The organism is Enterococcus sp. DIV1328a (assembly GCF_050536905.1).
Lineage (GTDB): Bacteria > Bacillota > Bacilli > Lactobacillales > Enterococcaceae > Enterococcus > Enterococcus faecalis.
Genome location: NZ_CP172912.1, coordinates 892,672 through 950,342 on the forward strand (window position 1 = coordinate 892,672; position 57,671 = coordinate 950,342).

Here is a 57,671-nt window from a genome sequence, read left to right on the forward strand (position 1 = left end):
CCAATATTTACGTGGGACAACCGGACGCAAAATTGCGCAAGAACCTTATGTTGCGTATCTTGTCTTTTCTTCAGCGCGAGAACGGTTATATTTAACCTATCCAAGTGTTAAAGATACCGCTCAAGAAGTCAAACCGTCTCCTTATTTTAAAAATATCCAAAAAGATTTAAACTTGCCCGTTTTTGAAAAAAATGAAACAACCATTTTCGATGATGAAACGACCAGTTTAGCCCATATTAGTACGTATCGGACGTTAATCGGTGAATTAACGCGTTTGAAAAGACAACGGAAAGAAACACAAGAAGGATTGTTGCCTTTCTGGTTAAATATGGAAAAAGCGCTAATGAACCAATCAATTGCGCCGCTAGCCAAGCAAGTTTTCGAAAGTTTAACGCATCAAAATATTCCTGAAAAGATTGATGAGGTCTTAGCAGAACCTTTATATGGTAAAGATATATATACATCCGTTTCTCGGATGGAGAGTTTTTATCGGTGTCAATATCAATACTTTTCTCGCTATGGCTTACGTTTGAAAGAAAGAGATGTCTTTGGGCTTTCGCCAGCAGCTACAGGGGAATTTTTCCATGAAGCATTGGATCAGTTCTTTAAATTATTGATTATGAATCAACGGAACTTATCTGAATTAACCGATCAGGAAGTCAATTTATTGGCGGAGGAAGTGCTAAATAGTATTTTAGGGGATGCGCGTTTTTCTGTATTAACGACCTCTAGTCGCATGAACTATATTCGCTATCAATTGAGTCAAACAATTAAAAAAGTCAGTTGGGCGCTGAAACGTCAAAGCCAACGAAGTGGCATGACGACTGTTCAAACGGAAGTGTTATTTGGCCAAATTGCCGCTAAAAAAGGAATTTCTGGTTTGGAATTACCATTAAAAAATCAAGGGAAGATTCATGTTCGGGGAAAAATCGACCGGATTGATCAATTGGTTACCCCCGAATCAACCTATTTAGGTGTGATTGATTATAAATCGAGTCACCGTAAATTTAATATGACAGAAGCGTATTACGGCTTAGCCATGCAAATGCTGACGTACTTGGATGTGGCTTTAATGGATGCTGTACAATTAGTTGGTCAAGAAGCTAAACCTGCTGGCTCACTTTATCTGCATGTACACAATCCTACGTTATCTTATGAAGGCAAAGACGACATTGAACAACAAATGCTTAAAAAATATCAGTTTGATGGTCTTTTGATGAAAGACCCAGATTTATTGGATCATTTAGACACGAGTCTGCAAGCTAAACAAAGTTCGTTGCTGTTTCCAATTGAAGAATCCGCCAAAGAACAAATTAAACCTGGTCGTCGCCAAGAAGATAAATTTGTGACAGAACCAGAATTAGGCGCGTTGCTTTCCCATAACCGAAATAAATTTATTGAAGCGGGAAATCAAATTATTGGCGGCGAAGTTCAACTTAATCCCGCTTATCAAGGCAAGGAACGGATTGCTTGTCGCTATTGTCCGTTTCGAAGTGTCTGTGATTTTGATGTGATGTTAAAAGAAAATAATTATCATCGTATTGAGAATTTATCCAAAGAGGAAATTATGGCGCGCTTGTTAAACAAAGATGAGGAAGGAGCAACCGAAGATGAGTAAAACAATTCCACTACGTCCAGCCAATGAGCAATTCACCGACAGTCAATGGCAAGCGGTGTTTGATGGCGATGAAAATATCTTAGTTTCTGCTTCGGCTGGCTCAGGAAAAACCACCGTTTTAGTCCGCCGTGTCATTGAAAAAGTCAAAAGCGGCGTCGATATCGATCGTCTCTTGATTGTGACGTACACTGAAGCCGCCGCCCGTGAGATGAAAGAACGGATCCAAGTGGCTTTACAAAAGGCAATGAATGAAGAACAAGATCCAGAAAGAAGACGGCATTTTTCTCGTCAAATTGCTCTTTTGCCAACAGCCAATATTAGCACGTTACATGCCTTTTGTTTAACTGTTATTCGTCGTTTTTATTATTTAATTGACATAGATCCGGTTTTTCGGATGTTAACAGATGAAACAGAAACATTGTTATTAAAAGAAGATGTTTGGGATGCATTACGTGAACAATTTTATGCGGAAAATCAAGAAGAATTTTACCAATTAACAGCGAATTTTTCCAATGACCGTAGTGATGACGGACTCACTAACTTAATTTTTTCTTTTTATGAATTTGCCAAAGCCAATCCTGATCCAGAGGCGTGGATTAATGGCTTAACACAAGCCTACGAAGTAGGGAATCAGCTAGGCGAATCAACGTTATTTCAGACGTATTTAAAACCGCTAGCTGTTGAGACGTTACAACGAACTCTTCAGCGTTACGAAGAAATGGTGACCTTAACAGAAGGCGAAGAGAAACTTCAAAAGATTTGGTATTTAGCTCAAAATGAAAAGGAACAAACAAAACAATTTTTACAATTTTTAGAGAGAAATGATTTAGAGAGCGCCTATAATTTGACTGAATTGTTGAGCTTTGACCGCTACCCAACGGTTCGTGCCGAAGAGTTGAAACCAACCGCGGAACAAGCCAAACAGTTACGAGAACAAAATAAAAAAGCGTTAAATGATTTGAAAAAGCAACTGTTTACACTTTCTCCAGATGCCATGAAACAAGTCTTGAAAGAGGCCACGCCCATTGTTCAAGAAATGGCTCACGTGGGGAAACAATTTATGGAGGCCTATGGCGCAGAAAAACGGCTTAAAAATTTAGTGGATTTTAACGATTTAGAACATTATACGTTAGCTATTTTAGCGAAAAATCAGGCAGATGGCTGGCAAGCATCAGAAGCCTCTCTTTACTATCGCGAAAAATTTGATGAAGTGTTAGTCGATGAATACCAAGATATCAATCAATTACAAGAATCTATTTTGTATTGGTTGCGCCGTCCGCTTAGCACAGAAGGAAACCTTTTTATGGTAGGAGATGTGAAACAGTCTATTTATTCTTTCCGCTTGGCAGATCCTACATTGTTTATTGAAAAATACAATCAGTATGGGCAAGGCAAAGAGGGCAAACGAATTATTCTAGCTGAAAATTTTCGTTCCCGCAAAGACGTTTTAGACTTTACGAATTTAGTATTTAGTCAATTAATGGATGAGCGAGTGGGCCAAATTGCTTACGATGAGTCAGCCGCTTTGGTTCATGGTTTTGATCAATTTTCGGAGGCGGCTGATTATTCAACTGAATTGCTAATTTATGAAAAAAAAGCAACAGAATCAGTTGAATTTCCAGAATTACAATCCCCTGAGTTGTTGATTGAAGATAAGACAGAAGGGGAACTTTACGTTACTGCTTTGAAAATTCGTGAATTAATTGACCAAAATTTCTTAATTTATGATAAAAAGCTGAAAACAGATCGACCGATTACTTATCAAGATATTGTCTTATTAACGCCTACGAAGAAAAATAATTTAACTATTTTAGATGTTTTTAAATCATTAGAAATTCCAGTTCAAGTCAATGATGCTCAAAATTATTTCCAAGCAACGGAAATTCGTACAATGATTGCCTTGCTTCAATTGATTGATAATCCCTATCAAGACATTCCTTTGGCAGCTGTGTTACGTTCACCAATTGTTGGATTAAAAGAAAACGAATTAGTGCTTATTCGTTTGGCTAATAAGGAAACCAGTTACTACGAAGCATTTTTAACGTTTAATCAAAAGATGGAACCAACCATGGAGGAAGCAGTTGTTCAGGAAAAAACTATACGTTTTGCTGAATCATTAGAAAAATGGCGGGAACAGGCTCGACGCAATCAGATTAGCACCTTGCTGTGGACGATTTATCGGGAAACGGCCTATCTTGATTATGTTGGCGGGTTGCCTGTTGGCAAACAACGCCAAGCCAATTTATATGCGTTGGTCGATCGGGCCGCGGCGTATGAAAAAACAACCTTCCGCGGATTATTTCAATTTGTTCGCTTCATCGAAAAAATGCAAGAAAAAGACAAAGATTTAGCAGAACCAGTCGTTTTAAGTGAAGAGAATGCCGTACGCGTCATGACGATTCACGCTAGTAAAGGGTTAGAATTTCCGGTGGTATTCGTTTTAGATATGACCAAAGAATTTAATGTCAGTGATTTGAATGAACGCTATATCTTTGAAGAAAATTTAGGGGTAGGCATTCGTTATTTACAACCTGAAGAACGAGTTATGTACGATACTTTACCATTTTTGGCGATTAAACAAGTACGATTGAGAAAATTACTATCCGAAGAAATGCGGAAGTTATATGTGGCGTTGACACGTGCAGAACAGAAACTTTTTCTGGTAGGCTCCTATAAAGACCAAGCGGCAATGTGGAAAGAGTGGCTGAAAGTTGGCGATGTAGAAACACTGGTGCTACCAGCTGAAAATCGCTTGCAAAGTAAAAGTAGTTTAATGAATTGGGTTGGGATGACATTGGTACGTCATCAAAAAGCCGATGAATATCAGCAAGAAGTAGTAGTAAGTAACGTTCCGCAAGTCAAGAAGCACCCAGCTAACTTTCATATTCAGTGGTTCAACCAAGAACAACTACGAGCAGCCATTCAGCAATTACAATTGCCAGAAAGACAAGCAGAGGATTTAGCCGAAAAAGCGCAATTATCTGCTGACAAAATCAATCGTGGTCTTGCACGGTTAAGTTTCAATTATCCGTTTGAAGTGGCTACTCGGACCACCAGTTATCAGTCTGTTTCTGAAATCAAGCGAGTATTTGATGACCCCGATAACAAAGAAATTGGTAAAATTGAGGTTCGGGAAGACAATACTATTCAAGCGCAACCGTTGATTGTCAATCGAATGATTGAAGGAGATTTAAGTAAGCCTAAATTTTTAGATACGGTTCAAGCGCCCTCAGCAGCTGAAATTGGGACAGCAACTCATTATTTATTACAACTAATTGATTTAAGTAAGCAACCTTCTTACGAGGAAGTGCGAGCTGTTCAAGAACGCTTAGTGGAAAATAAATTGATTTTACCAGCAATTGCTGAAAAAATGAATCTGGAACAAATCGTGGCCTTCTTTGACACCGCCTTAGGAAAACAATTGATTCAACACCATCAAACCGTTAGAAGGGAACAACCTTTTTCTATGCTGATTGAAGCTGAAGAGCTTATTCAAAATTATCCAGAAACGACACAAGATGATTTATTAATTCATGGGATTATTGATGGCTATATCGAATTAGACAATCAATGCATTTTGTATGACTATAAAACCGATCATGTAAAAGGCACCTCTCCCCAAGCGATTTCTGAAATTGTCGAACGGTATCGCGGACAGATGAATCTTTATCGTAGAGCGCTACAAGAGGCGACGCATAAAGAGGTGTCGCACGTCTATTTAATTTTATTAAATGGAGGAGTAATTATTGACATGCAGACAGGAAATGTTGTAGATTTTATAAAGTAGAAAAAATTAGAAGCAGAAACACTTACATTTTGTAAGGAATGTGCTATACTCATTGAAGAGGTGAGGAAGATGGAAAAAGTAAAAACAGAATCGTTTGTACTTTGTCCCAAATTTGAAAAATCATTTTCAATACTTGGTAAAAAATGGAATGGTTTAATTATTGATGTTTTATTAGAACGAGGTCCTCAACGTTTTGGCGAATTAAAAGAAAAAATTCCAATGTTAAGTGATCGTGTCTTAGTAGAGCGATTGAAGGAACTAGAAGCTGAAGGAATTATCACCAAAGCTGTTCGTTGCGGTGAAGGAAATCGCTTAGAATATTTCCTGACCGAAAAAGGCGAAGACTTGCAATTAGCAATGGAACAAATTCAACATTGGGCAGAAAAATGGGTAAAAGACGAAGAATGCAGTTGACCGCAAGCAAAACTTCTTGTAAACTAAACGTAATTAAATAACTAAAAAAACAGTGATGGAAACAAGTAGTTTGAATTGACGTGTTTTAGGGAGAGTCAGCCAGAGACTGGAAGCTGATTTACACAGTCACCAAGCGAAATTCACTTCCTGAGTTTGTTTGTTTTCAAGAAGAAAGCAAACCGGTAATTGCCGTTAAATGAAATGAGTGCATGACAACAATTTGTTATGAATTAGGATGGTAACACGATAGCTCGTTCCTTTGAAAGGAATGGGTTATCGTTTTTTTTAGTTTAAATAAAAGATAGAGGGGAACGCATAATGACATTACAAGCGCAATTAGAAGCTCTTAGAGATAATACGCTCAAAGAAATCGCACAAGTTGCTACTTTAAAAGAATTAAACCAAATTCGCGTAGAAACATTAGGGAAAAAAGGGCCAATCACCGAAGTATTAAGAGGCATGAAAAACCTTTCACCAGAAGAACGACCAGTGGTGGGGGGCTTTGCAAATGAAATTCGTGATTTATTAACAGAAGCAATTGAAGCGCGCAAAGTTGTTTTAGAAAACGAAGCGTTAAATGCGGCACTAAAAGAAGAAAGTTTAGATGTAACTTTACCTGGGAAACAAATGCCTCAAGGTACACGTCATATTTTGACACAAGTTATGGAAGAGATTGAAGATATTTTCTTAGGCATGGGTTATCAAGTAGTGGAAGGATACGAAGTAGAATCCGATCACTATAATTTCGAACGCATGAATCTACCAAAAGATCATCCGGCACGCGACATGCAAGATACGTTTTATATTTCAGATGAGATGTTAATTCGTACGCATACTTCACCAGTTCAAGCTCGAACAATGGAAAAACACGATTTTTCAAAAGGTGCATTACGAATGATTTCTCCTGGGAAAGTATTCCGTCGTGATACAGATGATGCGACACATAGTCACCAATTCCATCAGATTGAAGGCCTTGTTGTCGATAAAAATGTCACAATGGGTGATTTAAAAGGGACGTTAGAAGTCATGATGAAAAAAATGTTTGGTGAAGATCGTAAAATTCGTTTACGTCCTAGCTATTTCCCTTTTACAGAACCTTCAGTCGAAGTAGATGTTAGCTGTTTTAAATGTGGCGGCGCAGGTTGTAACGTCTGCAAACATACAGGTTGGATTGAAATTTTAGGTGCGGGGATGGTTCATCCAGATGTGTTACAAATGTCAGGGATTGATCCAACAGAGTACTCAGGCTTTGCCTTTGGCTTAGGACCAGATCGCGTTGCTATGTTACGTTATGGTGTAAATGATATCCGTAATTTTTATCAAAATGATTTACGTTTCTTAAATCAATTCAAGGTAAAGGAGTAGTTGAAAAATGTTAGTTTCTTATAAATGGTTAAATGAATATGTTAATCTTTCAAACGTTACTCCGCAAGAATTAGCGGACAAAATGTCTGTGACAGGTATCGAAGTTGAGGGCGTTGCTGTACCTGAAGAAGGCTTAAAGAAAATTGTTGTCGGTGAAGTAAAAGAATGTGTTCCTCACCCAAACTCTGACCACTTATCAATTTGCCAAGTAGACATCGGTGAAGAAGAATTGTCACAAATTGTTTGTGGAGCACCAAATGTAAAAGCAGGAATTAAAGTCATCGTAGCGTTACCTGGTTCAAGAATTGCAGGAAATCAAAAAATTAAAAAAGGTAAAATGCGTGGCGAAGTTTCTAACGGAATGATTTGTTCGTTAGAAGAGCTAGGATATTCAGATAATGTCGTACCAAAAGCCTACGCTGAAGGAATTTATTATTTACCTCAAGAAGCAGTGAATGGGACACCTGTTTTCCCTTATTTAGACATGGATGATGCGATTATTGAATTATCAATTACACCAAACCGTGCAGATGCACTAAGTATGAGAGGGGTAGCCTATGAAGTTGGCGCAATTTATCGTCAAACGCCTCAGTTTAATGATCCCGAACTCAAAGAAGATGCTTCAGATAACGTGGAAAATTACGTAACAGTAACTGTTGAAGATTCACAAGATGCGCCAGCGTATCAAATTCGTGTTATTAAAGATGTGACGATTGCAGAAAGTCCTCAGTGGTTGCAAAATCGATTGATGAATGAAGGAATCCGTCCGATTAACAATGTGGTGGACGTGACAAATTATATTTTATTATTATTTGGTCAACCATTGCATGCATTTGATTACCAAAAATTAGATAGTAAAGAAATCTTGGTTCGTCGAGCAACAGCAGCAGAAGAACTAATTACATTAGATGGTGAAACACGTCAATTAACAGAAGAAAATATCGTCATTACGAATGGAAAAACGCCTGTCGGCTTAGCCGGTGTAATGGGTGGGGCTAATTCTGAAATCAGTCAAGAAACAACAACTGTGGCTTTAGAAGCGGCATTGTTCAATCCATTGTCTATTCGCAAAACGTCTAAACAATTCAATTTACGGAGTGAATCTTCAAGTAGATTTGAAAAAGGTATCAACCAAGCGACAGTTGGGCTAGCTTGTGATGTGGCAGCCGCGATGATTGCAGAGTTAGCCAACGGAACAGTGGTCTCAGGCACTGCAGTTGGTTCTGAAGTGGCCGTTAAAGAAGCACAGGTAGCTGTGACTTTAGAACGAATCAACCAATATTTAGGCACTGCATTAGATGAAGCAACGGTGAATGAAATTTTTGAAGCACTCGGTTTTGCTTATGAAGTAAATCAAGGCGCCTATGAAATTACGATTCCACCAAGACGTTGGGATATTGCGATTGAAGCAGATATTATTGAAGAAGTGGCCCGCATTTATGGATATGATCATTTACCTTCAACATTGCCAAGTGGAGAAACAGTTGCTGGAAGTCTAACCAAAGCACAACATGTTACGCGCCAATTAAAGAGCTTACTGGAAGGTCATGGTACGAGTGAAGCCATCAGCTATGCGTTGACAACAGAAGAAAAATCCCGTCAATTTATGATGAAAGAAAGTCAAACAACACGTTTGCAATGGCCAATGAGTGAAGAGCGTTCTGTGTTACGTATGAACTTAATTTCTGGTTTATTAGATGATGTCGCATACAATGTGGCGCGTAAAAATAATAATATCGCCTTCTACGAAGTAGGACGCGTTTTCTACCAAACAGAAGATCCAACAAAAAATTTACCTACAGAAGAAAATCACTTAGCACTTGCTTTAACTGGTAATACAATGGTTAAAGATTGGCAAACAAAAGCAACAGCCGTTGATTTTTATACAGTAAAAGGCTTAGTGGAAAGTATTGTAGCTGTTTTAGGATTAACAGAAAAAATCAGTTATCAAGCGACAACGGCGATTCCAGAAATGCATCCAGGCCGGACAGCATGGATTTATTTAGAAGATGAAGTGGTTGGTTTTGTCGGACAAGTTCACCCAACGACAGCAAAAGCGTACGATATTCCTGAAACATATGTTGCTGAATTAAACTTGCAACAATTAGTAGCTACAGAAGCAGGCGGGGTTACTTATGAAGCAGTGTCTAAATTCCCAGCAGTTTCTCGAGATATTGCTTTATTAGTCGATGAAACAGTTACCAATCAAGAACTAGTTAAAACTATTTCAGATAACGCAGGTAAATATTTGAAAGAGATTCATTTATTTGATGTATATCAAGGTGAAAAACTAGGCGCTGGCAAAAAATCAATGGCATATAGTTTAACTTTCGTTAATGCAGAAGCGACATTAGTGGATGAAGAAATTAACCGTTCAATGGAAAAAGTTGAAAAAGCGCTAATTGAAAAACATCAAGTAGAAGTAAGATAAAATAAAAACAGGAAAGTGGGGCATAAGTCGAAATGACTTATGCCCCACTTTCTAAATCTTAAGATAATCAGCTGAACAAAAGCAGCTCCTTCGGAAATAAGCCGAAATTATCCAAAAATTAAAGAACAATTTTCGGAAATTCCTTCTTATTTCTTGGAGCTAAACACTTTTGTCTCAGCCTCCTGTTTTTAACTACATTAATAACTTTTCGCCCAATTTCGTGAAAGCCAACGTGAAAATTGTGAGATACTAAAGTTAATAATGAAATAAATTAGGGCGACGATTCCGTAAATAGTGAATACTTGTCCTGTTTGTGCGTAGCGCCCCATTAAGATATAAGATTTGCCAAAGAGTTCTTGTAAAGCAATTACGGAATACAAGAAACTTGTATCCTTGATGACAGTAACAAACTGAGAAACGATCGCTGGTAAAACATTGCGAATGGCTTGAGGCAAAACAATATGATAAAGAATTTGCCAATTTGAAAACCCTTGAGAACGTGCCGCTTCAATTTGCCCTTTATCGACCCCATTTAAACCACCACGAATAATTTCCGCTAAAGCAGCGGTGGTAAACACAGTAAAACTCACAATTCCAGCAGGTGTGGATTTGATTTTGAAAATCAAAAAAATAACATAAATCCACAATAAGTTTGGAATATTACGCACTACTTCTACATAAATACTGGCAAGTAACTTCAGTGGTCCATGGGTTTGATTTCGCAAAACGGCTAGAATGGTGCCAAAAATCGTACTCAAAATAATTGAGACGAAGGAAATATAGAGCGTCAATTTTAAGCCGTTAAATAGAAATTGAAAATTATTTGCTGTCAGTAATTGACGCATTTCTTCTGAAAAAGGCATCTGTTTTCCTCCTATCTACTATATGCTTTCTTATTTTTTTCTTCCATTTTTCTAGCCAAATTCGCTAATGGGAAGCAAAGAATGAAATATAAGAAACCAGCAAGCGCAAAGGCGGGAATATAGTTCAAGTTGACAGACGACCAACTATTGGCAGCAAACATTACGTCTGCGCCAGAAATAATGGCAACTGTTGACGTATTTTTAATTAGGTTCACGACTTGATTGGTTAAAGGGGGTAACATAATCCGCCATGCTTGTGGTAAAATCACATACCGCATCGTTTGACCATACGTTAATCCTTGGGAGTAAGCCGCTTCAAATTGCCCTCTTGGAACAGCTCCGATTCCTGAGCGAACCACTTCAGAAATGTAGGCGCCATGATAGAAGCCTACACACAGAATGGCAATCGTAGTAATAGAAAATGAAAGCAGCGGGCTTAGCAGAGGAAAGCCATAATAGACTACGATAAATTGAATCAACAAAGGTGTGTTTTGAAAAAATTCTACATAGACACGACTAATTGCGTGTAAAAGTTTACTTTTGGTCGCTGATAAACTGCCAAAGAAAATGCCTAAAGCAAAGGCAACTAAGATCGCTCCTAAAGAAAGCAGAATAGTATAGAGAAATGCCTGACCAAAAATTCGCCAATCTTGAAATAAAGCTTCCCAACGATATAAGGCAAATGGCCCTTCTTCAAGCCAGGAAATATTGGCTAACAAAAACATAAAAATCCCTCCTAAAATTTTTGATTCTTCAAGTCTTAGGAATGATTAATTTTTTAAGCCCCAGTCTTGATAAATTTTTTCTAGTGTGCCGTCTTTTTCCCATTTTTCAATTAAACCATTTAGATAATCATTTAATTCAGTATTTGCTTTCTTTGTGGTAATTCCATATTCTTGTGGCGAAAAACCATCTTTTAAAATTTCTGTCTTGCCATCCACATAGCCAGATAGGATTGATTTATCCACTGAAAATGCATCAATTCGTTTAGAAGTTAACGCTGTTTTTAATTCTGGATAGGAACCTAATTCTTGATAAGTAAATTTGATTCCTTCCTCTTGCGCTTTTTTCTCTAAGTTTTCTTTTGTCGTAGCAGATTGTGCAACGCCGATTGTTTTTCCGTCTAAATCTTTCATACTTGAGAAGTTATCCTCTTTGCGCACAAGGAAACCAATCTCATCTGTATAATAAGGAGTTGTAAAATTATAAGTCTTTTTACGTTCATCAGTAATTGTAAATGTAGCAATTACCATATCTAGTTCACCATTGTCTAAAAGGGGACCGCGCGTTTTTGCTGTCACGCCCACAAATTCCACATTCTCTTCGCTGCCGGTAATTTCTTTCGCAATCAAGCGTGCAATATCTGGTTCCATTCCTTCATTTTTGTTTGTATCAGGATTCATATAGCCAAAATTAGGAATGTCTTCTTTGACACCTACTTTAATTTTCCCCGCTTTTTTTAATTGTTCGACTGTGACCGTTTTGTTTGATGAAGCACTTTTGGAAGTTGAGTCATTGTTGCCGCTACCACAGCCAACAATGATGCCTGCTAATACAAGTAAGGAGAGTCCAGCTAGCCATTTATTTTGTTTTTTCATTGTTCATTCCTCCAATTTTTTGTTTTTTTATTCATTACCCGTTATGAATAATTTTGCTTAGAAATTCTTTTGCACGAGGGTTTTCAGTGCTTGTAAAGAAATGTTCAGGTGTTCCTTGTTCAATAATCTCTCCTTGGTCCATAAAGATTACACGGTCAGCCACTTGACGAGCAAAGCCCATCTCATGTGTGACACAAACCATGGTAATATTTTGTTTGGAAAGATCGACCATTACATCTAAAACTTCTTGAATCATTTCTGGATCAAGTGCCGAAGTCGGTTCATCAAAAAGGATAATCTCAGGATGCATATTTAAGGCACGAGCAATAGCGACCCGTTGTTGCTGCCCGCCAGAAAGCTGCGAAGGATAAGCAGAAGCTTTATCAGCTAAGCCGACCCGTTCTAAATACTCCATGCCAGTACGAACCGCTTCTTCTTTGGGAACGCCCATCACTTTAATCGGTGCTAACGTTAAATTATCAATAATCGTTTTGTGAGCATATAAGTTAAAATTTTGAAAGACCATGGCAACTTTCTGGCGAACCTTTTGAATGGGTGCCTTCGGTTTGGTGATGTCAATGTTATCAATTACGACGGAACCATCATTGACTTTTTCCAATTGGTTCATACACCGAATTAATGTACTTTTGCCAGAGCCAGAGGGTCCGATAATGACAATTTTTTCTCCTTGTTCTACATTTAAAGTAATATCTTTTAAAACGTGATGCTCCCCAAAATACTTATTTACATGTTCTAAAGAAATCATAGGCAGTCTCCTTTGCAATCATTTGGTAGAAAAGATAACAGAGGATTCGGTGAGAAACGTGTTATTTAAATTAAATTAACCAAATGTATTTCTAATTGTATTCTCAATGTTAGGAATTATAACATACAAAAAAATGAATTACTAGTTTTTTAATCGAAAAAGATTTCCTTCAAAAAAAGAAATAAATGAGAGCAAAACAGGAAAAATTGACAATAGTCCTTAAAAAGTAGAAAATAAAGGCAGTGAATAAAAGGCAAAGGTAGGATGAGAATGAGCAATCAAGAAGCCATTGGATTAATTGATTCTGGCGTTGGTGGATTAACTGTTTTAAAGGAAGCGCTAAAACAATTACCAAATGAACGATTAATTTATTTAGGAGATACAGCCCGTTGCCCATATGGCCCACGACCAGCCGAACAAGTCGTTCAGTTTACTTGGGAAATGGCCGATTTTTTATTGAAAAAACGAATAAAAATGCTAGTAATCGCATGTAATACCGCGACGGCTGTCGCATTAGAAGAAATTAAAGCTGCCTTGCCAATTCCAGTTGTCGGTGTTATTTTACCTGGCGCACGAGCAGCCGTTAAAGTCACAAAAAATAACAAAATTGGTGTCATAGGTACGTTAGGGACAATCAAAAGTGCTTCCTATGAAATCGCCATTAAAAGTAAGGCACCAGCAATTGAGGTGACTAGTTTAGCTTGCCCTAAATTTGTCCCCATTGTTGAAAGTAATCAATATCGTTCTTCCGTAGCAAAAAAAATTGTGGCAGAAACACTTCAAGCATTACAATTAAAAGGACTTGATACGTTGATTTTAGGTTGTACCCATTACCCGTTGTTACGTCCGGTGATTCAAAATGTGATGGGAAGTCATGTGACATTAATTGACTCAGGAGCCGAAACAGTTGGCGAAGTTAGCATGCTTCTCGATTATTTTGACATTGCACATACACCTGAAGCAACTACACAGCCCCATGAATTTTATACAACTGGTTCTGCAAAAATGTTTGAAGAGATTGCAAGCAGTTGGCTTGGTATAGAGAACTTAAAAGCACAACAGATTCACTTAGGAGGAAACGAAAATGATTAGACATGATAGTCGTGCACCAAAAGAATTGCGAAAGATCACTATTGAAACCAATGTTTTTAAACATCCAGAAGGTTCGGTGGTTATTTCGTTTGGCGATACCAAAGTAATTTGCTCAGCCACTGTCGAAGAAAAGGTTCCCCCATTTTTACGAGGCGCGGGAACAGGTTGGGTAGCAGCTGAATATAGCATGCTCCCTCGTGCGACGAACACAAGAAATATTCGGGAAAGTGCGAAAGGAAAATTAACAGGGCGAACAATGGAAATTCAACGTTTGATTGGGCGGTCATTGCGAGCTGTTGTTGACTTAGAAAAGTTAGGGGAACGGAGCATTGTTGTCGATTGTGATGTGATTCAAGCAGATGGTGGAACCCGTACTGCTAGTATTACAGGCGCTTTTGTTGCTCTACGCTTAGCAGTTAATCATTTATTGATGACTGGTGCGCTAGCGGAAGACCCAATTAAAGAGCATTTAGCTGCTGTCAGCGTGGGTATTTTACCCGATGGTTATTGTGTGCTGGACTTAGATTACGCAGAGGACTCGAATGCTGCAGTGGATATGAACATCGTGATGACCGAGTCTGGTGAATTTGTGGAAATTCAAGGAACGGGTGAAGAAGCTACCTTCTCAGGAGATGAGTTAAATGCCATGCTCTTTTATGGAAAAACAGGGATTGAGGAATTAATTGCGTATCAGAAAGAAGCGCTTTATGCTTTAGCCTCTGAAGAAGTCCCTTCGCAAGATTCAGAAGAGAAAGTGATTGTCATTGCAACTAGAAATCCTGGTAAAGCGAAAGAGTTTAGTTCAATTTTTGGTGAAAAAGGATATACAGTTAAGACGTTATTAGATTATCCGAATTTGCCAGATGTAGAAGAAACTGGTCGAACATTTGAAGAAAATGCTCGTCTAAAAGCTGAAACAATTGCAGAAATTTTACAGAAACCAGTATTAGCAGATGATTCAGGATTAATTGTTGATGCGTTAGGGGGAATGCCAGGAATCTATTCTGCTCGTTTTGCTGGTGAACCAACTAACGATGCTTCAAATAATGCGAAACTATTGCATGAGTTAACGGGCGTGCCAAAAGAAAAAAGACAAGCGCGTTTCCATTGTACATTGGTTTTTGCTGAACCAAAGAAAGAAAGTCTGGTGGTCGAAGCTGAATGGCCCGGAGAAGTCGGCACGATTCCTCGTGGTGAAGGAGGCTTTGGGTACGATTCACTTTTCTATGTCCCAGAGCTTGGTAAAACGGCAGCTGAATTGTCTGGAGAAGAGAAAAATAAAGTTAGTCATCGTGGACAAGCAGTGGCAAAATTAAAAGAACAATGGGAAGAATGGCTAAAAAAATAGGAGTTGAAACGTATGAAAATCTTGGTAGTAAGCGATAATCATGGCGACCGTGACTGTTTAGTTGACTTAGTGAATCATTATGAAGGACAAGTCGATGCACTCTTTCACTGTGGTGATTCTGAATTAGAACCGACAGATGAACTTTGGCAGAAATTAATTGTAGTCCAAGGAAATTGTGATTTTTATGATGAATTTCCCAAAACTGTGACTAAAAAAGTGGGAGATCAAGTTATTTATATGACACATGGTCATTTGGCCAATGTTAGAATGGGGCTCACGACACTTGCTTTACAAGCGGAAGAAGCAGGAGCGACAATTGCCTTATTTGGTCACACTCATGTACTCGGCGCAGAGCGACACAATAACATTCTCTTTGTTAATCCGGGAAGTATTCGTTTACCTCGTGGACCAGTTCAAGAGAAAACATATGCCATAATTGAAAGTACACCTGAACAATATCTCGTTCAGTACTATAACAAAGAGTACCAACCGTTGGAACGATTAAAGGCAACGTTTACGAAGTAAAAAAGTCGATTTTTTACCTGATAGTAGAACATAAGCCAGCGAGGGAATGTTCTACTATCAATTTTTTATTTTTTAAGAAAGCGTTCTCTTTTTTTGGGGAGAATAGAACAAAACGTTAATTTTCGTTTGTTAAGTTATGAAGAATTTGCGAATTCCAAGACTTTTTTCGCAGAATTAGGTACAATAAGTTACGTGTTAAAGAATTAGAAATGGAGGCAACCCAATCATGATAGGGACTGCTGTAAAAGAATTATTATTAGAAAAACAAGAAACGTTTTTAGTACCTGCCGAAAATGTCGCCAATGTAATGTGTTTAAATCCTTTAAGTCACGCGGCATTAGTCTTATCGCAAGTTCGCTATTCCAAGATTCCTGTGTTAGATAAGGGAGATCGCTTTGTTGGCTTAATCGGCTTGACAGACGTTGTAGATAAAATGTTTGATTTGACTTCAGTGGATTTTGAAAAATTGAATGAATTTACTGTGGCCGATGTAATGGAAGTCAATGTTCCTGTAATTGGTGAATCGTGGGATTTAGAAGAAGTGTTACATTTATTAGTAGATGCTTCTTTTTTACCAGTGGTTGATGATAATCAACGCTTTAAAGGTATCATTACACGCAAAGAAATTTTAAAAGCGGTCAATCATATGGCGCATGAGTTAGAAAAACATCATCTTGTTCTGCCTAAATCAGAAGAAGAAATGAAAGTAATTTAAATAAAACGCAAGAAACTCTTTACTTTTTTCTCATAAATGCGTTATTCTGTATGATAACACGAAGTAAAGGAGTGCTGTGATTGGACGCATATGAGATTATTCAGTATATTGGCGATGCCAAAAAGCAAACGCCTGTTAAAGTAACACTGAAAGGGCAATTAAAAGAAGTCACGTTTCCGGAAACAATTAAGGTCTTTAATAATTGTAAAACTGGGACACTGTTTGGCGATTGGGCTGACGTAAAACCTTTTTTAGAAGCAAACAAAGAAAAAATTGAGGATTATGTTGTAGAAAACGATGCACGTAACTCTGCAATTCCTTTTCTTGATCTGAAAGACATTAATGCTCGGATTGAACCAGGTGCTTTGATTCGCGAAAAAGTTGAAATTGGCGATCAAGCGGTGATTATGATGGGGGCTATTCTAAATATTGGCGCCGTCGTTGGTGCAGGGACTATGATTGATATGGGCGCTGTTTTAGGCGGTCGTGCAACTGTAGGGAAGCATTGTCATATTGGCGCAGGAACGGTTTTAGCTGGTGTCATTGAACCACCAAGTGCCGCACCTGTGGTTATTGAAAACGAGGTTGTCATTGGAGCGAATGCGGTCGTACTAGAAGGGGTTCGTGTTGGTGAAGGTGCCGTTGTGGCTGCTGGGGCAGTAGTTGTGGAAGACGTTCCAGCGCATACCGTTGTCGCAGGCGTGCCAGCAAAAGTAATTAAACAAATTGATGATAAAACCAAGAGTAAAACAGAGATTTTAGAAGAATTACGTAAAATCTAAAAATAAATTAGTCAGTCGCGATGAAGAAACTTCTTCATGGCGGCTTTCGATTACCCAAAAAATGAAGGAGTGGCTTTTGTGGAGCAAGAAGAATTAATTGCGATTAGACGGCAACTACATCAAATACCTGAAATCGGTTTAGAAGAAAAGGAAACACAAGCCTTTTTACTTAATGAAATTGATAAAATGAAGCAACCTTATCTGCAAGTTCGAACATGGCAAACGGGGATTTTAGTCTTCATAGAAGGCAAAAATCCTCAGAAAACCATCGGCTGGCGTGCTGATATTGATGGTTTGCCTATTCAAGAGGAAGTGGTTTCTGCTTTTCAATCAAAACGACCAGGGTTTATGCATGCCTGTGGGCACGATTTTCACATGACAATCGGTTTAGGGGTTTTGAAAGAATTAAGTCAACAGCAACCAGACAATAACTTTTTATTTTTATTTCAACCTGCTGAAGAAAATGAAGCAGGGGGGATGTTGATGTATGAAGACCATGCGTTTGGTGAGTGGTTACCTGATGAATTTTATGCGCTTCATGTTAATCCTGATTTGCCAGTCGGAACTATTAGTACCAGAGTAGGGACATTGTTTGCTGCCACTTGTGAAGTGAACATTACCTTAAAAGGAAAAGGTGGACATGCGGCTTTTCCGCATCAAGCAAATGATATGGTCTTGGCGGCCACAAATTTAATTCAGCAAGCGCAAACGATCGTTAGTCGAAATGTTGATCCTGTGGTCGGGGCAGTCGTTACTTTTGGGACTTTTCATGCAGGGACTGCCTGCAATGTGATTGCCGAAGAAGCAACTTTATCTGGTACAATTCGCACATTGACAGCAGAAACGAATGAACAAACGCAGCGAAGAATTCGCGAAATTAGTGAAGGTATTGCGCAATCTTTTCAATGTGAAGTAACTGTTCATCTTGATCAAAAAGGGTATTTACCTGTAGTGAATGAGCCAGCATGTACCACGAATTTTATTGAATACATGAGCAAACAAGCAACAGTTCAATTTCAACAAGCACCGGTTGCAATGACAGGTGAAGATTTTGGCTATCTATTGTCTAAAGTCCCAGGCACGATGTTTTGGTTAGGCGTGGCAAGTCCTTATAGCCTTCATTCTGCCAAGTTTGAACCGAACGAAGAGTCGTTATTGTTTGGAGTGGAGGCAGTTAGTGGGTTTTTAAAATCATTGGACAATTAGAAAAACAGCCACCAGATAACTAATAAATATCTGGTGGCTGTTTTTTATTTTGCAATAATGGGCGTATTGGGAATCGTAAAACCGGCCTCTGTTAATGCTTTGATATATTGAGCTAGAAATTCTTCTTTGACCGCAAATTGTTTGCCGTTTAGTACATACATGGTCGTTCGCACCGCAAAGTTGCCATTGCCTAAATCAACCATACCAAAAATATCTGGCCCAGTTTGAATACTTTCGATATACTTTTCTTTTAACGTTTCATTGACTTCTGTAATCACTTCACAAATTTTTTCATAACCTTCTTCAGGATTGATGCGGACATCAATTAACACTTGCATATTGGCACGAGACAGGTTACTGATTGTGGTGATGTTTCGGTTTGGAATAAAATGAACAGTTCCATCAACCGCTTTAATTTGAGTGGTTCGTAATCCGACAGAAGTAACTGTTCCTTCAATATTTAACGCCAATAAGCGAATATAATCGCCTACATCCATTTGTTGTTCTAAAATAATGAAAAATCCGGTAATTAAGTCATTCATGAATCCTTGAGCCCCTAAACCAATGGCAACACCGGCAATTCCCGCTCCGGCTAATAATGAGCCAACAGGCACACCGACAATGGTCAAAAGAGAATAGATGAAGAAAAAGAACAGCGTATATTGAAATGCATTAATAATTAAAGTGTGTAACGTTTTTAAACGGCTTTCACTAAAATGTTGCTTTTTACTATAATTTGCATAGGTGCGATCAATTAAATATTTCCCGATTCGCTGAATAATAAAAAATAGAAAAATTAAAAATAAAATTGATAAACTTTTTTCAATTAAGGTAGCGACAATGGCATCCCAATTAATATTGTTCCAAAAGCGTTGTAGCGCGCTCACTTTTTTTACGGTCGCTTCTGCTAAATCAGGAGCAGAAGAATCGACTGTTTCAGTACTGGCTAAACCAAGTATCAACATAAAAATCCAACTTTCTCTAAAATTTCTTCTTTTAGTATACTAAATCTCTCGGCGAAAGGGGAAGAAAATAGAAAGTTTTTTTAAAGACTTAACATGTTTTTTTAGGAATGTTATAATTTTGTAAATAAATAATATATTTTATAATTTTGTTAAAGGTTGTGAGTGCTGCGTGAAAGTTTCAATTGAATGGGCAAAAAATGATTTACTTTCTAAATTACCTGTAACAATTTTTATTGATGAACGATGTGCCACTCGCTTGACGGCTGACAAGCGACGAACATTCATCTTCCATAATCCAGTCGCTTTACGATTAGGAAGTCGTTTTTTTAGTAGTCAGATAATCGAAATTGCGGAATCATGTACATTGAAAGTTTCCTTTAATTGGTCCTGTGTTTATCTCTTTTGTATCTGGTTACTTGCAGTTAAACTGTGGATTGGAAGCGTTAGCGGTCGAACAATTGTAGTTGTGGCATTAATCGGAGTGCTGACTTATTGGCGTCGTTATTTATTAAAAATAAAGAAAATGACCTGACAAGTCGTGATTGTTTCGTGAAAGAAGAATGCGTAGTATACTAAAAGTAATGAAAATGAAGGGACTGAAGAAACACATGACTTTGGATAAAACAAAAAAATTAGCAAACGGCAATGAAATGCCACGCCTAGGTTTAGGCGTTTGGCGTGTAGAAGATGGCTCAGAAGCAACAAATTCAGTAAAATGGGCTTTAGAAGCGGGTTATCGCTTGATTGATACGGCAGCCGTTTATAAAAACGAAGCAGGGGTGGGCGAAGGCATTCGTCAATCGGGTATTCCCCGCGAAGAAATTTTCGTGACGACGAAATTATGGAATGAAGATCAAGGCTATGAAAATGCGATTAAAGCATTTGATAAAAGCTTAGAAAAATTAGGGTTAGACTATGTTGATTTATATTTAATTCACTGGCCTGTTGCTGGTAAATATAAAGAATCATGGAAAGCATTAGAAGAAATTTACGCAAGTGGTCGTGCCAAAGCAATTGGCGTTTCCAATTTTCATCAACATCATTTGGAAGATTTATTAACAGAAGCAAATGTTGTGCCAATGGTGGATCAAATTGAATTACATCCTACGTTAACACAAGAACCGCTACGAAAATATTTAGCCGAAAATAAGATTGCCGTGGAGGCTTGGTCTCCTCTAGGACAAGGTAATTTATTATCTGAACCAGTACTAGTGAAAATTGGTGAAAAATATGGTAAATCAGCGGCCCAAGTGATTATTCGTTGGCACTTACAAAATGATATTATCGTGATTCCCAAATCTGTTCACGAAAAAAGAATTCAGGAAAATTTTGCTGTCTTTGATTTTGAATTAACGCCAGAAGAAATAACCGCAATTAATCAGTTAAATAAGGATCATCGTTTTGGTGCAGATCCAGATAATTTTGATTTTTAAGTATGATAGCAAGTAAAAACGGAGGGGCGAAAGACGTCCCTCCGTTTTTGCTATAATTTTTGAACAAAGTAGTTAAAGAGTGCTTGGGATTTGGCATCACGTGCGTACATTAGTTCAGGATGCCATTGAACAGCTAATAAAGGCTGCTGTTCATTTGTTGATTCCACTGCTTCTGCAAGGCCATCAGAGGACCAAGCAGTAACGCGTAAATCTTTTCCTAAAGTATGTAGTGCTTGGTGATGGTACGAGTTGACTTGACCAGTTGTACCATATATGTTTGATAATTGACTGTCTGGTTCAACATCAATACGATGCGTCGCAAAGATTGGTTGAGTGGGTTGTTGTCCGTGCTTAACTGACCATTGAGGATACATCGATAAATCTTGATATAATGTGCCACCTAAAGCAACATTGACTAATTGCATTCCACGGCAAACCGCAAAAATAGGTTTGTTTTGTTTTAAGGCTTCTTCAATTAGGGCTAACTCAAACTCGTCACGATCACGATTCGTTTCTTCTAATTTTATATGGGGTTCTTGTCCGTAAAATTCAGGGGCAACATCTTGACCGCCTGCTAAAAGTAGTTTATCAATTTGTTGTATATACGTAGCGGCTAATTCTTTGGGGCCAATTGGCAAAACGAGAGGAACGCCACCTGCGGCTTGAACAGCGCTAACAAAACCTTGTGGGGTGTAAGTCACTTGGTTACCGTGAAACACTTCAGCTGCCTGCAAAAGTTGATTGCCAGCGATTCCAATAATTTTTTTTGTCATAATAACATCACATCCTCAATAAATTCATACGTTCTATTGTAGCACTTTTTTTGAAAAAAGTGTTTGAGAAGAAGTCGAGACAAGTTTTGTCTCGGACAGCTCTCAAACACAAAAAACTCAGTAAGTGAACAAGTGAAACTTTTTAACGTTCACGAATGACTTCGATTTTATAACCATCTGGGTCGACAACAAAGTAATAAGATGGTGCAGTTCCAGGTAAGCCTTTTAAGTCAGTAACAGTTAAGCCAGCCGCTTGATGTTTTTCGTGTAATCCTTCTAAATCATCTGTACTGATGGCGATATGACCATAACCGTTTCCTAAATCGTATGCTTCATGATCATAATTATAAGTTAGTTCTAGTTCGTAGTCGTCTCCTGGTAAAGTTAGATAAACCAAAGTAAATTTATTTTCTGGAAAATCACGACGGCGACTTTCTTCAAAATTGAAGGCTTTTTGATAGAAATCTAATGATGCCTCTAAATCTTTTACACGCACACATGTATGAGCCATTTTCATAGTTAAAAACTCCCTCTCAAACTTAATTATATTTCCAACGTTAATAGTAGCATAGATAAACGTGAAATGTAGAGAAAAACGCTTGGTTTCTGACTTGTTCTAAAGGAATTTCTCAGGTAAAATAGATGAAAAGAGAAGAGGTGCGCCAATGAAAACGCCAACGTTTGGAAAAAGAGAAGAGACATTGACCTATCAAACAAGATATGCTGCATACATTATTGTTTCAAAGCCAGAAAATAACACAATGGTTCTGGTACAAGCGCCAAATGGAGCTTATTTTTTACCAGGAGGCGAAATTGAAGGCACCGAAACGAAAGAAGAAGCGATCCATCGAGAAGTGCTAGAAGAATTGGGAATTAGTGTAGAAATTGGCTGTTATTTAGGGGAAGCTGATGAATATTTTTATTCGAACCATCGCCAAACTGCCTATTATAATCCTGGCTATTTTTATGTAGCGAATACTTGGCGGCAACTTAGCGAACCCTTAGAAAGGACCAATACTTTACACTGGGTTGCACCAGAAGAAGCAGTCCGTTTATTAAAAAGAGGAAGCCACCGCTGGGCCGTTGAAAAATGGCTAGCGGCATCATCATAAAATAACGAATAACCCTCAATCTATGTTGATTAGATTGAGGGTTATTGTTATTGAAAAGAATGTTTAAATTAAAACCATTTTTTCAATAATTTGAGCGACACCATCTTCGTCATTACTAGTGGTATGCACATCGGCAATTGTTTTAACATTTTCTGTCGCATTGCCCATCGCAACACCAATCCCAGCGTAATCAATCATGGATAAGTCATTTTCATTGTCACCAATGGCCATCACTTCGTCTTTATTTAAGCCTAAATGGTCTGCCAATTTTGCTAGAGCATTGCCTTTGCTAGCATTTTTATTCATGATTTCATAGTAAAAAGGTGTACTTTTAACAGTCGTATATTTTTCGGTAAAATGTAATGGTAATTTTGCAATGGCAGGATCTAAAACTTCCGGCTCATCAATCATCATCATTTTAATAATGTTCATCTCTGGTGTCATTTCATCCGCCGTACGATATTTCAAAGGCATGTTCACTAAAGATGCTTCGTGAATCGTATATTTACCAATATTGCGATTGGCAGTGTAAATAGCGGAATCATCAATTGTATGCAAGTGAGCGCCGACTTTACGAGAATACATTTCAATTTCTAAAAAATCCTCATAACTCAAGGTATAGCGTGAAATAATCGTATTATCTTTGGTTGCTTGGACAAGCGAACCGTTGTAGGTAATCACGAAATCATTTTCACCATATAAGGCTAATTCATCCAATTGTTCTTTCACGCCTGGCAAAGGACGGCCTGTACATAAAACAATACGAACGCCTTGCTCATTTGCTTTTTGGAGCGCTTCTTTGACCCGTGGGGTAATCTTGTGTTGTGAATTTAGCAATGTTCCGTCGATATCAATAGCAACTAACTTAATTGACATAGAATCCTCCTAGAAAACCTATTTTTTTAAAACTAACGCACCATTATGAATGTAACTTGAAAACTCACGATACGTCTCATCAAATAAATCGTAATGTTTTTTATTTCCTTGGTCAAGCATTTCTTTAGGGAAATAGAAACGTTCATCTCCTTGACTCTGACCAGCAAGTGCTGCAACTAGGGGACTGACCGTTGCCAATTCCACTAATGAGCCATCTTTTTGCATCAATTCAATTTGTGTACGATGACGGTCTTTATTTGGACGATAAAAATCGTAAGGTAAATCATAGCTTGAATTAATGGCAGTATAATATTTAGGGTTGAAACCAACTTTTTCAATCAATTCCCTTAAATAAGCAATCGTTGCTGCGCTCTCTTTTTCGTTCGTAAAGGTGGCTGACTTCAGAGGCTTACGCATAAGGAAACGTTTGGCTAAATCACCTAGAATTGAATCAGGCACATCCATCCATTGTGTAAAGTACGTAGAGAGGACGCCATCATCCAATTTTAAATATTCTTGTAAGGTGAAGTCCCCTTTAAAGAATGGTACAAGCAGAGAGGCTTGTAAATCATAGTCAAATTCAGGGTTTTCAAATAATTCTTTCGCCCGATGCAATAAATGATCAAGAATCACTTCCATCCCACGAGAAACAGGATGGAAATAGACTTGGACATACATTTGGTAACGACTAACGATATAGTCTTCCACCGCATGCATCCCATTCATAGCAAAGGCAATGCCTCCTTTGTAGGGTCGAATCACACGTAAAATTCTAGTTAAATCGAAGGTTCCGTATTCAGTCCCTGTAAAGTATGCATCACGTAACAGATAGTCCATGCGATCGGCATCAATTTGACTAGAAATCATTTGCACCACTTGAGGATTTGGGTATTGTTTAGTAATAACGCTGGCGACTTTTTCAGGAAAATCTGCCGAAACACGATTTAAAATTTGATAGACTTCCGTTTCTGGTGAGGTGATGATTTGGACCGTGATTGCTTCATGGTTTGTATCAAAAATATGCTCGAATGTATGTGAATAAGGACCATGACCGACATCATGTAATAAAGCTGCGCAAAGTGTAATCAGGCGCTCGTCGTCATTCCAGCCGTTTTCACCTAATCGTTCCACAGAGTAGTTACGTTGGAAAATTTCACAAATCCGACGTGTAATTTCGTAAACACCCAAAGAATGGGAAAAACGACTATGTTCGGCACCGTGAAACGTAAAAGAAGAAGTACCTAGTTGCTTAATGCGACGTAATCGTTGCACTTCAGCAGAATTAATAAGGTCTAAAATCACTTGATGTTGGACATGAATATAATTATGGACGGGATCACGGAAAACTTTTTCGATTGGTAATCGTTGCTCTTTATACGGAATCGTCATACGATCTCTCCTTTAATTAAGGCGTTTCGTTGCGCCATTTTTTCCAGCTGGACAGTTAAATTTGTTTGGAACCATTCCGAGGTTATAATTGGTTCGGTTAAGTTTGGATCAATAGATTTTTCAAATTGTTGAGGTAATGCTTCGATTAAACGGGTTTTTACGGCGTCTATTGTTAATGGAGTCTCAATCAGGGTTTCTAAATTTGCCATCACTGCTGGATCAACGGGTGGATAGCCGTTTTCACCAAATTGTTCTTGTAACCCAGCAAGGTAAAAGTCTCGAACCACTTCTCCACGAGCAAGTTGATTGCCGTTAACGCTGATGTAAATCATGACAGAAATACCGTCTTTGACGCGTCGTTGGGCAATCCCAGCAAACTTTTGACCGCCAATACTTAAATCATAAGTACCGGGACAATAGGATGTAGTAATTTCAAAGGCATCAATCTCTTTCTCCGGAAAACTCTGACGGAGCCAAGCCCACATTAATTCATAAGCCGCATCGATACTTAATTTGTGTTCAGAATTATTTGGTAAAATAAGTGAAACATTTAAAATACCCGAATCGGCAATCACCCCTAAACCGCCGGCATTGCGAACGACTACAGAATAATCGTTTTCTTGCAGAGAAGCGATTCCTTCTTTTAGATGAGGTACACGGGTATCTTTCATGCCAAGAATCATAGCTTGATCCAATTGCCAGAAATGAATGATTGGTTGGTGCTGCATTCCTGAAAAAGTGGTTAAAACATCGGTCAAGGCAAAAGGTAAAAAATAGTCACTGTTTGTTAAACAACCTGAATCAAGGAGCATAAATGATTCAGTGTGAAGGGGAAAAGTTGTGCTCATAAAAAACGTCCTGTCTATTTATAATTACGTCATTTAATACGTTTATTTTCTTACTCTCTCTTATATTATATACAAAAAACGCAAAAAAGCATGTTATATAAACGAATTCTGAAGGAATTCTCTAAAATAGTAAACGGTTTTCTTATTAAATAGATGAAACAAATGCTTGCAACCCGTGAAAAGAGCTTATACAATAAGAAAAGGTACATAAACAAGGAAAAATTGACTTTAGTTGACAAATATATTGAAAAAGTCAACAATAAGAAAGTTATATTTTGGAAAAGGAGTGACCATTATGGATTTATCAACAGGCGTTCCTGTATCGATTCAACTAAAAACGATTGTCCAACAAGGCAACGAACAAAAAGATTTTTTCTTTGACCTAGAAGGTCAATTAGTAAAAATGGGTGATACATTATACATTCGTTACAAAGAAGAATTATTAGAGGATACAGAACCAACCCCCGTAACCATTAAAATTGAACCAGACGGGCATGTTCAGCTGATTCGTGCCGGCGAATTACGGATGCGTTTAAGATTTGGCTATCAGGAAAAATTAGATACAAGTTATCGAACCCCTTATGGCTTGCTACAGATTAGTACGTTTACACATAATTTGCGTGTTAGTTTAAAAGATCAACCAATGTCTGGTAAGATTTTAGTTGATTATGATTTATACTCTCAAACAGAGCGAATCGGAGAATATCATTTAGAATTAGAATTTACTGCATAAATATTGCAGAATAGAATTGATTTTTTTTCAATGTTTTTGTATGATAAGGAGTAGACTGTGAAAGGACGTGTACCTCTTGGAAATTAATGTATTTGAAGGGTTAAACAAAAAAGAATTATCCATGATTGAAGTAGCACACGCTATTTTAGAACAACATGCAGATGTAATGGATTTTTCTGATTTAGTTAACCAAATCCAAAATTATCTTGGCAAGTCTGATAGTGAAATTCGTGACCAATTAGCACAATTTTATACAGATTTAAACATCGACGGTAGCTTTATCTCATTGGGAGACAATCGTTGGGGCTTACGTTCATGGTATCCAATCGATTCAATCGATGAAGAAGTTACACATGGCTTGGAAGAAGACGAAGAAGATGCACCACGTCGTAGAAAACGTAAAAAAGTAAATGCCTTCATCACTAATCCAAACGATGAAGATGTAATTGACTATAACGATGACGATCCAGAAGATGCTGAATTAACAAATGATGATGAAGAAGACATCTTGTACGATGATGAAGAAGATGAAGATGAAGAAATCAAAGCATACAACTCTGACTTACAAGAGATTGGTGCAGATTCAGACGATGATGAAGAAGACATTCCGCAAATCGAAGAAGATTTAACAATCATTGATGACGATGATGTTGAAGATGAAGACGATTTTGATGACGAATATTCTGAAGAGTAAGAAACCAAAAAGCTTGATTCCTAAGAAGGAGTCAAGCTTTTTAGTTGAATGCCCAAGAAAAATGAGAAAATAGAAAAAATTATTTTCTTGAATAGAAGTACTTGACCTGATGTCCGTTTGCTTGTATTATACTACTTGGGCACCTTTAAGAAGGTCAGAAGTTTGAACGAACTTACAAGCTCCCTATTCGTAATGGATAGGGAGCTTTTCTATTTTTGTTTCTTTTTTATTTGGAGAAACGTAAGAGTCTCAAAGTTGTTTTACTTCTCTCTACAAAATATTATCAAAGAAAGGGTTTTTAACTATTATGACAAAATACATCTTTGTTACAGGTGGCGTGGTTTCTTCTATCGGAAAAGGGATTGTCGCAGCATCTTTAGGACGATTATTAAAAAATCGTGGATTAAAAGTAACGATTCAAAAATTCGATCCATATATTAATGTGGATCCGGGGACAATGAGTCCTTACCAACATGGAGAGGTTTTTGTCACAGATGATGGTGCCGAAACAGATTTGGACTTAGGTCACTATGAACGTTTTATTGATATTAACTTAAATAAATACTCAAACGTAACCACTGGGAAAATTTATTCAGAAGTCTTACGTAAAGAACGTAAAGGGGAATACTTAGGTGCAACAGTGCAAGTTATTCCACACATTACCAATGAAATCAAAGAAAAAATCATGCGTGCAGCGAAAATGACGGATGCCGATGTGATTATCACAGAAGTAGGTGGTACTGTCGGCGACATCGAATCATTACCTTTCCTAGAAGCATTGCGTCAAATGAAAGCTGATATGGGTAGTGACAACGTAATGTACATCCATACAACCTTGATTCCTTACTTAAAAGCGGCTGGCGAAATGAAAACTAAACCAACACAACATAGTGTCAAAGAATTAAGAAGTTTAGGGATTCAACCAAATATTTTAGTGGTCCGTACGGAATTACCTGTTTCTCAAAACACTAAAAACAAATTAGCACAATTCTGTGATGTTAATCCGGAAGCGGTAATTGAATCTCGTGATGTTGAAACGTTATACTCCATTCCATTAGCACTTCAAGCACAAAACATGGATCAAATTGTTTGTGATCATTTAAAATTGGATGCACCGGCTGCAGACATGACTGAGTGGCGTGCATTAGAAGAAAAAGTTCTTAACTTGAAAAAGAAAACAAAAATTGCGCTGGTTGGTAAATATGTTGAATTACCAGATGCCTATATTTCTGTTGTAGAAGCATTAAAACATGCTGGGTTTGATTTTGATTCAGATATCGAAATTGATTGGGTTGATTCACAAGAATTAACTGCTGAAAATGTCGCTGAAAGAATTGGTTCAGCAGATGGTATTTTGGTTCCTGGTGGTTTTGGTGATCGTGGAATTGAAGGAAAAATTGAAGCGATTCGTTTTGCTCGCGAAAATGACGTACCATTCCTTGGTATTTGTTTAGGTATGCAAATGGCCTGTGTAGAATTTGGTCGTAACGTTGTGGGCTTAGAAGATGCTGGTTCTGCAGAAACTAATCCTGACGTGACAAATAACATTATTGATTTAATGGCAGATCAAGAAAATATCGAGAATTTAGGTGGCACACTACGTTTAGGTTTATATCCATGTAAATTGAAAAAAGGAACGAAAACTGCGGCAGCATACGGAAATGAAGATGTTGTCCAAGAACGTCACCGTCATCGTTATGAATTTAACAACAAATACCGTCAATTATTTGAAGAAAATGGCTTAGTTTTCTCTGGAGTTTCACCAGATAATCGTTTAGTTGAGATTGTTGAAATTCCTGAAAAACAATTCTTTGTGGCTTGTCAATTCCACCCAGAATTAATTTCTCGTCCAAATCGCCCACAACGCTTAATCAAAGGATTTGTTGGTGCAGCTTTGGCAAATAAAGAAAGTAAATAAGCAAAAATGGACGAAGTGATTCAGTTCACTTCGTCCATTTTTAATCTAAAAAAGTACGGGGCTCATCATGAGCCCCGTACTTTTTATGCTGCTTTATTTTCGTCTGGTTTAGAACTACTTTCAGGTGGTTGCGGTGGTTCTTGTGAACTAGAACTTGATGGTTCAGGTGGTTGTTCCGATGTTGCCGGTTGCTCTGCTGAGGAAGAGCTTGTCGGTTGTTCGGTTGATGGTGGCGCTTCAGAGGAAGAAGGCGCACTTTCTGAACTAGAACTTGATGAACTTTCCGCTTCTTTTGTGGAAGAGGATTCCACCGTACTGCTAGATTCCGGCTGTGGTGCTGAAGAGGTAGTACTTGGTAAAACTTGTACATTTGGTACCTCATAGGCATCTTTCACGTATAATTCATTACCTACCCGCACAACACTGTCTGGCTGCACCCAGTCATCGTTTGAAACATTTTGAGACAAGTAACTCATTATTTCACGATAAACATCCGAGGCAATCCCATAGTATTCTTGATAGATTGGTGTATTTCGATCATTGTATCCAGTCCAAACAGAAACGGCATAGTGTGTTGTATAACCAACAAAGGTACTATCCGGGGCAATTCCTTTTTCTGTTGTGCCCATTCGCGCTAAATCTTCATCAGTATAGTTAGAAGTCCCTGTTTTGGCCGCTTGGATTAAGCCTGGAATGGCGCCGTTAAATCCTGTTCCGCCGTTTAAAACATCTTTTAACATATCCGTCATCATATAGGCGGTAGAGTCTTTCATCGCACGTTTACCATCAGGTTGATAATCAACGCTAGTTCCATCATTGAAAACGACTTTGTTCACGTAATACGGTTTGTTGTAAACCCCGTTATTGGCGAAAGCCGCATAAGCTGCTGCTAATTTCAATGAGGAAATCCCGTATTTATCGCCATCTACATCGCTTGTGTTACTTGAAATGGCATTCGAGGCTTCTAAGTTTTTATAGTCAATTCCTAGCCCTTTAATGAAAGGCATGATGTTTTCTTTACCAACTTCATCAAACGTCTGGACCGCAGTCGTGTTACGAGAACCCATAATCGCACGGCGCATAGTAATGACGCCTTGGTATGTTAAATCAGAGTTGAAGACATCAATGTCGGTACCAGGATATTTCGTTGGTTTATCCACCATGAGGCGACCTGTCGAATAATTTAAATTCTCAATTGCGGGACCATAATCCATGATTGGTTTCACGGTTGAACCAACATCACGTTGGGTGTTAACAGCTAAATTGTTTCCTAATTGCACATCATCAGGAATGTGACGACCCCCAATTTGTGCTCGGACTTGTCCAGAGGCAACATCAATAACGGTTGAAGCCACTTGCATTTTATCATCTGGAAACGCAACGTATTGATCACTGTTGACAATATCGTAAAGTTGTTTTTGGGCATTCATATCTAAGTTTGTGTAGATATCTAGTCCGTCTGTGTAAACATTTTTACCAGTTTTTGCTTTCACTTCATTGATTACTTCTTTGACGTAATTATCTACGACTTTTCGATTGTCATCACTGGCTTTTAATGGCACTAAGCCTTCATCGATTGGGGTAGCTTTAGCTTTTTCGTACTCTGCTTTCGAGATTTTTTTATTGTCGTACATTGTGTAAAGTACAACATCCCGACGTTCTTTAGCAGTATCTGGTTTTGTATAGGGATCGTATGAGTTTGGCGCTTGTGGCATTCCTGCCAGTAGGGCCGTTTGTGGTAAATCAAGTTCAGATAAATGTTTACCATAATAATTTTCAGCCGCTGTTTCCATTCCATAAAAACCATTCGCCATGTAGACTTTGTTAATGTAGTAAGTTAAAATTTCTTCTTTTGATTTTTCACGTTCTAAACGAACAGCCATCCATGCTTCTTGTGCTTTCCGTTTCAAGGTTTGGTCAGATTCTTTTGTAGAGAAGTAGGACAATTTAATTAATTGTTGGGTTAAGGTACTTCCGCCTTGTAATCCACCATTTTTGACATTTGAAAGGGCAGAACCGATAATCCGAATCGGATCCACACCAATGTGTTTATAGAAACGACGGTCTTCGACAGAAACAATGGCATCTTTTAATAATTGAGGCACATCATTTGGTTGAATTAATTCACGCTTTTCTGCGCCTAAATCCTCAAAAATTTCATTATTAATATCGTAAAGCTTCGATGAAACTGTCGCATTCAGTTTGTCATCTTCTAATTTTGGGGCTTGTCGTGCATAGAACCAAAAAAGACCAACGCCTGCTAAAAAAGCGACCATCCCAGCGATAAGTAAGCCAAGAAAGATTTTTAAAACAAGCCGTTTTTTCTTTTTCGGCGGTTGTGTTTTTTTCTTGTAACTTGACTTCGATGAGGTGTTGGATGCATGTCTAGCAGCTCGCGAGCCTGAATTTGCGGTTGGCATAAATAGCAACTCCTTTGTTATACTTTCAAAACTTTATGAATCTAGTGTGTCTGAATATATTGTTCCACTGCGTCGAGATAAGGGATTCGCGGTGCGATTCCAAAAGATAATTCAATTCCTTCTTTCTCGATGAGTGCAAGCGGCATAGATTTTTTTCCAGTAACTGCTTGGTTTTTCCAATGCGTTATTAGATTTTCACCACTAAAAAAGAAGCAGCGTTTTAAGCTTGAAAACCATAATAGCACAAAACAAATCCCTTGTTGTGCTATACATTGTTCCATATGATCAATTTGATGTTGATGAAAATTTTTAAAGGGAAAGGACGTGGTATTTTTCGTTTCTTTCGCTTCAAAATCTATGTAACGGCCTTGATATACACCGTTATAATCAGTCGTTGAAGCTTGTCTAAAGTAGGCCTCCTTAATAACAGCCGCACTTCGTTTGGGATAATCTACTTTAACAATTTGAACAGGAGTGGGTTTCTTATGAACGACTGCTTGCTTATTCAATAGATAATATTGATTGCTTTGATTGATCGCTTCTTCGAAATCCATCCCACGATTACCAAATTCAACGGGGCGTTTCTTTTTTACTTGTTTTTTTGGTGATTGTGCTTCATGATGATTATAAGGTATTCCGTTAGGATAATGGAACGTCACGTTTATCACACTCCTAGCCTGTATTATACCAAAAAAAAGACCTGAAAGAAAAGGGATGACTTATGGAAATGATAAAAACCCTCTATGTCACCGGTTATCGCAGCTTTGAATTGGGGATATTTCAAGGAAAAGACCCGAAAATCACAGTTATTAAAAATGTCTTAAAAAAAGAGTTAGCCAGTTATATTGAAGCGGGAGTAGAATGGATTTTGATTTCTGGCAATTTAGGTGTTGAACTTTGGACAGCTGAAGTAGTTGGGGAATTAAAAACGGAATATCCAGAAGTCCAGCTAGGTTTGCTTTATCCATTTAAAGACTTTGGCAATAATTGGAATGAACAAAATCGAGAACTGTTAACGAAAGCGGAAAGTTTGGCTGATTATATCAACTCAGTAAGTCACCAGCCCTATCAATCGCCAGCACAATTAAAAATGCATACAAAATTTCTTTTGGAACATTCTGGGGGTAGCTTACTTATTTATGACAAAGAGTACCCTGGCAAAACGGAGTATTTTTTAAAGGATGCACAACATTTTTCGGAACGAGAACCCTATGATATTCGCTTAATTACAATGGATGATTTACAAAACTCGGTGATTGATTAGAGAATCTGTTTGATTTTCTAGCTATTTTTCGTTACAATAGTATTTGTGGAACTATGAAATTTTCTATCGTAAATAAACAAATGAGGTGTAAACATGGCAAATTTAGTATATAGTCCTAAAGACATTTTACAAAAAGAATTTAAAACGAAAATGATGAACGGGTATGACCCAATTGAAGTAGACGAATTTTTAGACAATGTTATTAAAGACTACGAAGCTTATAATAAAGAATTATTAAGCTTGCAAGAAGAAAACAGCCGCTTAATGGCAAAATTAGACCAATTATCAAAAAACCAACCAACGCCTCGTGTTGCTCAAGAAGTACCAAAAAGTGCAGCAGTGACCAACTTTGATATTTTAAAACGTTTATCAAACTTAGAGCGTGAAGTTTTTGGTAAAAAGTTAGATGAAACACCTTCAACACCTGTAACGCCTTCCGCACCGTCAATGACTGCAGAACCAGCGAACCATGATGTTGATAATGCACAAACACGTCAATTTTAACAAGACAATTTAAGTCAAGTTTTCACGAGGAACAGAAAGCATTTGTTAGAATAGCGGACACTTGTTTTAGTGTATAAATTTTTGCTGTTCGTTTAAACAGATTTGTAATTTTCGGGTGATCGCGGTTTGCTTTTGCAAGCTGAGGAAAGTCCATGCTCGCACAAGCTGAGATGCTTGTAGTGTTCGTGCTTAGCGAAATCATAAGCTAAGGTACTCTTTTAGAGTAACGGCAGGAAAAATGACTAAGGTTTCGACTATGTCAAAGTATCCTTGAAAGTGCCACAGTGACGAAGCGATGTGGGAAACTCCATCGGTGGAACGCGGTAAACCCCTCGAGCGAGCAACCCAAACAATGGTAGGGGCGCTCTTCTAAAGGAAATGAACGAGTAGAAGAGGCAGAGTTTACTCTGCAGATAGATGATGACCGTCACCAATTTTTCCTGAAGAATTGGTGATACAGAACATGGCTTATAGAAAATTACAAGTAATTCAGGAAGACCTTCCAACGTAGTTGTGAAGGCTTTTTTTACGAAAAGAATAAAAAAATGTTAAAATAAAGAAACTGAGATAAAAGTAGTAAGCTATCTGTTCTAAAGAGGCCGGGACAGGCCCGTTTAGTTCAGAGAAAGCGGACAATTACAAAAAACAAGCGGAGCAGTAGTCGGCAGGACTGTTAGCTCCAGACAATAAAAAAGAGTCAAGAAGGAGTTTTTATGACGAAAGAAAAAACATTCAAACTTGTTGCAACGGCTGCTAGTGGCTTAGAAGCATTAGTTGGAAAAGAATTGCGTGATTTAGGGATTCCCTGTGAAGTAGAAAATGGTCGGGCCGTCTTTGAAGGCACAGTTGAAACAATTGCTACTGCCAATTTATGGCTACGAACAGCAGATCGGATTAAAATCGTCGTTGGCGAATTTAACGCCTATAGTTTTGATGAATTATTTGAAAAAGTTAAAGCACTTCCTTGGGAAGATTATTTGCCTTTAGATGCAGAATTTCCGGTTGCAGGTAAATCAATTAAGTCAAAGTTGTATAGTGTTCCTGATTGCCAAGCCATCACCAAAAAAGCCATTGTTAACCGTTTAAGAGAAGTTTACCATCGTCCAGCGACGGTGCCCTTAACCGAAACAGGAGCTTTGTTTAAATTAGAAGTGGCTCTGCTAAAAGATAAAGTGACGTTGACGTTGGACACGACTGGGCCAAGTTTATTTAAACGGGGCTATCGCATTGAAAAGGGGGGCGCACCTCTTAAGGAAAACATGGCAGCTGCTTTAGTGATGTTGACCAATTGGCGCAAAGATCGTCCTTTTTATGATCCAGTTTGTGGTTCTGGAACGATTTGTATTGAAGCAGCATTAATTGGCCATAACATTGCCCCTGGCTTTAATCGTAGTTTTACTTGTGAAACATGGGATTGGGTTGATCCAGCAATTTTTGAAAAAGTACGTAACGAAGCCGAGGCAAAGGCAGACTACGATGTTGAATTAGATATCTGTGGTTCAGATGTTGATGGGCGAATGATTGAAGTCGCACGAGCGAATGCTGAGGAAGTTGGTTTAGGTGATTCAATTACCTTTAAACAATTGGCATTAAAAGATTTTACAACCGAGAAGGAATATGGTGTAATGGTAGCTAACCCGCCTTATGGTGAGCGATTAGGAGAAGAGGAAAGTGTTCGTCGTTTGTATAAAGAAATGGGCCATGTTTTCCGTCCGTTAACTACTTGGAGCAAGTATATACTGACGAGTGATCTTGCTTTTGAAGAATATTATGGTGCCAAAGCTACTAAAAAACGGAAGCTTTACAACGGAGCCTTACGAACAGATTTATTCCAATACTGGGGAACACGTCCACCAAGAAAACCACGGGAAGACTAAGAAAGCTGGTGTAAAAAAATGAAGGAAGCTGTATTTTTACAAGAAGTGAAAGAAATTCAATTACTAAAAAATGCCTTGACATTATTAGACTGGGATTCATCAACTGGGATGCCAGAAAAAAGTAGTCCTTTTCGAGGAGAAGTAGAAGGGTATTTAACCGGATTATATTTTGAACGAAGTATTGGCCCAGTTATTCAAGAAGCATTGGCCTATTTTGAGACACGCCCTGAAGAATTATCTGAATTAGGGAAACTGGTTTTTGAAAAAGTAAAAGAAGAATATGCTTTGAATAAAAATGTTCCAGCTGAACGTATGCAAGAATATGTTAAAGTATTAAACCAAGCACATACAGATTGGCTAAAAGCACGCGCTGCACAAGATTTCGGCTTGTTAGAAGAAACCTTAACGAAGGTCGTTGCGTTCCAAAAAGAGTTCATTCCTTATTGGCAAAAAGAAGAAAAAACACCGTACGATGTGTTATTAAATCAATTTGAACCGGGGATGACGGTTGAGAAGCTAGACCAAGTATTCGACCAAGTAAAACAAGGGATTCAAGAAATTCGGACCGTTTTAGCGGAAAAAGGTACGCCGCCTAGAACTGACTTTTTATCTAGAAAAATGACCAAAGAACAACAACGCCGTTTTGTGATTGGTGTGGTTGAGCAATTAGGCTATGATTTTTCAAAAGGACGATTAGATGATACAGTTCATCCATTTATGACAGCTCTAAATCGAAATGATGCGCGGATTACTACGCGCTGGGAAGAAAATAATTTCTCAATGGCAACATTTGGTGTGATTCATGAAGCGGGTCATGGGATGTACGAACAAAACTTTGATCCTAAATTTGACTTTACGCCACTAAGCGAAGGTGCCTCTATGGGGATTCACGAATCACAATCGCTCTTTAATGAAATTATCATTGGTAGCAACCGGGCTTTTTGGCAAAAACAATACCCGTTTTTCCAAGAATGCGTAGAAGGTACTTTTGATGATATTGCTTTTGAAGATTTCTATGCTTCTTTAAAAGAAACGAAAGCAAGTTTGATTCGGATTGATTCCGATAGTCTCACCTATCCTTTGCATATCATTATTCGTTATGAAATTGAAAAAATGTTATTTAATGGTTCTTTGGAAGTCGCTGATTTGCCAAAAGTGTGGAACGAAAAATACCAAGAGTACTTAGGCGTATCACCTGAAAATGACTTAGAAGGTGTCCTTCAAGATGTTCATTGGTCTGGAGGTAGCTTTGGTTATTTCCCATCTTATGCCTTGGGTTATATGTACGCCGCACAACTATTTCACGCAATGAAACAAGAATTATCTGTTGATGAAATTTTAGCTTCGGAGGATTATTCTGATATCCGTAAATGGTTAACACAACATATTCATCAGTACGGCGCTTCACGTAAACCAAATCAATTAATTTATGATGCAACGGGAGAAGAATTGAATCCTAGTTATTTAATTGATTATATGAAAGCTATTTATTTTGATGTTTATCAAGTGCAATAAGTGAAACAAGCAAGGGGAAGTGGACAACAACAATGTTATCAATTCGTGAATATTTAGAAGCTGGTGAAACAACAATCTCAAACTTACTATTTGATCATTACCAAAAAATTGGTTTGAAAGATGATGAATTTCTCTTTTTACTGCAACTTTTTCGTTCGCAAAATGCAGGCGATTTATTTCCAGACTTAATGGCGATTGCAGAGACGATGGGCAAAACGCCAGATACGATTTATAAGTTGTTAAATCAATTGGTTTCTCGCGGATTTATTCGAATTGAAACACAACAAAACCAAAAAGGTCAAATGATGGATACGTATGATTTACTGCCTGTTTTTCAAAAGATTCAATTATTTTTACAAACGAGCAAAGAAAAACAAGTTGTCGCAAACCACGAAGATGAAATTAAACAGCTTTACCAAGGCTTTGAAAAAGAATTCGGACGTCCACTTTCACCCATTGAATTAGAAATGATTGGTCAGTGGTTGAACACGGACCATTATTCCCCTGAATTAATCCGGTTAGCGTTGCGAGAAGCTGTTTTAAATCAGGCGTATAGTTTGAAATATATTGATCGTATTTTACTTGCGTGGGAGCGTAAAAATATTACCACCAAAGAACAAGTGGCTGCTGATCAGAAAAAACGAAAAGATTCTATGATTCAAAATGAGATTGAACAACAAGGTCAGACACAAGAAGCGTTACCAAAAGTTACATTACACAATTGGTTAAATCCAGAAGACAGTGAATAAAAAGGAGGTGGGCCATGCTATCAAAAGAGAAAACGATGGAAGCTATTGAAATTATGTATGAGATGTTTCCAAATGCAGAATGTGAATTAAAACATAAGAATCCTTTTGAATTATTAATTGCTGTGATTTTAAGTGCGCAAGCAACCGATGTATCGGTAAATAAAGCGACTCCTGGTTTATTCGCAGCTTTTCCAACACCAGAAGCTTTAGCAGCTGCGCCGGTGGAGGAGATTATTGCTAAAATAAAAACCATTGGCTTATATCGCAATAAAGCAAAAAATATTAAAGCGTGCGCACAACAACTTTTAGAACGTTTCAATGGAGAAGTTCCGCAAACCAGAGATGAACTGGTCAGTTTACCTGGCGTGGGGAGAAAAACAGCCAATGTAGTAATGGGAGATGCTTTCGGCGAACCGGCTTTTGCAGTAGATACACATGTGGAACGAGTGTCCAAGCGCCTTAGAATTTGTAAGCTAAATGCGAATGTTACTGAAGTTGAGCAAACCTTAATGCGTAAAGTTCCGAAAGAACTCTGGGTGAAAACGCACCATACCATGATTTTCTTTGGGCGTTATCACTGCCTAGCAAGAGCGCCTAAATGTGAAGCCTGTCCGCTACTCTATATGTGTCAAGAAGGCAAAGAACGGATGAAAGGGAAATAACATATTTTTCCTAAGGAAGCGAGCCACAAGTCCAACCGACTTGTGGCTCGCTTTCTTTTTTGATTTTTAAGAAACGCAACAAATGATTGCGGTTTCTTAAAAATTGATTTAGTATAGACAGTGTGGTATATACTAGGAAATTTATTTTTTTGAAGAAAGATAGGCGATGAAATGACAGAAAATGCACCCAAATTTAAGCAAATTTCTGCAGAAATTGAAAAGAAAATTCGAGACGGTCTGTATGTAAGTGCACAAAAATTACCTTCAGAATATGATTTAGCTAAAGAATATAACTGCAGTCGCTTGACCATCCGTAAAGCGATTGATGATTTGATCCGCAAAAATATTTTGGTAAAACGACATGGTAAAGGTAGTTATGTGATGTCGCAAGCGAAAATTCAAAGTGGTCGCGCTGGCTTACAAGGTTTTACTGAGGCAGCCAAAGCTTACGGGAAAAAAAGCCAGACAGAAGTCATTTCCTTTGAAGAAGTAGTACATCCCGCTGAGAAAATTCGGGAGGCGCTCCAAGTGGGCAAAAATGAGGCAATTTATGAACTGATTCGCCGCCGAATGTTAGACGGCGAGCCAATGACAGTTGAAAAAATTTATTTGCCACAGGCATACGTACAAGGCCATACGAAGCAAGACTTCGAGGGCTCTCTTTTCTGCTTAATCGAGAAGAACGTCGAGATTGCTTATTCGCATCAAGAAATTGAAGCAATCTTAGTTGAAGCGGAAATTTCAGAATTATTGAATGTTCCTGTGGGCCAGCCACTTTTACAAGTCCACTCTATCACCTATGCGCTTGATGCAACCCCCATTTTATATGATGTCTCTTTATATCGAGCAGATCGGTACACATTTAAAAACACACTGACCCGTTATAGCCCGTCTGAAAACAACCAAGTGGAGCTAGGAGGTTCTTGGAACGAATGAAGATTAAAGAAGAAATAGCCGCTCAAAAAGATTTATTTTATGAAGACTTAAACAAAATTATGGAGATTCGAAGTGTGAAAGGGTCGCCTAAAAAAGAGGCCCCTTTTGGCGAAGGACCGAAAAGAGCCTTGGAAGAAACGCTGAAACTGGCAGAGCGTTATGGCTTTCAAACTGAGATTGTCAATGACGTAGTTGGCTATGCGCAATGGGGAACAGCGGAAGAATATCTGGGAATTATTGGTCATTTAGATGTAGTACCAGAAGGTTCTGGCTGGTCAGTGCCGCCCTTTCAATTAACGAAAAAAAATCAACGTTTGTATGGTAGAGGAATTCTAGATAATAAAGGTCCTATCTTGGCTTGCCTGTATGGAATGAAATTACTGAAAGAACTTGGTTACCAACCAAAGAAAACCATTCGCTTAATGTTTGGCACGGATGAAGAAAGTGGGAGTGGAGATATCCCCTTATATTTAGAGAAGGAAAACGCACCTATTTTTGGATTTACTCCAGATTGTAAATATCCAGTAGTTTATGGGGAGCGAGGGATTGTTAATTATGAAATCACAACGACCATCCCAGATGATTCAAGTGAACAAATTGGTCAGATTATGGGTGATCAAGCAAAAGACCACGTACCTGATCAATTAAGTGTGGTGATTGCAGGAAAAACAACAGCAATCACGGGAAAACGCGCCCCTTCCAATGCGCCAGAACTAGGCAAGAACGCGATTACTTTATTGGCACAGAAAATTAGCGAGGAACAGTTAGTCAAAGGAAATTTATTACAGTATTTCGACTGGTTAACCGCTAGTTTTCACGAAAAGCACTATGGCGAAGGAGTAGCTCTGGACTTTAAGGATCAGGATAGTGGGCAATTGATTTTAACGCCCTATGCGTTGGAAAAACGAGGACAGCAATTGGTGTTATCATTGGCCGTGCGTTATCCTGTTTCTATTACAGAAAACGAAGTAACCACGCAGCTAACGAAGGCACTATTTCCAGAAAGTGAAGTGACCGTCATCCGCCGCCTCCCTAGTACGCTGTTTCCAAAAGATGAGAGCAATGTTCAAAAACTAACCAAGGTTTATGAACAAATTACTGGCTTAGATGGGACGCCAGTCACAACTACAGGTGCTACGTATGCTCGCTTTATGCCGAATATCGTTGCTTTTGGTCCATCATTTCCTGGTCAAAAAGGCATTGCGCATAACCAAGATGAATATATGGATGAAAAAGATTTACTGCTTAATCTGGAAATCTATATGCAAGCGATGATTGCATTAACAGAAGCGTAAAACCAATAGAAGATACACGTATGAGAAGGAGCCAATGTGTTTCGTAGAGGTCGCATACGTGTATCTTCTATTTTTCTGTATAAAATTTCATTTTCAGTATATACAAAACAGTATATACTAGTTTATAATGATGGAGAAATGTAAGCGTTAACGAAAGGGCGGATGGAAAATGACTTGGGGTGCAATTGCGACATGGCGGATGGCACATGATGGGTTACTAAAAGCTACAGAAGAATTACAACAAGGAGGTGCTGCAGGCACGGCCGTGGAACAATTAATTAAAGAAGTAGAAGACTATCCTTTTTATAAGTCAGTGGGCTACGGCGGTTTACCTAATGAGGAAGGGATTTTAGAAATGGATGCTGCCTATATGGATGGAGACACATTTGCAATTGGTGCTGTGGCAGGAATTACAGATGTTAAAAATCCGATTTCAGTGGCTAAAGCATTAAGTAAAGAGAAGTTTAATAGTTTTCGTGTTGGCGCAGGTGCAACGAAATATTCAATGTTGCACGGTTTTGAAAGAAAGAATATGTTGACAGAACGCGCTAATCAATGGTGGCAAAAGCGTTTAAAAGAAATTCAGGAAAATCAGTTGAACCCCTATGATGGGCATGATACTGTCGGCGCTATTACGTTAGACCAAACAGGATCAATGGCAGCTGGCACTTCCAGTTCGGGACTCTTCATGAAAAAAGCAGGACGTGTTGGTGATTCACCACTGTCAGGTTCTGGTTTTTATGTTGATAGCGAAATTGGTGGTGCTGCGGCTACAGGATTAGGTGAAGATTTAATGAAAGGCTGTCTTTCTTATGAAATCGTCCGTTTAATGGGGGAAGGGCGCTCGCCACAACAAGCATGTGATCAAGCCGTCTATGCTTTTCATGAAAAATTGACCCAACGTTATGGGAAAGCAGGAGCATTTTCACTAGTGGCCATGAACAAACAGGGAGACTGGGGCGTAGCTACGAATGTGGAATTTACTTTTACGGTTGGTACTGATATGCAGCAACCAGAAATCTATATTGCAAATCCAGGCAAGAATCATACCACAGAGATTCAGCCGATTTCACAAGAATGGTTAGCAGCCTATGAAAAAAGAATCAAAGCACCAATTGAATAAATGAGGAGAGTGAAGGAACATGAGTAAAAAACAAATTTATCTTTTTTGTGATGCAGGAATGTCTACAAGTATTATGGTGAATAAAATGATGGAAGTGGTGGAAAAACATCAAATGCCTTTAATGATTACTGCTTTTCCTATTGCAAGAGCACAGGAAGTGGTTGAAGCAGAGAAGCCTGTTGCTATTTTATTAGGACCACAAGTCCGTTTTTTATTAGAAAAAACAAAAGAACAATTTGCTCCTCAAGGGATTCCTGTCGCTGCAATTGCGCCAGAAATTTATGGCATGATGGATGGCGAAAAAGCATTGAAAGAAGCGCTGCGGTTAATTAAGCAAAATAAAAAATAATAGATAGGAGTGACGACCGTGCAAAAATTTTTGGATTGGTTAGAGCGCGTATTGACCCCTTTGGCAAAAGTGATAGGAGAAAATAAGTATTTAGTAGCGATTCGTGATGGCTTCCTTTTATCAACGCCCTTGTTGATTGTTGGTTCGGTCTTCTTATTAATTGCTAATTTTCCTTTGCCGCAATGGGATACTTGGATGTCTCATTTGCTTGGTAAAGACTGGGCGACAATGATGTCTGTTCCAGCTAGTGCTAGTTTTGATGTAATGACTATTCTGGCCGTTGTCGGTATTGCCTATAGTTTAGGGAAACAATTCAATGTGGATGCAATGCAAGCAGGAATTATCGCATTGGTTTCATTTTTTATTGTAACGCCTTATCAAACATTATTTACACCGGAAAATAGTTCAAAGGTTTATGAAGTTACTAGTTTACCTTTAAAATGGATGGGTTCCAGTGGCTTGTTTTTAGGAATGATTGTCGCATTAATTGCGACTCGTTTATTTGTGGCCATTGTTCGTAAAGGGTGGACAATAAAAATGCCAGAAGGAGTGCCACCAACAGTGGTTAAGTCTTTTGAGGCCCTGATTCCGAGTTTTTTAGTTGTTACTCTCATGTTTTTAGTCAATTGGCTGGCTGCTTTAACTCCTTATGGTAATTTACAAGATGTTATTTTTGAATTTCTACAAACGCCCTTATTGAGTCTTGGTAATACCTTAGGTGCGATGAGCATTGCTTATTTATTTTTACACTTCTTTTGGTTCTTTGGCATTAACGGAGGTAGCGTGGTTGGCGCAGTCTTTAATCCTGTTTTGCGGGCATTGTCTGTTGAAAATTTACAAGCATTTAAAGACGGTCATGAAATTCCCAACATCATCACTGGACAATTTCAAGATATGTTTGCAACATTTGGTGGCGCCGGTTCCACACTCTCATTAATCATTGTGATGGTCTTATTCTGTAAAAGTCAACGAATTAAAAAGCTTTCGCAACTTTCACTAATTCCTGGTGTTTTTGGGATTAACGAACCAATCATTTTTGGGTTACCAATTGTTTTAAATCCAATCCTTTTAATTCCATTTGTCTTAGTACCCGCAATTAATATTATTATTGCCTATTTTGCTATGGATTGGGGCTTAGTTCCATTGACGAACGGTATTCAATTGCCGTGGACGACCCCGCCAATTATCTCAGGATTTTTAGTCAGCGGTTGGCAAGGATCAATTCTGCAAGCTCTCTTATTGGTACTAGGAATGTTCATTTATTATCCTTTTATTCGAGTTATGGATGACCAATATTTACGTGAAGAATGGAAAGCACAAGAAGAAGAGAGTGAAGAAATTGATTTTGATTCCTTTGACTTCGATGATTTATAAAAAAGGAGGAAATAGGCGTGAAAAAAATCCTTTTAGTCTTAAACCACAGTTTAGCAGGATTTGGCAGTGATGAACAAGCTCAGCTGAAACCAAGTGGTAAAAAAGCTCCCTTAGGTCCAGGGGTAACATTGCTACCATTTTTACAGAAGCAAGGAGCGGAAATTGTTGCGACACTTTATTGTGGTGACCAATATTATTTGGAAAACGAGGAAGAGGTAGCAAAGAAATTTATTGGCTTTGCAAAAAAGTTTCATGCCGATGCGGTTCTTTGCGGACCTGCCATGCATTATCCTAATTTTGGAGAAATGGCCGCTCGTCTAGCTTGTAAGTTTAATGCTGCGGGCATTCCTGCAATTGCAGCGATGGCAGAAGAAAATCCAGCAGTTAGTCACTATTATCAGCAAGTACCGATTGTGAAGATGCCCAAAAAGGGTGGCATTGGTTTAAATAATTCGTTTAAACAAATGGCGCAATTGGTCGTGGCAAAAGCAAATGGAAAAGAAACCAAACAGTTAGAAGAAACAAGTTGTTTTTAATTGATGATAATCTAAAGAGAAATCCAGAATGAACGCATGATTGTGTTCGTTTTGGATTTTTTGCTTTTGTTTAGCGAATGTATGTTCTATAATAGGGAGGCAGATAGGTGGGATTACGTGAAATCAACGAGAAAAATTGCGGTGCGTCAAGTGGTCGAATTTATTTTAAGGCGGGGAAGTATCGATTCTCGCCATGTGAGTGAACATACACCACAAGAAGGTAGTCGCCTTCATCGAATGCTGCAAAAGGAAGCGGGGAGCCTTTATCAAAAGGAAGTATCTTTAAAAATTGAGGTGCCTTTAAATGGCCATAATTATTGTGTAGAAGGTCGTGCAGATGGCATTTTTGTGAAAGAAACTGGGCAAGTGGTCATTGATGAAATTAAAACATCCGAACCAGCGTTTGAAGAATTGCCGCCAGAAAAGGTCGAATTGTTTTGGTATCAAGCGATGTGTTATGGTCACATGTATTGCCAACAAGAACAACTTTCTGAAATAACGCTTCAACTCACTTATTATCAGACCACCACAAAACAAATCACACGACAAGAACGCCATTTTACAGAAGCTGCATTAGCGGAGTTTTTTACTGATTTGATGAAGCGCTATGAACAGTGGGTAATTTTTAAAGAAGAGTGGCGTATTTTGAGAAATAAATCATTAAAAAATCTTAGTTTTCCTTACGGGGAGTATCGCAAAGGGCAACGAGAATTGGCGGTAGCCGTCTATAAAACAATTCTTAGTAAACAGCGGCTCTTCGTGGAAGCACCAACTGGAACAGGCAAGACAATGTCCACTCTTTTTCCAGCGATGAAAGCAATTGGTGAAGAAGAAGGTGAACGGATTTTTTATTTAACAGCTAAGACCATTACGCGGCAAGTGGCTGAAGATGCCGTCAAAGCGCTGTCCGAAAAACAAGCGCAAACTAAGAGTATTACGTTAACAGCAAAAGATAAAATTTGTTTTTTAACTGAACGAAATTGTACACCAGAACATTGCCCGTTTGCTGACGGCTATTATGATCGTTTAAATGAGGGACTGTGGGATTTATTGCAACATGAAAATCATTTAACGAGAGAGGTTATTGAACGGTATGCACAAAAGCACCAATTGTGTCCATTCGAGTTGTCGCTAGATGCAAGTCTTTGGTGTGATTTAATTATTGGCGATTACAATTATCTATTTGATCCAACGGTTTATTTACGGCGCTTCTTTGAAGAACCCCAAAGTGCAGAAGAGAATATTTTTTTAGTGGATGAAACCCATAATTTGGTTAATCGTTCACGGGAGATGTATTCGGCCGCTATTTCTAGGAATGCGGTTTTGCAAATTCAAAAAAGATTGCAAAAAGAATCTGTTCAATTAAAAAGAGCTTGTCAAAAAGTCTTAACTACGTTTGATGATATTGAAGCAATCTGTGAAGAAAAAGACACGGATTTTTTTGCCCAACGTGCGCCAATTGATTCATTAGTTAAACAGATACATCGATTAACAGAAGTAATTGCAGAATGGTTGCCAGAAAATCAACACATTGAGGAATTGGCGTCGATTCTCAGTTTTTATTTTGATTGTTTAAGTTATCTTCGAATCAGCGAGTATTACGACAACGGCTTTTATACGTCTATTTCTTTGCGAAACTATGACTGCGTTGTGAAACAATTTTGTGTCGATCCGGCTTATTTATTGTCACAACGATTAGATAAAGGGAAAGCGAGTATCTTATTTTCGGCAAGTTTAACACCTCTGAATTATTATCAAGAAGTGCTTGGTGGAGGTGGAGAAAGCCTACGTTATCGGATTCCGTATCCTTTTCCAGAAGAAAATCAATTGTTGATAATCGGTAGTCATCTTCAAACAACCTATAAAAACCATGAAAAAAGTTATCCACAGATTAGTGAACTTTTAGGGAAGTTAAGTGAAACAAAAACAGGCAACTATTTAATTTTCTTTCCTTCCTACGCCTATATGGATGATGTCTATCAAGTATTTAGCCAACGTTACCCGCAAGTAAAAACTCAAATTCAGGGAACGGACTTAAACGAAAAAGAGCGAGAAGCATTTTTAGCTGAATTTAAAGAGAATCCTCAAGAAACTTTCATCGGTTTTTGTGTTTTAGGTGGTATATTTTCAGAAGGAATTGACTTGAAAGGTACCCGATTGATTGGTACGATAATTGTTAGTGTCGGGCTACCACAAATGAACCCAGAGCAAGAACTGATTCGCACTTTTTATCAAGAAGAGCGAGGGCAAGGGTTTCAATTTGCGTATCAAATTCCTGGCATGAATAAAGTCTTGCAAGCGGCTGGACGTGTCATTAGAGATGCGCAAGATAAAGGCTTTGTGTTGTTATTAGACGAACGATTTGAATTACCAAGTGTCCAGCGTTTCTTTCCGCCGCATTGGTTGGCGCATCGAAAGGCAAACACCAATGAACAACTCATTCAACAAGTGAAACAATTTTGGTTAAAAAATAAAGAAAACAAAGGAGGAAACAAATGAAGACCATTTTAGTCCTTCATACAGGTGGGACCATTTCCATGTCGAAAGTAGCAGGAGGAAGTGTTGCCCCGAATGAAAAAAATCCGTTGATGGAACAAGAAGCATTATTTTCTGGCAAGGTTCATTTAGTTGTCGAAGATATTTTTAATATTCCCTCACCACACATGACCTTAGAACGGATGTTTCAATTAAAAGAACGGATTCAAAAAGCTTATTCTGAACCAATTGATGGCGTGGTTATTACGCATGGAACAGATACATTAGAAGAAACAGCTTATTTTTTAGATATAACCTTAGAGAAAAAAATCCCCATTGTTTTAACAGGAGCAATGCGGTCAAGTAACGAAATCGGTAGTGATGGCTTGTATAATTTCATCAGTGCTATTTGGACTGCTTGTTCAGACGAATCGTACGATAAAGGTGTTTTAGTCGTGATGAATGATGAAATTCATACGGCGCGTTATGTGACAAAAACACATACAACGAACGTCGCAACGTTTCGGACGCCAACTTTTGGACCAATTGGAACCATTGCGAAAGAACGTGCTTTTTTTGCGAAAGAGGTCTTACCGCAAGAAGTTTGCGATGTTTCTTCTGTGAAAGGAAATGTTCACGTAGTGAAGGCCTATGCGGGGATGGGTGAACGAATGTTTGAATTATTAAACACCCCAGAAACGGATGGGTTAGTAATTGAAGCGCTAGGCGCGGGTAATTTACCGCCAGAAACGCTCCCAGCATTACAAAAAATGCTAGACAACGGGATTCCAGTCGTTTTAGTTTCTCGTTGTTCCAATGGCATTGCTGAAGATATCTATGATTATGCTGGTGGTGGCGTTGGCTTGAAAAAAATGGGGGTCGTTTTTGCCCGTGGTTTAAACGGACCGAAAGCGCGGATTCGTTTAATTGTTGGTTTAAACAGCGAAAAAAATCCTGCAGAGTTAAAAGAATTTTTGGAACAGTAACTAATTTTAAGGAGAAAATAAATGAAGCTGTTTGAACGCATTCATCAAGATACTGAAATTCGACAAATTTATGATGCAATTGGTCAAATGGAAGATGAAGAAGCTGGGTGGGCATACCATAATTGGTTTCATGTAAACAATGTCGTAGCCATGACGGAAATGATTTTGAAACAACTTGCTGTTTCAGAGGAGTATTTAGAGGCGGCAAAAATTGCGGCACTGCTCCATGATGTGGGTGCGCTACAAGGAAAAGCAGGACATGCACTTCGTGGGAAACAATTTGCAGAAGCATATTTTCGTAAGCAAAAGATTTGTTTGCCTTATCAAGAAGAAATTTTATCTTCTATAGAAAATCATAGTAACGGCTTTGATTCGGAAGAGTTAATGACACTAGCGCTAATCATTAGTGATAAGTTAGATATTACAGCCTCTCGTGTTGCAAAGGCTGGTTATTTCGTACCGGGAATGCGGCAATTTCAATTTTTAAAGAAAATTGAAATTATGCTTTCAGAACAAGAGGTTTGTGTCTCGTTTACGGCAGAAGAAGAACTGGATTTAGAAGAATTAAATGCGTTTTATTTTATGCCAAAGGTTTTCAAAGCAATTGCCGCTTTTTCAGGGAAAATCCAACGCCGACCAATCGTTTTATTGAATAATCAAGAATGGCCGGTACCAAAACAAAAAAATCCTTCAACTGTTCATTAACAGTTGAAGGATTTTTTTAGCGATAATTATTAAACTCAAGAGCCATTGGTAAATCTAATTCTCGTAAAAGAGCCATGACTTTTTGTAAATCATCCCGACTTTTTCCAGTTACCCGAATTTTGTCTTCTTGGATTTGTGACTTAACTTTAATCCCAGAGTTTTTGATAGCTGTGTTGATTTTTTTTGCATTTTCTTTATCAATACCACTGATTAAATCACCATATTGGCGAGCGGTACCGCCTAAGGCTTTTTCACTTTCTGAGAAATGAATATTTTTAATCGGAACATTGCGTTTGACTAATTTTCCAAATAAAATATCCTTCACTTGCTCGACTTTATAATCATCTTCAGCTACGACTACTAGTTTATCGTTTTCCAATTTAATATCAGCAATTGACCCTTTAAAGTCAAAACGATTTTTCAATTCTTTCAAGGCAATTTGAATCGCGTTTTTGACTTCCTCCATATTGACCTCTGAAACTACATCAAAACTTGCTTCTTTTGCAGCCATGTAAAAACCTCCTAAAATATTCTTTGCTTCATCATATCATGAAATAGTAAAAAAGGTTAGGCTAGAATCATTTTGAATAGAGAAATAAGAAGATCAATTTTTAGGGATATCTTCTCGCATTCTTTCATGGAAACGTTGCAAAAAAATTTTTTTCAATGTTCGCTTTTAGCCCCTTTTCTTTTAGGATAGAACCTGTTATTCTAAGTCAGAAGAATAGCGAAGGAGCGAAGAAAAATGAGTCGATTGGTTAGTACTTACCAAAGAAATGAATCGATAAAAAAAATAGCAGTGATGGCGATAACCGCTTTGACTTCTGCGGTCGGTTTGAATTTCTTTTTGATTCCGGCAAAAGTTTTTTCGGCAGGGATGAACGGAATTGCGCAAATCATTGCTACATTATTATATACAAATTTAGGAATCCATATTAATACAGGGATCTTCATTTTATTTTTAAACATTCCCGTCTTCATTCTAGGGTTTGTAAAATTAGGGAAACAATCAACGATTCTTAGTTTCATCAATGTTATTGGCATTTCCGTTGTCACTATGTTTGTGCCAATCGTAACAGTCACAACGAATCCTTTGATGAACGCAATTATGGGTGGTGTCTTAGTCGGCGTTGGCGCAGGGCTTTCATTGAAAATGGGCTTTAACACTGGCGGCATGGACATTATTTCACTGATTCTTTCAAAAACAACAGGGAAAACAGTTGGTAATTTTATGTTCTTATTAAATGGTATTATTGTGCTGTTGGCTGGTTTTGTATTTAACTGGGAAAGTGCGTTGTATACTATTATTTCTATTTACTGTTTGAGTCAGGTGGTCGACATGATTCATACCAGTCACCAAAAAGTCACAGCAATGATTGTCACCACGAGACCAGAAGCCGTTGCCTTAGAAGTTTCTCAACAAATCGCTCGTGGCATGACCTTGTTGCCTTCAATCGGCGGCTATTCAGGTGCAGAAGGTCGGATGATTATGATGGTCATTACTCGCTACGAACTCTATGATTTAGAACAAGCAGTTTACAGTATCGATGAGAATGCCTTTGTAAATATTTTACCAACACAATCGGTTTTAGGGCGTTTTGCCAATGAAGATGAACAACGGATTTTTCATAGTACAGGAACATTTCCTGAGCTTCAATCCTACAAGGTGAAACGTTATCCGCCAAAGAAAAAATTAAAATAGCAAGTCGGCCTTCAGATCCCAAAGTGATAACGGGAAAACTGGAGGTTTTTTTATAAAAATGAAGGTTATGTGAAAGAATAGACAAAAATTTTCTGAAAAAGGGAATTTTACTAGAAAAGTGTCAGGAATTCTGCTAAAATAGAACCGTTGGTTAGGGAACACCTAACAAATAAAGTTTTTAAAAACTTAGGAGGAATTTTTTATGCCAGTAGTATCAGGAGCAGAATTCTTAAAAGCAGCACGTAAAGGCGGCTATGCAGTAGGTGGCTATAACACAAATAACTTAGAATGGACACAAGCGATTTTAGAAGCAGCAGAAGCTAAAAAAGCACCAGTTCTAATCCAAACATCAATGGGCGCTGCTAAATACATGGGTGGCTACAAAGTAGCTAAAGACATGATTACTAATTTAGTAGACTCAATGAATATCACAGTTCCAGTAGCAATTCACTTAGACCACGGTGACTACGAAGCTGCTTTAGAATGTATCGAAGTTGGCTATACTTCGATCATGTTTGATGGTTCTCACTTACCATTCGAAGAAAACTTAAAATTAGCGAAAGATGTAGTTGAAAAAGCTCACGCTAAAGGTATTTCTGTCGAATGTGAAGTTGGTTCAATCGGTGGTGAAGAAGACGGAATCATCGGTACTGGCGAATTAGCTGATATCGAAGAATGTAAACAAATGGTTGCTACAGGTATTGACTACTTAGCATGTGGTATCGGTAACATCCATGGTCAATATCCAGAAAACTGGAAAGGTTTAGCATTTGATCACTTACAAGCAATTGCTGAAGCTGTCGGTTCTGATGTACCTCTAGTATTACACGGAGGTTCTGGTATTCCTCAAGAACAAATTGAAAAAGCAATTTCAATGGGTATCTCAAAAGTTAACGTAAATACAGAATTCCAATTATCATTCGCTAAAGCAACGCGCGAATATATTGAAGCTGGTAAAGATTTAGAAGGTAAAGGATTTGACCCTCGTAAATTATTAGCACCAGGTAAAGCTGCAATCATCAAAGATGCAGAAGAACACATTGATTGGTTCGGTTCAGCTAACAAAGCTTAATCAACTAGTTACTTTAAAGACAGCCACAGCACGTGGCTGTCTTTTTTATTTTTTGTTATTTTTTCATTCTATTAAAATACCTGAGAAGTTTTCTTTTTTCTTAAGCTTGATTATGATAGAATGATTGGGTAGTTTATTTAGAAAACGTATATTACAGATAGGTGAGAATATAAATGAAAAAAATCGTAATCAATGGGAATCGTCCATTAAAGGGCGAAGTAACCATTAGCGGCGCCAAAAATAGTGTGGTCGCTTTAATTCCAGCTGCTATTTTAGCAGATTCGCCCGTGACTTTAGATGGCGTTCCTGACATTCAGGATGTTCACTCATTAATTGAAATTTTAGAAATTATGGGTGCTAAAATTACTTTTGAAAATAATACATTAATTATTGACCCAACAGAAGTTGTTTCTGTGCCAATGCCAAAAGGAAAAATCAATAGCTTACGTGCGTCCTATTATTTTATGGGCTCACTTCTTGGTCGATTTGGGGAAGGCGTTGTCGGCTTACCTGGCGGTTGTTACTTAGGACCTCGTCCAATTGATTTACATATCAAAGGATTTGAAGCATTAGGCGCTCATGTAACCAACGAACATGGGGCGATGTACTTGAGAACAGACGAAGCTGGCTTACAAGGAACACGAATTTTTATGGATATGGTATCTATTGGTGCTACAATCAATGTCATGTTAGCCGCAGTTAAAGCCAAAGGCAAAACGATTATTGAAAATGCTGCGCGTGAGCCAGAAATTATTGATATTGCTACATTATTAAATAACATGGGTGCAAAAGTCCGAGGAGCTGGAACGGACGTTATTCGGATTGAAGGTGTCGAAGAATTACATGGTTGTCGTCACTCGATTATTCCAGATCGAATTGAAGCTGGGACTTATTTAGCTATGGCAGCAGCTATGGGTGAAGGAATCAAAGTTCGAAATGTTATTTATGAGCATTTAGAAAGCTTCATTGCGAAATTGCAAGAAATGGGCGTTAAGATGACAATTGAAGAAGACATGATTGAAGTTCATCCGTCACATGATCTGAAAATGACAACGGTGAAAACCTATCCATATCCTGGTTTTGCCACAGACTTGCAACAACCGTTAACGCCATTACTTTTAAAAGCGCAAGGAACTGGTGAAATTATTGATACGATTTATGCTCAACGAAATAAGCATATCCCTGAGTTAGTGCGGATGGGGGCTGATGCTTCGGTTGAAGGCAATATGATTATTTTAAATGGTCCAAATCAATTGCACGGTGCAGAAGTAGTCGCCTCTGATTTACGGGCAGGCGCTTGCTTAGTCACTGCCGGCTTGATGGCTGAAGGTACGACCACAATTTATAATGTAGAATATATTTTACGTGGGTACGACCACATTATCGAAAAGTTAACTGCTTTGGGCGCTGATATTCAAATGCTAGAAACCGAAGAACAAGAAGGTCCGTTTGAGGTGGATCAATGAGCGACTATTTAACAATGGCTGAATTGGAAAATAGTACGTTAAAAGATATTTATGCGTACGCGAAAGAGTTTAAAATTCCTTATTATAGCCAAATGAACAAAAAAGAATTGTCTTTAGCTGTGATTCGTGCACAAGCTGAGAAGCAAGGGTTTTTCTTCATGGAAGGAATTTTAGATATTGTTTCTCAGGATGGTTATGGCTTTTTGCGGCCAATTAATTATGGACCAAGTGCAGAAGACATTTATATTTCTTCTTCTCAAATTCGTCGTTTCGGATTGAGAAATGGGGACAAAGTAGCTGGCAAGGCGCGTCCGCCAAAGGAATCAGAACGTTACTATGGACTCATGCATGTTGAAAGTGTCAATGGGAAAGATCCTGAAGAAGCGAAAGAGCGGCCACATTTTCCAGCGCTAACACCGTTGTATCCTGAAAAACAATTAACGTTAGAAACCACGGCTGGCAGATTATCAACACGAATGATTGATGTATTTGCACCAATTGGTTTTGGGCAACGTGGTTTAATTGTAGCGCCGCCAAAAGCCGGGAAAACAAGTGTTTTAAAGGAAATTGCTAATGGGATTACAGAAAATCATCCTGATGTGGAATTGATTCTGTTGTTAATTGACGAGCGTCCTGAAGAAGTGACTGATTTAGAGCGAAGCGTTAAAGGCGATGTGGTTTCTTCAACTTTTGATCAACAACCACAAAATCATACGCGAGTTGCTGAATTGGTTCTGGATCGAGCAATGCGCTTAGTTGAAGACAAACGGGACGTAGTTATTTTAATGGACAGCATCACTCGTTTAGCAAGGGCCTATAATTTAGTGGTCCCGCCTAGTGGTCGAACCTTAAGTGGCGGAATAGATCCAGCTGCGTTTTTCAAACCTAAACGATTTTTTGGTGCTGCCAGAAATATCGAAGAAGGGGGCAGTCTGACTATTTTAGCCACGGCATTGGTGGATACAGGTAGCCGAATGGATGATGTCATCTATGAAGAATTCAAAGGCACAGGCAACATGGAGCTCCATTTATCTCGTGAATTAGCAGAGCGCCGTATTTTCCCAGCAATTGATATTAAAAAATCAAGTACGCGAAAAGAAGAATTGCTAATGACACCAGAACAACTAGAAGAAACGTGGAAATTGAGAAATAATATGTCAGGAGACTCGCTGGAATATACGGATCAATTCATAAAAATGTTAAAACGGACCCAAAATAATCAACAATTATTTGAAGTTTTCCATGATGTTTCGTTTGGCAAACAAATTAAAAGAAATCCAAAAAGATAATTGCATACCAACTGAAAACATGGTAAGATAGCATTGTTGTATACCGACAAAATAACTCTGATACAGCAAATGGATCAGGGCAAAGGAGCGAAAAAACGTATGAAACAAGATATCCATCCAAATTACCAACCAGTAGTATTCATGGATTCAACAACAGGTTTCAAATTCCTTTCAGGTTCAACTAAAGGATCTTCAGAAACTGTTGAATGGGAAGATGGCAACACTTATCCATTATTACGTGTTGAGGTTACTTCAGACTCACACCCATTCTACACTGGTCGTCAAAAATTCACACAAGCCGACGGACGTGTGGACCGTTTCAACAAAAAATACGGTCTCAAAGACGAAAACGCAAATCCAGACGCATAGTCTTTCAAAACATTGTTATGACAAGGTTTATAGAGGTTTTCCACTGTGGTGGGAAACCTCTATTTTTGTTGGATTGGCAGTTTTAAATTCAGAGAAATTATTTAAATATTATTTTATTTAACTGAAAGTATAGCTAGTCCGTATACCGTATAATTTAAATTATTTGGATAGTATACATATTGTAAAGTGCAATTGTCTTTTTAGAATCTTTAAGGTATAATTTGTTTTAATGAGTTTATATGTAAGCTTTTTCTTTTTAAAGACTTTGATCATATCTTTTTTATAAGAAAACTATTGGTTGTGAAAGGATATAAAAGTGCTAAAACAATTGTACTTAACAGTATTAAGACGGAGACCATACAAACATAAAAAAGTAAAAATTGTGTACATAATGAGTTTCCCAAGAAATGATGGACATTTAATTGAACAATTAGAACAACACTATCACGGAATGATAATAGTACTTTATACAAAAAATTGTCAATCATATGCAGCATCCTTAAACCAAAAAGGCATAAAGACGATACTTTTTGATAAGAAGACTTTGTTGATTACAACGGCGATTTCATACTTGAAGTCAGCCCCTCTGATTTTTGTAGATAATTATTTTCCAGAATTGGCAATTTTAAAAAAAAAGCAAGTAGTTATCCAATTATGGCATGCTAATGGGGCTTTAAAACAGTTTGGCTGGGGTGCTTATCACACGAAACATAGAAGTAGCAAGGATCAAATCAGGTTTCAAAAAGTTTACGATAAAATGAATTATTTTATCGTTAATTCACTAAAAATGGAAGCAATTTTTAGAAACAATTATCGTCTCGAGAATGCTCAATTTTGTCATTTTGGTTCGCCGCGTCTTGCTTATCTTGAAAAATTAGAGGTAGGAGAAACAAATCAGAATAATAAAGTTTTATATGCACCAACTTACCGAGAGGGAATGAATGAAATGATGCTTGTGATAAATCAAGCAATAAAGGCTTTTTCTGCTATGCCAAATTTTCATTTTTATATGAAATTACATCCATCAATCCAGTTAGATGCCATTGAACTACCGAGAAATGTTTCTATTTGGGAAAAGCATATTTTTGAAAGCTTTAGTGAAATAGACTACTTGATTACTGATTATTCGAGTGTGGTCTTTGAATACATGCATGTTAAAGAGCAACCGAACATTTTATTTTTTTGTCCAGATTTAGAAAAATATGCATTAAATCCTGGAATTGAGCCTGATTTTTTTGAATATTTACCAGGACCGTTAGTTGAAAATGAAAAACAGTTGATTGTGGCATTGTCAAATTTTTCAATAAATAGTTATAAAGATAATATTGCTAGAATTAACGAAGAATGGAATCAATATCAGTCAAAAGAGACCATTAATAAAATAGTAGAGTTGGTAGAGAGAATCTTGGGGGGATTTTGTGAAAAGTAAGGTACGCACTGAATATATTGGGGGATTACCAGTTGACGTATTAACACATCAAGAAATTATGGATGACTTAGAAAGTTATCTCAAAGCTAAAGAGAAAATGATTGTAACTAGCGTTAATCCGCAGATTTCATTGTTAGCATTTGAACATCCAGAAGTTAAGTTATATTTGAAAAGAGCAACTCATCGGATTGCAGATGGGATAGGTGTGGTCAAGGCATCGAAGCTAATGGGTGGGTCTATTCGTGAAAGAGTTACAGGAATTGATGTCATGGATAATTTTTTAGAGTATGCAAATCAACATAAGGAACGAATCTTCTTGTATGGTGCAAAGCAAGAAGTAGTTGAAGCAGCAGCTAAAAATATTCAACGACAATATCCAGGGATTGTTATTAGCGGTATTTTACATGGCTATACAAAGAAAAAACAGCAAGAAATTGTGGAACAAATTAACAAAGCTGAACCAAGGTTTGTCTTTGTAGCATTAGGTTCACCGAAACAAGAGATTTTTTTGGAACAAACAATTGATCACCTGACAGCTAATGTATTTTTAGACGTAGGCGGTACTTTTGACGTATTAGCTGGATCAGTCAAAAGAGCGCCAGAATTTTATATAAATCACAATTTGGAATGGTTATATCGTTGTTTGACAATGAAGAGATACGATCGGTTAATGCAAATTCCTAAATATATTTATTTGACTATTAAGTATCGGAACAACAAGTCTAGGGGGCAGTAAATGATTATTTTGTTTATTTGGGAAAATGACGTAGACACAACTTTTTATATCGTAAAAATAGGGAAAGATGAGAAGTTCATTTTACGAGTACCACCTATTCACAAACTAAGTAAATTTGTTCAAAATAATCAATGGAATAGTTTGATAGAAGAATTAAGAAAATTGTCTTCATATGAAGTAACTGAGTACATAATTATAAAAAAAGCAATGCTTTTTTCGTATCTTTTTGAAGACGATAAAGAAATTGTTATTTCAAATCAAAGCGAGCGGCATCTAATAGATCAAAATGGCAAAGAATGGTTTTTACCAAAAGGAAAAGTTGCTGTAAATCAAGAGGTGCTTGCAGAATATCTTCGTTTTAGTCATTCAGATGCTGAACGTTCATTTGAGCATCAGGAACACATTTTTCGTTTAACGAAAATTAAATTATTAAAAGATAAAAATCCGTTGAAATTGCAAAAGCAGTTAAAACAATTAAAAAAAGCTACAACAACGTCTTTCTCTATAAAATCTCTGAGTAAGTTATTACTAATCTATACTGCTACAGAAAATAAAAAATTTGATCGAAAAACCATCAAAGTCAATCAAGAGTAGCCTTTTTTCTATTCACAAAAATTGATAATTAACGAAGAAATATCAAAGTACAATGGAGGTTTTTATGAAAAAAATACTTACTTACGGCACATTTGACCTCCTGCACTATGGTCATATTAATTTGTTGAAAAAAGCGAAACAACAAGGGGACTACCTGATTGTTGGACTTTCAACAGATGCTTTTAATTTAGAAAAAAAGAAACAAAGTTATTTTTCATATGAAAAACGTAAACAATTATTAGAGGCAATTCGTTATGTTGATTTAGTTATTCCTGAAACTAGTTGGAAACAAAAAGTTTCCGATATTGCTGAATTTAAAATTGATACTTTAGTCATGGGCGATGATTGGCAAGGGGCTTTTGATTTTCTAGAAGTTGAAACAACCGCAAAGGTTCTTTATTTGCCACGAACGCCAGAAGTATCAACCACACAGATAAAAAAAGAATTATATTATAGTGAATAATAAAAAGTCTCCTTGGTATTTTTCAAGGAGACTTTTTTCAAGATTATCCTTCCTAAAAGTCAAAGATTGATCAGCATTGTTTCGCTGATTTGTTAGACTAGTAGGTACATTCAGCTTTATAAAGGAGATCTTGAAGAAATGAGTAGAAAAAAAGTCGGTGTTTTCTGTCTATTTCTGTTTTTCACATTTTTTATTATTGTTCCAAAAGTAGAAGCTACAGAAGAAATGAAGACTAAATTTACAGTAACGCCTGTTTTACCAGAAAATCAAGTGTCAGGAACATCTAGTTATTATGATTTAATTCTGGCACCAAAGCAATCTTCCACTATTGTCTTAGACATAAAAAATAAGACAGACGAAAAATTGTCCATCGTATTGACTCTAGCAAATGCATCAACAAATGATAATGGGTTGATTGTGTACAATGATTTTGATAAACCACTTGATTCATCGTTAAAGGTTCCGCTGACAGACTTGGTTACTTTAGAAAATGAGGAAGTGAGTGTGCCGCCTCATCAAACAGTATCAGC

General features: G+C 37.8%; 55 protein-coding genes, 1 other RNA gene and 1 other annotated feature (2 of these 57 only partly in view). Of the genes, 43 read left to right on the forward strand and 13 right to left on the reverse strand.

Annotated features, from left to right (window positions below; genetic code table 11):
- The 5 genes from IGL93_RS04375 to pheT all read left to right on the forward strand — a co-directional run.
- Positions 1 to 1,618, forward strand: partial view of a PD-(D/E)XK nuclease family protein gene (locus IGL93_RS04375; protein WP_010775727.1) — the 3' end only. Its footprint begins 1,973 nt before the window's first position; 1,618 of the gene's 3,591 nt are visible here — the last part of the coding sequence; the start codon falls outside the window, past its left edge; the stop codon is at positions 1,616 to 1,618.
- Complete coding sequence (addA, locus tag IGL93_RS04380; RefSeq protein ID WP_010775728.1) at positions 1,611 to 5,405, forward strand: helicase-exonuclease AddAB subunit AddA; 3,795 nt, start codon at positions 1,611 to 1,613, stop codon at positions 5,403 to 5,405. The genes IGL93_RS04375 and addA overlap by 8 nt, the downstream gene beginning before the upstream one ends.
- A 69-nt stretch (positions 5,406 to 5,474) precedes the next feature.
- On the forward strand, positions 5,475 to 5,819 hold the full coding sequence (locus IGL93_RS04385) for a winged helix-turn-helix transcriptional regulator (RefSeq protein WP_002358035.1): 345 nt from the start codon (positions 5,475 to 5,477) through the stop codon (positions 5,817 to 5,819).
- A gap of 43 nt (positions 5,820 to 5,862) precedes the next feature.
- Positions 5,863 to 6,081, forward strand: a binding site (T-box leader).
- Positions 6,082 to 6,137: 56 nt separating this feature from the next.
- The gene (gene pheS / locus IGL93_RS04390; protein ID WP_002358034.1) at positions 6,138 to 7,184 is read left to right on the forward strand and encodes a phenylalanine--tRNA ligase subunit alpha; all 1,047 of its coding nucleotides are present in this window, start codon (positions 6,138 to 6,140) and stop codon (positions 7,182 to 7,184) included.
- 7 nt (positions 7,185 to 7,191) lie between these two features.
- Complete coding sequence (gene pheT, locus IGL93_RS04395) at positions 7,192 to 9,615, forward strand: phenylalanine--tRNA ligase subunit beta (RefSeq protein ID WP_002366454.1); 2,424 nt, start codon at positions 7,192 to 7,194, stop codon at positions 9,613 to 9,615.
- A 197-nt stretch (positions 9,616 to 9,812) separates the two neighbouring features.
- Here pheT and IGL93_RS04400 read toward each other — a convergent pair whose 3' ends face one another.
- From IGL93_RS04400 to IGL93_RS04415, 4 genes are read right to left on the reverse strand one after another with little or no spacing between them, the layout of a single operon-like run.
- Entirely contained in the window at positions 9,813 to 10,478 is a 666-nt protein-coding gene (locus IGL93_RS04400; protein ID WP_002382114.1) for an amino acid ABC transporter permease, read from the reverse strand.
- A gap of 11 nt (positions 10,479 to 10,489) precedes the next feature.
- On the reverse strand, positions 10,490 to 11,203 hold the full coding sequence (locus IGL93_RS04405; RefSeq protein WP_002366455.1) for an amino acid ABC transporter permease: 714 nt from the start codon (positions 11,201 to 11,203) through the stop codon (positions 10,490 to 10,492).
- 45 nt (positions 11,204 to 11,248) lie between these two features.
- Complete coding sequence (locus IGL93_RS04410; RefSeq protein ID WP_002360586.1) at positions 11,249 to 12,076, reverse strand: transporter substrate-binding domain-containing protein; 828 nt, start codon at positions 12,074 to 12,076, stop codon at positions 11,249 to 11,251.
- A gap of 34 nt (positions 12,077 to 12,110) precedes the next feature.
- A complete protein-coding gene (locus tag IGL93_RS04415; protein WP_010715101.1) occupies positions 12,111 to 12,842 on the reverse strand; it encodes an amino acid ABC transporter ATP-binding protein in 732 nt (243 codons plus the stop codon).
- A 264-nt stretch (positions 12,843 to 13,106) separates the two neighbouring features.
- Between IGL93_RS04415 and racE the strand changes: the two genes are divergently transcribed.
- The 6 genes from racE (at position 13,107) to IGL93_RS04445 (ending at position 18,510) form a co-directional block, all read left to right on the forward strand.
- Positions 13,107 to 13,934 carry a glutamate racemase gene (racE, locus tag IGL93_RS04420; RefSeq protein ID WP_025192670.1) on the forward strand — a complete coding sequence of 276 codons (828 nt, stop codon included), beginning with the start codon at positions 13,107 to 13,109 and terminating at the stop codon, positions 13,932 to 13,934.
- Positions 13,927 to 15,282 (forward strand): ribonuclease PH, encoded by a 1,356-nt coding sequence (gene rph, locus IGL93_RS04425; RefSeq protein ID WP_002358026.1) that lies wholly within the window; start codon positions 13,927 to 13,929, stop codon positions 15,280 to 15,282. Before racE ends, rph begins: the two co-directional genes overlap by 8 nt.
- Before the next feature lie 12 nt (positions 15,283 to 15,294).
- On the forward strand, positions 15,295 to 15,807 hold the full coding sequence (locus IGL93_RS04430) for a metallophosphoesterase (RefSeq protein WP_010775732.1): 513 nt from the start codon (positions 15,295 to 15,297) through the stop codon (positions 15,805 to 15,807).
- Between the two features lie 226 nt (positions 15,808 to 16,033).
- Positions 16,034 to 16,522 carry a cyclic-di-AMP-binding protein CbpB gene (gene cbpB / locus IGL93_RS04435; protein ID WP_002358013.1) on the forward strand — a complete coding sequence of 163 codons (489 nt, stop codon included), beginning with the start codon at positions 16,034 to 16,036 and terminating at the stop codon, positions 16,520 to 16,522.
- Between the two features lie 80 nt (positions 16,523 to 16,602).
- Positions 16,603 to 17,304, forward strand: a complete 702-nt coding sequence (dapD, locus tag IGL93_RS04440; RefSeq protein WP_010775733.1) for a 2,3,4,5-tetrahydropyridine-2,6-dicarboxylate N-acetyltransferase — start codon at positions 16,603 to 16,605, stop codon at positions 17,302 to 17,304.
- A gap of 36 nt (positions 17,305 to 17,340) precedes the next feature.
- Positions 17,341 to 18,510, forward strand: coding sequence for an N-acetyldiaminopimelate deacetylase (locus tag IGL93_RS04445; protein WP_024041721.1), 1,170 nt, complete (start codon positions 17,341 to 17,343; stop codon positions 18,508 to 18,510).
- 44 nt (positions 18,511 to 18,554) lie between these two features.
- Here IGL93_RS04445 and IGL93_RS04450 read toward each other — a convergent pair whose 3' ends face one another.
- Complete coding sequence (locus IGL93_RS04450; RefSeq protein ID WP_002382128.1) at positions 18,555 to 19,475, reverse strand: mechanosensitive ion channel family protein; 921 nt, start codon at positions 19,473 to 19,475, stop codon at positions 18,555 to 18,557.
- 169 nt (positions 19,476 to 19,644) lie between these two features.
- On the opposite strand from IGL93_RS04450, the gene IGL93_RS04455 reads away from it, so the two are divergent.
- Both IGL93_RS04455 and IGL93_RS04460 read left to right on the forward strand, forming a co-directional pair.
- Positions 19,645 to 20,007, forward strand: coding sequence for a hypothetical protein (locus tag IGL93_RS04455; RefSeq protein WP_002358008.1), 363 nt, complete (start codon positions 19,645 to 19,647; stop codon positions 20,005 to 20,007).
- 28 nt (positions 20,008 to 20,035) lie between these two features.
- Positions 20,036 to 20,908 carry an aldo/keto reductase gene (locus IGL93_RS04460; protein WP_002382129.1) on the forward strand — a complete coding sequence of 291 codons (873 nt, stop codon included), beginning with the start codon at positions 20,036 to 20,038 and terminating at the stop codon, positions 20,906 to 20,908.
- A 50-nt stretch (positions 20,909 to 20,958) separates the two neighbouring features.
- Here the strand turns inward: IGL93_RS04460 and IGL93_RS04465 are convergent, their stop codons facing one another.
- Entirely contained in the window at positions 20,959 to 21,681 is a 723-nt protein-coding gene (locus IGL93_RS04465; protein ID WP_002358005.1) for a gamma-glutamyl-gamma-aminobutyrate hydrolase family protein, read from the reverse strand.
- Between the two features lie 142 nt (positions 21,682 to 21,823).
- A complete protein-coding gene (gene gloA, locus IGL93_RS04470) occupies positions 21,824 to 22,198 on the reverse strand; it encodes a lactoylglutathione lyase (protein WP_002358003.1) in 375 nt (124 codons plus the stop codon).
- 148 nt (positions 22,199 to 22,346) lie between these two features.
- Here gloA and IGL93_RS04475 point away from each other — a divergent pair, with 148 nt between their 5' ends.
- Positions 22,347 to 22,793, forward strand: coding sequence for an NUDIX hydrolase (locus tag IGL93_RS04475; protein WP_002384709.1), 447 nt, complete (start codon positions 22,347 to 22,349; stop codon positions 22,791 to 22,793).
- A gap of 63 nt (positions 22,794 to 22,856) precedes the next feature.
- Here the strand turns inward: IGL93_RS04475 and yidA are convergent, their stop codons facing one another.
- From yidA to IGL93_RS04490, 3 genes are read right to left on the reverse strand one after another with little or no spacing between them, the layout of a single operon-like run.
- The gene (gene yidA / locus IGL93_RS04480; protein WP_010775735.1) at positions 22,857 to 23,669 is read right to left on the reverse strand and encodes a sugar-phosphatase; all 813 of its coding nucleotides are present in this window, start codon (positions 23,667 to 23,669) and stop codon (positions 22,857 to 22,859) included.
- Positions 23,670 to 23,687: 18 nt separating this feature from the next.
- Entirely contained in the window at positions 23,688 to 25,058 is a 1,371-nt protein-coding gene (locus IGL93_RS04485) for a dNTPase (RefSeq protein WP_002357999.1), read from the reverse strand.
- Complete coding sequence (locus IGL93_RS04490) at positions 25,055 to 25,870, reverse strand: lipoate--protein ligase family protein (protein ID WP_016617193.1); 816 nt, start codon at positions 25,868 to 25,870, stop codon at positions 25,055 to 25,057. Before IGL93_RS04490 ends, IGL93_RS04485 begins: the two co-directional genes overlap by 4 nt.
- Before the next feature lie 331 nt (positions 25,871 to 26,201).
- Here IGL93_RS04490 and IGL93_RS04495 point away from each other — a divergent pair, with 331 nt between their 5' ends.
- The 3 genes from IGL93_RS04495 (at position 26,202) to IGL93_RS04505 (ending at position 29,251) form a co-directional block, all read left to right on the forward strand.
- The gene (locus IGL93_RS04495; protein WP_002382132.1) at positions 26,202 to 26,639 is read left to right on the forward strand and encodes a DUF1934 domain-containing protein; all 438 of its coding nucleotides are present in this window, start codon (positions 26,202 to 26,204) and stop codon (positions 26,637 to 26,639) included.
- A gap of 76 nt (positions 26,640 to 26,715) precedes the next feature.
- The gene (rpoE, locus tag IGL93_RS04500; protein WP_002357996.1) at positions 26,716 to 27,333 is read left to right on the forward strand and encodes a DNA-directed RNA polymerase subunit delta; all 618 of its coding nucleotides are present in this window, start codon (positions 26,716 to 26,718) and stop codon (positions 27,331 to 27,333) included.
- Between the two features lie 307 nt (positions 27,334 to 27,640).
- Positions 27,641 to 29,251: a CTP synthase gene (locus tag IGL93_RS04505; RefSeq protein ID WP_002357995.1), complete on the forward strand. Its 1,611-nt coding sequence runs from the start codon at positions 27,641 to 27,643 to the stop codon at positions 29,249 to 29,251.
- 83 nt (positions 29,252 to 29,334) lie between these two features.
- Here the strand turns inward: IGL93_RS04505 and IGL93_RS04510 are convergent, their stop codons facing one another.
- Positions 29,335 to 31,671 (reverse strand): PBP1A family penicillin-binding protein, encoded by a 2,337-nt coding sequence (locus tag IGL93_RS04510; protein WP_010775737.1) that lies wholly within the window; start codon positions 31,669 to 31,671, stop codon positions 29,335 to 29,337.
- Positions 31,672 to 31,712: 41 nt separating this feature from the next.
- Entirely contained in the window at positions 31,713 to 32,330 is a 618-nt protein-coding gene (recU, locus tag IGL93_RS04515) for a Holliday junction resolvase RecU (protein WP_002388848.1), read from the reverse strand.
- Between the two features lie 62 nt (positions 32,331 to 32,392).
- Between recU and IGL93_RS04520 the strand changes: the two genes are divergently transcribed.
- From IGL93_RS04520 to IGL93_RS04595, 16 genes are all read left to right on the forward strand, one after another.
- Positions 32,393 to 32,935: a DUF1273 domain-containing protein gene (locus IGL93_RS04520; RefSeq protein ID WP_002360568.1), complete on the forward strand. Its 543-nt coding sequence runs from the start codon at positions 32,393 to 32,395 to the stop codon at positions 32,933 to 32,935.
- A gap of 93 nt (positions 32,936 to 33,028) precedes the next feature.
- The gene (gpsB, locus tag IGL93_RS04525; protein WP_010775738.1) at positions 33,029 to 33,439 is read left to right on the forward strand and encodes a cell division regulator GpsB; all 411 of its coding nucleotides are present in this window, start codon (positions 33,029 to 33,031) and stop codon (positions 33,437 to 33,439) included.
- A gap of 107 nt (positions 33,440 to 33,546) precedes the next feature.
- Positions 33,547 to 33,915: RNase P RNA component class B (gene rnpB / locus IGL93_RS04530), an RNA gene on the forward strand.
- Positions 33,916 to 34,152: 237 nt separating this feature from the next.
- Positions 34,153 to 35,316 (forward strand): THUMP domain-containing class I SAM-dependent RNA methyltransferase, encoded by a 1,164-nt coding sequence (locus IGL93_RS04535; protein WP_002357989.1) that lies wholly within the window; start codon positions 34,153 to 34,155, stop codon positions 35,314 to 35,316.
- A gap of 18 nt (positions 35,317 to 35,334) precedes the next feature.
- A complete protein-coding gene (locus IGL93_RS04540; protein WP_010713516.1) occupies positions 35,335 to 36,831 on the forward strand; it encodes a carboxypeptidase M32 in 1,497 nt (498 codons plus the stop codon).
- Positions 36,832 to 36,863: 32 nt separating this feature from the next.
- Positions 36,864 to 37,580, forward strand: a complete 717-nt coding sequence (locus IGL93_RS04545; protein ID WP_002361632.1) for a DnaD domain protein — start codon at positions 36,864 to 36,866, stop codon at positions 37,578 to 37,580.
- A 14-nt stretch (positions 37,581 to 37,594) separates the two neighbouring features.
- Positions 37,595 to 38,242, forward strand: coding sequence for an endonuclease III (nth, locus tag IGL93_RS04550; RefSeq protein WP_002357985.1), 648 nt, complete (start codon positions 37,595 to 37,597; stop codon positions 38,240 to 38,242).
- Between the two features lie 171 nt (positions 38,243 to 38,413).
- On the forward strand, positions 38,414 to 39,178 hold the full coding sequence (locus IGL93_RS04555; RefSeq protein WP_002357984.1) for a GntR family transcriptional regulator, LSA1692 subfamily: 765 nt from the start codon (positions 38,414 to 38,416) through the stop codon (positions 39,176 to 39,178).
- On the forward strand, positions 39,175 to 40,473 hold the full coding sequence (locus tag IGL93_RS04560; protein WP_010775740.1) for a Sapep family Mn(2+)-dependent dipeptidase: 1,299 nt from the start codon (positions 39,175 to 39,177) through the stop codon (positions 40,471 to 40,473). Before IGL93_RS04555 ends, IGL93_RS04560 begins: the two co-directional genes overlap by 4 nt.
- 169 nt (positions 40,474 to 40,642) lie before the next feature.
- Entirely contained in the window at positions 40,643 to 41,596 is a 954-nt protein-coding gene (locus tag IGL93_RS04565) for a N(4)-(beta-N-acetylglucosaminyl)-L-asparaginase (RefSeq protein ID WP_002361636.1), read from the forward strand.
- Between the two features lie 19 nt (positions 41,597 to 41,615).
- Positions 41,616 to 41,945 carry a PTS sugar transporter subunit IIB gene (locus IGL93_RS04570; RefSeq protein ID WP_002357981.1) on the forward strand — a complete coding sequence of 110 codons (330 nt, stop codon included), beginning with the start codon at positions 41,616 to 41,618 and terminating at the stop codon, positions 41,943 to 41,945.
- A gap of 18 nt (positions 41,946 to 41,963) precedes the next feature.
- Positions 41,964 to 43,319: a PTS cellobiose transporter subunit IIC gene (celB, locus tag IGL93_RS04575; protein ID WP_002384702.1), complete on the forward strand. Its 1,356-nt coding sequence runs from the start codon at positions 41,964 to 41,966 to the stop codon at positions 43,317 to 43,319.
- A 17-nt stretch (positions 43,320 to 43,336) separates the two neighbouring features.
- On the forward strand, positions 43,337 to 43,855 hold the full coding sequence (locus tag IGL93_RS04580; protein WP_002361637.1) for a GrdB-related putative oxidoreductase: 519 nt from the start codon (positions 43,337 to 43,339) through the stop codon (positions 43,853 to 43,855).
- A 36-nt stretch (positions 43,856 to 43,891) separates the two neighbouring features.
- Positions 43,892 to 46,354, forward strand: coding sequence for a helicase C-terminal domain-containing protein (locus IGL93_RS04585; RefSeq protein ID WP_284954785.1), 2,463 nt, complete (start codon positions 43,892 to 43,894; stop codon positions 46,352 to 46,354).
- Complete coding sequence (locus tag IGL93_RS04590) at positions 46,351 to 47,316, forward strand: asparaginase (RefSeq protein WP_002357976.1); 966 nt, start codon at positions 46,351 to 46,353, stop codon at positions 47,314 to 47,316. Before IGL93_RS04585 ends, IGL93_RS04590 begins: the two co-directional genes overlap by 4 nt.
- 21 nt (positions 47,317 to 47,337) lie before the next feature.
- On the forward strand, positions 47,338 to 48,021 hold the full coding sequence (locus IGL93_RS04595; protein WP_010775743.1) for an HD domain-containing protein: 684 nt from the start codon (positions 47,338 to 47,340) through the stop codon (positions 48,019 to 48,021).
- Between the two features lie 16 nt (positions 48,022 to 48,037).
- On the opposite strand, the gene IGL93_RS04600 is transcribed toward IGL93_RS04595, so the two are convergent.
- A complete protein-coding gene (locus IGL93_RS04600; RefSeq protein ID WP_002357974.1) occupies positions 48,038 to 48,532 on the reverse strand; it encodes a YajQ family cyclic di-GMP-binding protein in 495 nt (164 codons plus the stop codon).
- A 234-nt stretch (positions 48,533 to 48,766) separates the two neighbouring features.
- Here IGL93_RS04600 and IGL93_RS04605 point away from each other — a divergent pair, with 234 nt between their 5' ends.
- From IGL93_RS04605 to IGL93_RS04650, 10 genes are all read left to right on the forward strand, one after another.
- Positions 48,767 to 49,723 (forward strand): YitT family protein, encoded by a 957-nt coding sequence (locus IGL93_RS04605; protein ID WP_002381974.1) that lies wholly within the window; start codon positions 48,767 to 48,769, stop codon positions 49,721 to 49,723.
- A 202-nt stretch (positions 49,724 to 49,925) separates the two neighbouring features.
- Positions 49,926 to 50,795 carry a class II fructose-bisphosphate aldolase gene (locus IGL93_RS04610; protein ID WP_002357972.1) on the forward strand — a complete coding sequence of 290 codons (870 nt, stop codon included), beginning with the start codon at positions 49,926 to 49,928 and terminating at the stop codon, positions 50,793 to 50,795.
- 173 nt (positions 50,796 to 50,968) lie between these two features.
- Positions 50,969 to 52,261 (forward strand): UDP-N-acetylglucosamine 1-carboxyvinyltransferase, encoded by a 1,293-nt coding sequence (locus IGL93_RS04615; RefSeq protein ID WP_002357969.1) that lies wholly within the window; start codon positions 50,969 to 50,971, stop codon positions 52,259 to 52,261.
- Positions 52,258 to 53,550 carry a transcription termination factor Rho gene (rho, locus tag IGL93_RS04620; RefSeq protein ID WP_002357968.1) on the forward strand — a complete coding sequence of 431 codons (1,293 nt, stop codon included), beginning with the start codon at positions 52,258 to 52,260 and terminating at the stop codon, positions 53,548 to 53,550. Before IGL93_RS04615 ends, rho begins: the two co-directional genes overlap by 4 nt.
- A gap of 99 nt (positions 53,551 to 53,649) precedes the next feature.
- Positions 53,650 to 53,919, forward strand: coding sequence for a type B 50S ribosomal protein L31 (locus IGL93_RS04625; RefSeq protein ID WP_002357967.1), 270 nt, complete (start codon positions 53,650 to 53,652; stop codon positions 53,917 to 53,919).
- 316 nt (positions 53,920 to 54,235) lie between these two features.
- Complete coding sequence (gene tagB / locus IGL93_RS04630; RefSeq protein WP_010775744.1) at positions 54,236 to 55,348, forward strand: teichoic acid biosynthesis protein TagB; 1,113 nt, start codon at positions 54,236 to 54,238, stop codon at positions 55,346 to 55,348.
- Positions 55,338 to 56,084: a WecB/TagA/CpsF family glycosyltransferase gene (locus tag IGL93_RS04635; protein ID WP_002360559.1), complete on the forward strand. Its 747-nt coding sequence runs from the start codon at positions 55,338 to 55,340 to the stop codon at positions 56,082 to 56,084. Before tagB ends, IGL93_RS04635 begins: the two co-directional genes overlap by 11 nt.
- Positions 56,085 to 56,678: a hypothetical protein gene (locus tag IGL93_RS04640; protein WP_010775745.1), complete on the forward strand. Its 594-nt coding sequence runs from the start codon at positions 56,085 to 56,087 to the stop codon at positions 56,676 to 56,678. It begins immediately after the preceding gene.
- Between the two features lie 52 nt (positions 56,679 to 56,730).
- The gene (gene tagD, locus IGL93_RS04645; RefSeq protein WP_002384695.1) at positions 56,731 to 57,141 is read left to right on the forward strand and encodes a glycerol-3-phosphate cytidylyltransferase; all 411 of its coding nucleotides are present in this window, start codon (positions 56,731 to 56,733) and stop codon (positions 57,139 to 57,141) included.
- A 138-nt stretch (positions 57,142 to 57,279) separates the two neighbouring features.
- On the forward strand, positions 57,280 to 57,671 hold the 5' portion of the coding sequence (locus IGL93_RS04650; protein WP_010775746.1) for a DUF916 and DUF3324 domain-containing protein. 670 nt of this gene lie beyond the right edge of the window; 392 of the gene's 1,062 nt are visible here — the first part of the coding sequence; its start codon is at positions 57,280 to 57,282; its stop codon lies off the right edge, out of view.

What these genes read in the sequence shown, in the direction of transcription:
- addA (WP_010775728.1), top strand. Translation starts at nt 1,611, where the DNA reads ATGAGTAAAACAATTCCACTACGTCCAGCCAATGAGCAATTCACCGAC.
- IGL93_RS04385 (WP_002358035.1), top strand. Translation starts at nt 5,475, where the DNA reads ATGGAAAAAGTAAAAACAGAATCGTTTGTACTTTGTCCCAAATTTGAA.
- pheS (WP_002358034.1), top strand. Translation starts at nt 6,138, where the DNA reads ATGACATTACAAGCGCAATTAGAAGCTCTTAGAGATAATACGCTCAAA.
- pheT (WP_002366454.1), top strand. Translation starts at nt 7,192, where the DNA reads ATGTTAGTTTCTTATAAATGGTTAAATGAATATGTTAATCTTTCAAAC.
- IGL93_RS04400 (WP_002382114.1), bottom strand. Translation starts at nt 10,478, where the DNA reads ATGCCTTTTTCAGAAGAAATGCGTCAATTACTGACAGCAAATAATTTT.
- IGL93_RS04405 (WP_002366455.1), bottom strand. Translation starts at nt 11,203, where the DNA reads ATGTTTTTGTTAGCCAATATTTCCTGGCTTGAAGAAGGGCCATTTGCC.
- IGL93_RS04410 (WP_002360586.1), bottom strand. Translation starts at nt 12,076, where the DNA reads ATGAAAAAACAAAATAAATGGCTAGCTGGACTCTCCTTACTTGTATTA.
- IGL93_RS04415 (WP_010715101.1), bottom strand. Translation starts at nt 12,842, where the DNA reads ATGATTTCTTTAGAACATGTAAATAAGTATTTTGGGGAGCATCACGTT.
- racE (WP_025192670.1), top strand. Translation starts at nt 13,107, where the DNA reads ATGAGAATGAGCAATCAAGAAGCCATTGGATTAATTGATTCTGGCGTT.
- rph (WP_002358026.1), top strand. Translation starts at nt 13,927, where the DNA reads ATGATTAGACATGATAGTCGTGCACCAAAAGAATTGCGAAAGATCACT.
- IGL93_RS04430 (WP_010775732.1), top strand. Translation starts at nt 15,295, where the DNA reads ATGAAAATCTTGGTAGTAAGCGATAATCATGGCGACCGTGACTGTTTA.
- cbpB (WP_002358013.1), top strand. Translation starts at nt 16,034, where the DNA reads ATGATAGGGACTGCTGTAAAAGAATTATTATTAGAAAAACAAGAAACG.
- IGL93_RS04445 (WP_024041721.1), top strand. Translation starts at nt 17,341, where the DNA reads ATGGCGGCTTTCGATTACCCAAAAAATGAAGGAGTGGCTTTTGTGGAG.
- IGL93_RS04450 (WP_002382128.1), bottom strand. Translation starts at nt 19,475, where the DNA reads ATGTTGATACTTGGTTTAGCCAGTACTGAAACAGTCGATTCTTCTGCT.
- IGL93_RS04460 (WP_002382129.1), top strand. Translation starts at nt 20,036, where the DNA reads ATGCGTAGTATACTAAAAGTAATGAAAATGAAGGGACTGAAGAAACAC.
- IGL93_RS04465 (WP_002358005.1), bottom strand. Translation starts at nt 21,681, where the DNA reads ATGACAAAAAAAATTATTGGAATCGCTGGCAATCAACTTTTGCAGGCA.
- gloA (WP_002358003.1), bottom strand. Translation starts at nt 22,198, where the DNA reads ATGAAAATGGCTCATACATGTGTGCGTGTAAAAGATTTAGAGGCATCA.
- IGL93_RS04475 (WP_002384709.1), top strand. Translation starts at nt 22,347, where the DNA reads ATGAAAACGCCAACGTTTGGAAAAAGAGAAGAGACATTGACCTATCAA.
- yidA (WP_010775735.1), bottom strand. Translation starts at nt 23,669, where the DNA reads ATGTCAATTAAGTTAGTTGCTATTGATATCGACGGAACATTGCTAAAT.
- IGL93_RS04485 (WP_002357999.1), bottom strand. Translation starts at nt 25,058, where the DNA reads ATGACGATTCCGTATAAAGAGCAACGATTACCAATCGAAAAAGTTTTC.
- IGL93_RS04490 (WP_016617193.1), bottom strand. Translation starts at nt 25,870, where the DNA reads ATGCTCCTTGATTCAGGTTGTTTAACAAACAGTGACTATTTTTTACCT.
- IGL93_RS04495 (WP_002382132.1), top strand. Translation starts at nt 26,202, where the DNA reads ATGGATTTATCAACAGGCGTTCCTGTATCGATTCAACTAAAAACGATT.
- IGL93_RS04505 (WP_002357995.1), top strand. Translation starts at nt 27,641, where the DNA reads ATGACAAAATACATCTTTGTTACAGGTGGCGTGGTTTCTTCTATCGGA.
- IGL93_RS04510 (WP_010775737.1), bottom strand. Translation starts at nt 31,671, where the DNA reads ATGCCAACCGCAAATTCAGGCTCGCGAGCTGCTAGACATGCATCCAAC.
- IGL93_RS04520 (WP_002360568.1), top strand. Translation starts at nt 32,393, where the DNA reads ATGGAAATGATAAAAACCCTCTATGTCACCGGTTATCGCAGCTTTGAA.
- gpsB (WP_010775738.1), top strand. Translation starts at nt 33,029, where the DNA reads ATGGCAAATTTAGTATATAGTCCTAAAGACATTTTACAAAAAGAATTT.
- IGL93_RS04535 (WP_002357989.1), top strand. Translation starts at nt 34,153, where the DNA reads ATGACGAAAGAAAAAACATTCAAACTTGTTGCAACGGCTGCTAGTGGC.
- IGL93_RS04540 (WP_010713516.1), top strand. Translation starts at nt 35,335, where the DNA reads ATGAAGGAAGCTGTATTTTTACAAGAAGTGAAAGAAATTCAATTACTA.
- IGL93_RS04545 (WP_002361632.1), top strand. Translation starts at nt 36,864, where the DNA reads ATGTTATCAATTCGTGAATATTTAGAAGCTGGTGAAACAACAATCTCA.
- nth (WP_002357985.1), top strand. Translation starts at nt 37,595, where the DNA reads ATGCTATCAAAAGAGAAAACGATGGAAGCTATTGAAATTATGTATGAG.
- IGL93_RS04555 (WP_002357984.1), top strand. Translation starts at nt 38,414, where the DNA reads ATGACAGAAAATGCACCCAAATTTAAGCAAATTTCTGCAGAAATTGAA.
- IGL93_RS04560 (WP_010775740.1), top strand. Translation starts at nt 39,175, where the DNA reads ATGAAGATTAAAGAAGAAATAGCCGCTCAAAAAGATTTATTTTATGAA.
- IGL93_RS04565 (WP_002361636.1), top strand. Translation starts at nt 40,643, where the DNA reads ATGACTTGGGGTGCAATTGCGACATGGCGGATGGCACATGATGGGTTA.
- IGL93_RS04570 (WP_002357981.1), top strand. Translation starts at nt 41,616, where the DNA reads ATGAGTAAAAAACAAATTTATCTTTTTTGTGATGCAGGAATGTCTACA.
- IGL93_RS04585 (WP_284954785.1), top strand. Translation starts at nt 43,892, where the DNA reads ATGATTGTGTTCGTTTTGGATTTTTTGCTTTTGTTTAGCGAATGTATG.
- IGL93_RS04590 (WP_002357976.1), top strand. Translation starts at nt 46,351, where the DNA reads ATGAAGACCATTTTAGTCCTTCATACAGGTGGGACCATTTCCATGTCG.
- IGL93_RS04595 (WP_010775743.1), top strand. Translation starts at nt 47,338, where the DNA reads ATGAAGCTGTTTGAACGCATTCATCAAGATACTGAAATTCGACAAATT.
- IGL93_RS04600 (WP_002357974.1), bottom strand. Translation starts at nt 48,532, where the DNA reads ATGGCTGCAAAAGAAGCAAGTTTTGATGTAGTTTCAGAGGTCAATATG.
- IGL93_RS04605 (WP_002381974.1), top strand. Translation starts at nt 48,767, where the DNA reads ATGAGTCGATTGGTTAGTACTTACCAAAGAAATGAATCGATAAAAAAA.
- IGL93_RS04610 (WP_002357972.1), top strand. Translation starts at nt 49,926, where the DNA reads ATGCCAGTAGTATCAGGAGCAGAATTCTTAAAAGCAGCACGTAAAGGC.
- IGL93_RS04615 (WP_002357969.1), top strand. Translation starts at nt 50,969, where the DNA reads ATGAAAAAAATCGTAATCAATGGGAATCGTCCATTAAAGGGCGAAGTA.
- rho (WP_002357968.1), top strand. Translation starts at nt 52,258, where the DNA reads ATGAGCGACTATTTAACAATGGCTGAATTGGAAAATAGTACGTTAAAA.
- IGL93_RS04625 (WP_002357967.1), top strand. Translation starts at nt 53,650, where the DNA reads ATGAAACAAGATATCCATCCAAATTACCAACCAGTAGTATTCATGGAT.
- IGL93_RS04640 (WP_010775745.1), top strand. Translation starts at nt 56,085, where the DNA reads ATGATTATTTTGTTTATTTGGGAAAATGACGTAGACACAACTTTTTAT.
- tagD (WP_002384695.1), top strand. Translation starts at nt 56,731, where the DNA reads ATGGAGGTTTTTATGAAAAAAATACTTACTTACGGCACATTTGACCTC.